This is a genomic window from Pseudarthrobacter sp. B4EP4b, assembly GCF_006680095.1.
Lineage (GTDB): Bacteria > Actinomycetota > Actinomycetes > Actinomycetales > Micrococcaceae > Arthrobacter.
Window position 1 is genome coordinate 1 of sequence record NZ_VHIJ01000008.1, and the last position, 41,296, is coordinate 41,296.

The window sequence follows — 41,296 nt, forward strand, 5'->3', positions numbered from 1 at the left end:
TCCGTGGGGTGGCCGTCATCAGGGGTGGGGGTTTGCGAGTTCATACCTCGATCCTTCCGTCCGCGGCGCTTCCGCTCTACTGGGGGACACCCTGAACGGTCCCTGAGTGGCCCCCGGTTCAGGCCGGAACGGGGTCCGGGCAACCCTGATCCGTGTTTGGATTGATCCATGACAACCGCCCCCATCCGGCCCCCGCTAGTCCGGCGCAGCGACCGCTTTATCGCGGGCGTCTGTTCCGGCCTTGCCGCGCACCTGGGCTGGCCGGTCCGCAACGTGCGGGTGGGCATGGCCCTAGCAACACTGGCGGGCGGTGCCGGCATCGTCTTCTATGCCTGGCTGTGGATCATGGTGCCCACGGCGGACGAAAGCGCCCGGCGGCAGGCGCGCCGCCCGACGTCGCCCATTGCGCCTGCTGTGAGCCAGGCCCCCGTCCAGGCAGCTGTTCGCAGCGATGTTCGGGGTTGGGCCCCTGGCCGTGTCCCGGCCGCCGGACCTGGCATGCCAACTTCAGTTATGCCAGGTGCCGGCACCTACCCGCCCGGTCCGGAAGACCCCGCGTATGCCGCGCCCGGTGACTTCGCCGGAACCACTGCGGCGGCAGCACGGCCCCCCTGGTTCCAGTTCCGTGAAATGCGGTACGGCAAGGAAATCCTGCTCGGCGCCGGGCTGCTGCTGGTGGCCGGCATCCTGATCGCCCAGATCCTCGGCGTCGACGTTCCGCTGGGCACCCTGATTCCGGCTGCAGCGGTCCTGGGCGGGGCCTCCATCGCGTGGATACAGCTGGACGAAACCCGCCGTGCGGGCCTCGTGGACAAAACCAAGGCGGACCAGGCCGGCGGGTGGGCACGGCTCGCTGCCGGCCTGGCACTGGTGGTGGCCGGCGTCCTGGTGATGGTGTCCGGCTCCGGTTCCTGGGAACAGACCTGGCTGGCTCTGCTGGCCTCCGTGGCTGTCCTTGGCGGCGTGGTGCTGGTCCTGCTCCCGTGGGCCCTGAAATTCTGGCGCGACCTTGAGGCGGAACGTGCAGGCCGGATCCGGGAAACCGAGCGGGCGGAGATCGCAGCCCACCTTCATGACTCCGTGCTGCAGACCCTGGCCCTGATCCAGCGGCGGGCGTCCAACGAGCACGACGTCGTCCGGCTGGCACGTGCCCAGGAACGGGAGCTGCGGGGCTGGCTCTTCGCCGATCCGGAGAAGGATGCCGGGCAGCTCTCGGACCGGATCAAGGCTGTTGCTGCCGAGGTGGAGGACCTGCTGGGCAATGCCGTGGAGGTGGTGAGCGTGGGGGACACTGCAGTCACCGAGGGCCACGAGGCCCTGATCCAGGCCAGCCGTGAGGCAATGCTGAACGCCTCCCGGCACGGCGGCGGGACCGTCTCGGTATACCTGGAAGTATCCGGGGACCGGGCTGAGATCTTCATCAAGGACCGTGGCCCGGGCTTCGAACTGCAGCACGTGCCGGAGGACCGTCTGGGTGTCCGGGAATCCATCATCGGCCGGATGAACCGCCATGGCGGCACCGCCACCATTACCAGCACCACGGACGGCACGGAAGTGCGGCTCGGTTACCCGGCCGCTGCGCAGGCCGAGAAGCCATCACAAAGTACGGAAGGCAAAGCATGAACACCACGCAGGGAGCCGGTACGGGCCCCGTCCGGCAGGCCACACCAGTCCGGGTGGTGATCGTCGACGACCATGCGATCTTCCGCTCCGGCCTGAAGGCGGACCTTGATCCGAGTATCCACGTGGTGGGGGAAGCAGCAACGGTGGAGCAGGCCATTGACGTGATCGCCCGGGAACGCCCGGAAGTTGTGCTGCTGGACGTCCATCTGCCCGGCGGCCTCGGCGGTGGAGGACGGGAAGTCATCGCCGGCTCGGCCGCGCTGCTGTCCAGCACCAGGTTTCTTGCGCTCAGCGTTTCGGACGCCGCGGAGGATGTTGTGGCCGTGATCCGGGCCGGCGCCCGGGGTTATGTCACCAAGACCATCTCCGGGAAGGAAATCACCGATGCCGTATACCGGGTGGCCGGGGGAGACGCCGTTTTCTCCCCGCGCCTGGCAGGTTTCGTGCTGGACGCCTTCGGCACCGCCCCGGCAGACATCGCTGATGACGAACTGGACAGGCTCTCAGCCCGCGAACTCGAAGTGATGCGGTTGATAGCCCGCGGCTACAGCTACAAGGAAGTGGCCAAGGAGCTCTTCATCAGCATCAAGACAGTGGAGACTCACGTTTCCGCGGTGCTCCGCAAACTCCAGCTCTCCAGCCGCCACGAACTCACCAAGTGGGCCGCCGAGCGCCGCCTCCTCTAGCCCAGCCAAACGCTCTCTCACTTAAAGCGCCCTTTTTCCCGACGCTCCATCACTTGATGCGCCTTAAACCGGAACGCTCTATCACTCTCCTGAAGAGAGTGATAGAGCGTTTTGGTTTTTCCAGCGTTAAGTGATAGAGCGTTCCGGTTTTTCCCGCGTTAAGTGAGAGAGCGTCCTACTGGGCTTTGCCCAGGAAGTCCTGCAGCCGCTGCACGCCGGTAGCGAGGTCTTCGTCTCCCAAGGCGTAGGAAAGGCGGAGGTAGCCCGAGGGCCCGAACGCCTCACCCGGAACTACTGCCACCTCAACCTCATCCAGTATCAAGGCAGCCAGTTCGGCGGAGGTCTGCGGCGTGGAGGTGCCGGACGCCGTCGGGAATTCCTTACCCAGCAGCGCGCGGACGTCCGCGTACACGTAGAAGGCACCCGTCGGCGTCGGGCATTCCACGCCTTCGATGGCGTTGAGCCCGGCGACGATGGCCTTGCGGCGGCGGTCGAAGGCCACCTTCATCTCGTCGACGGCGGTCAGCGGTCCGGACACGGCCGCGAGGGCGGCGATCTGCATGATGTTCGAAACATTGGACGTGGCGTGTGACTGGAGGTTGGTGGCGGCCTTGATTACGTCCGCCGGGCCGATCATCCAGCCCACGCGCCAGCCGGTCATGGCGTAGGTCTTGGCCACACCGTTCAGGATGACCACCTTGTCGCCCAGTTCCGGGGCGGCGGTGGCGATGGAGGTGAAGGGAACGCCGTCATAGGTCAGGTGCTCGTAGATCTCGTCCGTGACAACCCACAGACCCTTGGCGGCGGCCCACTTGCCGATCTCCGCCACCTGCTCCGGCGAGTAGACCGAGCCGGTGGGGTTCGACGGCGAGACGAACAACAGGATCTTCGTTTTGTCGGTGACCGCGGCCTCAAGCTGCTCGACGGTCACCAGGTAGTCCTGCTCGGGGCCGGCGAAAACCTCCACCGGCACACCGCCGGCGAGCCGGATTGCTTCCGGGTAGGTAGTCCAGAACGGGGTGGGGACGATGACCTCATCACCCGGATCCACCAGCGTGGCGAAGGTGTTGTAGACGGCCTGCTTGCCGCCGTTGGTCACCAGGACCTGGGAAGGGTCGACGGCGTAGCCGGAGTCGCGCAGAGTCTTCTCGGCAATGGCTTTCTTCAGCTCTGGCAGCCCGCCGGCAGGGGAGTAGCGGTGGTACTTCGGCTGGCCCGCCGCTTCGATGGCGGCCTGGACGATGTAGTCCGGGGTGGGGAAGTCGGGTTCGCCGGCGCCGAATCCAATAACCGGCCGGCCTGCTGCCTTCAGCGCCTTCGCCTTGGCATCAACAGCAAGGGTGGCGGATTCGGCAATTGCGGATATGCGCTTGGAAACGCGGGCGGCAGACATGGCAGGTCCGTTCTTCGCTTGCAGCCCGGAGGCTGGAATGTGGGATTCGACGAGTTCTACTCTATGCTGTTCAGCGGACCCTCCGGGTTGCCGGTTTTGAATGTGACTGCCTTGCAGCCAGCTTCAGCAAAGGCGTCGGGAAGGGCCGGAAACGGGCCGGTTCGACGAACGCGAAGTTGTTGCGTAGACTGGTTCACCGGTGTTGAAAACACGGATGATGACGTGCGCCCCAGTACAAGCTGGCGGTTCGTTGTGGTCAGGGTGGGATTCACTCCATAGGGTAGTGGCGCAATTGGTAGCGCAGCGGTCTCCAAAACCGCAGGTTGCAGGTTCGAGTCCTGTCTGCCCTGCGCAAGCTGTCCCGGGCGAAAAGCCCGGGGCAAGCGCAGCAACCATGGTTCTGATCAGGGCCGGGTAATCCAACATTGCAAAGATGAGCGAGGACCAGGTGACCGAAACAGCTGCCAGCAGCTCCAAGGGCCGCCCAGCTAAGAAGGACGCCAAGGCAAGCTTCTTCGCCCGCATTGCACTCTTTGTCCGCCAGATCATCGGCGAACTGAAGAAGGTTGTTGCACCAACCCGCAAGGAACTGGTCAATTACACGCTCGTGGTGCTGGTGTTCGTGGCCATCATGATGGTCATCGTCAGCCTGCTGGATATCGGTTTTGGAACTGTTGTTCAGTGGGTCTTCGCCGGAACCGGCCCCGGGGACAGCTAAGGCTGAACCATCCGCAGCTGCGTGTTCCGTCCGGGAAAACCGGAGGGAACACCGGTGTGCGGAATTGAGCCATTTAAATAGGCATGTTAGGCAATGAGGAAGCAGGAGACCAAGTGTCTGAGCAGGAGCTCGAGGTAACCGAGACTGAGCTGGAAGAGTCCGCGGACATCACGGCAGAAGCCGGTGACGAGTCTGAGGTTGATTCCTCCGCGCCCGAAGCCAACGACGCCGATTCCGACGATGACGCCGACTCTGATGACTTTGACGCAGAGTCCGAGGACGAGGCCGGCTCCGGGGAAGAGTCCGCCGACGCCCTCGCCGCCGCCGCAGCCAAGGCCGATGTTGACCCCGCCGAGGAGTTCAAGGCCAAGCTTCGCCGCCAGGAGGGTGACTGGTATGTCATCCACTCCTACGCCGGGTACGAAAACCGCGTGAAGGCCAACCTGGAGACCCGCATCCAGACCCTGGACATGGAAGATTACATCTTCGAAATCCAGGTGCCCATGGAAGAAGTCGTTGAGATCAAGAACGCCCAGCGCAAGGTCATCAACCGCGTCCGTATCCCCGGCTACGTCCTGGTCCGCATGGACCTGACGGACGCCTCCTGGGGCGCCGTCCGGCACACCCCCGGTGTCACCGGCTTCGTGGGCAACGCCCACAACCCGGTTCCGCTGCGCCTGGACGAGGTCTTCTCCATGCTCGCCCCGGTCTTCGAAGAAGAGCAGGCCGAGAAGGGCAAGCCGGTCAACAAGCAGAACCAGGCTCCCGTGGACGTGGACTTCGAAGTTGGCGAGTCCGTCATCGTCAAGGAAGGTCCCTTCGAGACCCTTCCCGCCACCATCTCCGAGATCAAGGTCGAATCCCAGACCCTCGTGGTGCTGGTTTCCATCTTCGAGCGCGAAACGCCTGTCACGCTGGCGTTCAACCAGGTCACCAAGATCTGATTTCCCGAGAATTCGTCCCGGCGCTGCCCGCTTAGCAGCACCGGAACGGCCGGCCGCCTCGCCATGGCGGCCAAAAACCTGAGGCACGCTCCTGTGTCCCAGGACGTTATTGAGAGAAGGACCCTACATTGGCTCCCAAGAAGAAGGTCACCGGCCTCATCAAGCTGCAGATCCAGGCAGGTGCCGCTAACCCGGCTCCGCCGATCGGTCCTGCGCTTGGCCAGCACGGTGTCAACATCATGGAATTCTGCAAGGCGTACAACGCCGCGACGGAAGCCCAGCGCGGAAACGTCATCCCCGTGGAAATCACGGTCTATGAGGACCGTTCCTTCACGTTCATCACCAAGACCCCGCCGGCTGCAGAGCTCATCAAGAAGGCTGCAGGCGTCGCCAAGGGTTCAGCTACCCCGCACACCGTCAAGGTTGCCAAGCTGACCCAGGCCCAGGTCAACGAGATCGCCTCCACCAAGATGGAAGACCTCAACGCCACCAGCCTCGAAGGCGCAGCGAAGATCATCGCCGGCACCGCCCGCTCCATGGGCATCACTGTCGAGGGTTAGTCGCACCCGCCGCCTCTGAACCGGGCTCGGGAAACCGATCACGACGACGGGCGGCACCGCCGGGACACCGGCACCATCAAAACTGAAATGTTGGACATCCGGCACGGATAACGGGTCGGAGCACCAACTGTGGCAGGGCCCAGCGCGGTCCGCAGACCACAACTGCACAAGGAGAAACAAGCAGCATGGCAAAGCGCAGCAAAGCATATGAGGCAGCAGCCGCCAAGATCGACGGCGAGAAGTTCTACGCACCGTTCGAGGCAGTGACGCTGGCCAAGGACACCAACCCGTCCAAGTTCGACGCCACCGTTGAGGTTGCATTCCGCCTCGGCGTGGACCCCCGCAAGGCTGACCAGATGGTCCGCGGCACGGTCAACCTGCCCCACGGCACCGGTAAGACTGCCCGCGTCCTGGTTTTCGCCACGGGTGACAAGGCTGAGGCAGCAATCGCTGCCGGCGCCGACTTCGTTGGTTCCGATGACCTGATCGAAAAGATCGCCGGCGGCTGGACCGACTTCGACGCCGCCGTCGCCACCCCTGACCTCATGGGCAAGGTTGGCCGCCTCGGTAAGGTCCTGGGTCCGCGTAACCTGATGCCGAACCCGAAGACGGGCACCGTGACCCCCGATGTCACCAAGGCCGTCAACGACATCAAGGGTGGAAAGATCGACTTCCGCGTCGACAAGCACTCCAACCTGCACTTCATCATCGGCAAGGTGTCCTTCGACGCCATCAAGCTGGCTGAGAACTATGCAGCAGCTCTGGAAGAGGTGCTTCGCCTGAAGCCGTCCGCTTCCAAGGGCCGCTACATCCAGAAGGCCACGGTTGCCACCACGTTCGGTCCCGGCATCTCCGTTGACCCCAACGTCACCAAGGTTCTGACCGAGGCCTAAATCCTCGTCTGAACCATCTGCTGCGTACTTTCCGCAGCAAACAGAACCGCCCGGCGCTTGCCGGGCGGTTCTTGTTTTAACTGGCGGTTCCATGATGCCCGCGGGAACCTATCCGCACGGGCACGTTCGACGCCTAAGCTATGGAAATGGCCGCACCGGATCCGGAACCATCCGCAGCAGAAAACGCAGTACTGACCATAGCCGCCGTCGAGGTGCCGCCCGCTGCCGGGCCTGAACACGGGGGAGCACAACTCAGTGCCGCATTCCGGGAGTGCCACAGCCTGCGGGTGGCCCATGAACTGGCCCTCTGGGGCAACCTTGACCGCTGCCCCACCTTGCCCGAGGCAATGGAGTACTGGCGTGGCAGCGACTACGAGGAACGCCACCTCTACCTGGCCCGGCGTGGAACTGAACCCGTGGGCCTATGCTCGGTGACGCTTCCGTTGCGCGAGAACACCCACACCGCCGGAATTGACGTCCTCATCGCCCCCGCCCATCGCCGCCAAGGCCTGGGGCGTGCTCTCCTTGCCCACGCCGAAGCCGTTGCCAGGTCACGCGGCAGGACCTCACTGGACGCCTACCACGAAGTGCCCTTGGACAGGACAGGCGGCGGCTCCCTGCTGCCGGCCAAATCAGGGGCGGGCGGCCTGCCGGTGAATGATCCGGCCGTGGGCTTCGCTGTTGCCGCCGGTTATGAACTGGAGCAGGTGGAACGCTCCAGCCGCCTGGAGCTGCCCGTGCCGGAGGACGTGCTGGACCTGTTGGAAGCCGGGGCCGCACCGAAGGCCGGGGAATACACCTTGACCGGTTGGGATGACACCTGCCCGGAGGACCTTGTGCAGGCCTATGCCCGGCTCAAGGCAACCATGAGCACCGATGTTCCCATCGCCGGACTGGACTGGGAACGCGAGGACTGGGATACGGCGAGGGTCCATGAGGAGGAACAGACGCTCCTGCGCGGTGGTGTCCAGTCCGCCGTCACAGCTGCGGTGCACCGGACCACGGGGGAACTGGTGGCCTACACGGTCCTGAACTGGCGCCCCGGGGTCCCGGAATCCGTTGCCCAGCAGGACACCCTGGTGACGGAGGAACACCGTGGCCGGCGCCTGGGCATGCTCGTCAAAATAGCAAACCTGCGGCGGGCACAAGCGAGATGGCCAGCGGCGAGTTCGGTCGTGACATGGAATGCCAACGAAAACCAACATATGCTGGCCATAAATATCGCACTTGGATTCAAACCTGCAGGTTATGAAGGCGAGTGGCAGAAACGGCTGGGATGATGCGCCTATGGCAAGAGACGTAAAGATCGAGCAGCTTTGGATTCCCGACTCACTGGACGCGCCGGACGCAGCTGACTTCCTGGCCGCCGTCGAGGTAGGCCGGAAAGTCCGCATGCAGACCTGGGGGAGCGATGACCTCGCCTACGGCCCCCTGGAGAAGCTGCTTGAGTTCCAGGACCCTTACGAGCGGCAGCTCATTCTCGTGGCCAAGGTGGACGGGGAGATAGTGGGCACTGTCGATATTGCCCTGCCCCTCACTGACAACCTGGACCTGGCGGAGTTCACCCTCGACATCCTCCCCGAGTTCCAGCGCCAGGGAGTGGGGCGGAGGCTGCTGCAGGCAGCGGAACAGCTGGCCCGCGAGGAGGGCCGCACCATGATCCTGGTGGACACCAACCACCCGGGCGCTTCCCTGCATGAATTTGAACGCGCCCAGCTGGTCCCCGGTACGGGGCAGGGCTTTGTGCCGCTCGAAAGCCGGGAAGTGGAGTTCGCCCAGCGCACCGGTTACACGCTGCAGCACATCGAACAGTTCAGCTCCTGCGCGTTGCCGCTGGACACCAAGCTTGTGGCCGACCTGCAGGCGGAAGCGGATGAGGCCAACAACGGGCGGTACCGGCTGCACCACTGGACGGACCGCTGCCCGGAGCAGTGGCTGGAGGCGGTCGCGGCCTTGGAGAACCTGGCCGGGGCCGACGTCGATCCGGCCTTGGATGCGCCCGTTGAGCAGGAGATGGTGTTCGACGGCGCCATCCTCCGGGAGGCCGAAGAAGTCGCCATTGCCCAGGGCAGGCGGACCGTGGTCACCGCCGTCGAACACCTCGCCACCGGAACCCTGGTGGGTCTGACCACCATCACTGTCCTGGCGCACCGCGCCGACGTCGTCTTCCAGGACGACACCCTGGTCCTGCAGGAACACCGCGGCAACAAGCTTGGCCTGCTGATCAAGGTGGCCAACATGGAGCGGCTTACCGAGCAGTTCCCGGACGCGCGCGTCATCTACACCTGGAACGCCCCGGAAAACCGGTACCTCCTGACCGTGAACAAGCAACTGGGCTTCCAGACAGCAGGAGTCACAGGGATCTGGCAGAAGGAGCTCCCGCACCTGCACACCAGCACCAGCTAGGGCTTCGATTTGGCGGTCTCCGTGGCTCTCCCGTAGACTGGGATGACCAAAGACCGTCGGTTGTTGGAAATCCACTCTCTCGAGCATGACTCAACTCTGTGTTGTGCGCGGGAGATGCAGTGGGTTTCTGGACGAAGGACCCTCAACGCAGGGCGGCCGGCGCAGGTGAACGAAGCAAAGCTCCATGGACTGATCTGTGTTGAGCCAAGCCCCGTGCATCTGCGCGGGGCGTTTTTAGTTTTAGCTCTCTTGAGCGGGGACCGTCGCATACCGGCACTATCCCCGGAAGGAGGGTTATGGCAACGCCTACCAAGGTTTCAGCAGTAGCTGAGATCACTAACGATTTCAAGGAATCGAACGCCGCTGTCCTGACCGAATACCGCGGGCTCACCGTTGCACAGCTCAAGCAGCTGCGTGTTTCTCTCGGCCAGGACACCAAGTTCGCGGTCGTCAAGAACACCCTGACCGCCATTGCAGCCAAGGAAGCCGGCGTCGAAGCATTCGACGGCCAGCTTGCCGGCCCCACTGCAATCGCGTTCATCAAGGGTGACGCAGTTGCCGCTGCCAAGAGCCTGACGGATTTTGCCAAGACCAACAAGCAGCTGGTCATCAAGACCGGTTACTTCGAGGGCAAGGCACTGAACGCCAGCGAGGTTGCCGAACTGGCAGCGCTCGAGTCCCGTGAGCTGCAGCTCGCCAAGGTTGCCGGTGTCCTCAAGGCACCTGCCGCCGCCGCTGCACGCATCATTGACGCACTGCGCCTCAAGCTTGAAGAAGAGAACGGTGCACCGGCAGCTGCCGAAGCGCCTGCCGCTGAAGAAGCCCCCGCCGCTGAAGCAGAGGCTCCGGCCGAAGCTCCGGCTGCCGAAGAGAACTAACTCTCTTTACTCCACCAGACTCCGGTGTAACGCAAGGCTTCGTGCCGCGCCGACACCACAACAGGAAGGACGCCTACCATGGCGAAGCTCACCAACGAAGAGCTCATTGAAGCTTTCAAGGAACTGACCATCATCGAGCTCTCCGAGTTCGTCAAGCTCTTCGAAGAGACCTTCGAAGTTACCGCTGCTGCTGTAGCTGTTGCCGGCCCCGCCGGTGCTGCTGCTGAAGAGGTCGAAGAGAAGACTGACTTCGACGTCGTCCTCGAAGCTGCCGGCGACAAGAAGATCGCAGTGATCAAGGAAGTTCGCGCCATCACTTCCCTGGGCCTGAAGGAAGCCAAGGACCTGGTTGACAGTGCTCCCAAGGCTGTCCTCGAAGGTGCAACGAAGGAAGCTGCCGAGAAGGCCAAGGAGCAGCTTGAGGCTGCAGGCGCCACCGTTACCCTCAAGTAACAACGCCTTTTCCTGCAAAAGCCCCGTCCACGTCTGTGGGCGGGGCTTTTGCGTTCCCAGCTGAGTCGCAGTTAACGTCGTGAAAACGCGGTTTCACGACGTTAACTGTCACTCAGCTGGGCAGGTCAGGCGGGGTCGCTGATATCCGCCACCACAGCCCCCAGCGCACCGGTGAGGGCATCCGCGTCCACAAAAGCGCTGTAGCCGTGGGCTCCGGCACCCATCGAGATCCTCCGGCCGGTGATGGTGGCGTCCGCATAGACCGGCCAGCTGTTGGTGCTCCCCAGCGGGGTGATGGTGCCGCGTTCGTAGCCGGTGGCGTCCAAGGCCACATCAGCCGGAGGCAGGGAGAGCTTGTTGACGCCCACGAGGGTGCGGAGCTTGGGCCAGGAAATCTGGCGGTCGCCCGGAATAAGGGCGAACAGGAACGAGCCGTCCTTGTGCTTGACCACCAGGGATTTTACGATGTCCGACGGCGTGATCCCCAGGATGCCTGCTGCCTCCTCCAGGCTTTTGGCGGCGGGCCTTTCGACAACCTCCACCTGCAGGCCGCGGGCCTCGGCGTCGGCAAGGAACCTGTCCCTGCCGGCGCCGGGTGCTGTGTTGCCCATCAGTCGCGGTACAGCAGGAGCGCTTCGCCCTGTCCGCCGCCGCCACACAGCGACACCGCAGCCTTGCCCTTTCCGCGGCGCTTGAGTTCGTGTGCGGCGTGGCCTGCCAGGCGGGCGCCCGATGCTCCGATGGGGTGGCCCAGGGCAATGGCCCCGCCATGGATGTTGCACTGCTCCAGGGGATAGTCCAGGTCCTTCAGTGACTGGACCGCCACGGAGCCGAATGCTTCGTTGATTTCGATGAAGTCCAGCTCCGACGTGCTCCAACCCGCACGCCCCAAAGCGTTCTGGATGGCGTTGGACGGCTGGGAGTGCAGTGAATTGTCCGGTCCCGCAACCTGCCCGGGCTTGCCCACAACCGCCAGGTATTCCAGGCCGTGTTCTTCCGCATAGGCACGGGAGGACAGGACCAGGGCCGCAGCACCGTCTGACAGGGGAGAGGAGTTGCCGGCGGTAATGGTGCCGTCGGTGACGAAGGCTGCGCGGAGCCCGGCCAGCGATTCCACCGAGGTGTTGGGGCGGACGCCCTCGTCGGTGGAGACCACCAGTGCATCCCCCTTGCGTTGCTTGACGCTGATGGGCGCGATTTCGTCGTCGAACGTTCCGTTCTTGGCTGCCAGTGCGGCCCGCTGGTGGGACTGTGCGGCCACGTTGTCCTGGGAGGTCCTGTCGATGCCGAGCGTGAGGTTGCGGGTTTCGGTGGACAAGCCCATGGACTGGCCGTCGAACGCATCGGTCAATCCGTCGTGGGCCGCCGCGTCCAGTGCCTGGATGGAACCGTACGTCCAGCCCTGCCGGGACCCCGGCAGCAGATGGGGTGCCCGGGTCATGGATTCCTGGCCGCCGGCCACCACCACGGAGGCCTCCCCGCCACGGATCATCCGGGCGGCGTCGATCACGGCCGTCAGCCCTGAAAGGCAGACCTTGTTCACGGTCACGGCCGGAACGTTCCAGCCGATTCCGGCGCCAATGGAGCTTTGCCGCGCCGGATTCTGACCGGCACCGGCCTGCAGCACCTGGCCCATGATGACTGCCTCCACCTGGCCGGCATCCACGCCGCTGGCCTTGAGCGCTGCCTTGATGGCATGCGCCCCGAGGTCGACGGCGGTAAAGCTCGCCAGTTGCCCATTGATCCGGCCCTGCGGTGTGCGTACTGCTGCGAGGATGACAACGTCAGTGTTGTCCGTGGAGTTGCCCATGTGTATCTCTCCCGATCTGATTCCGGTGGTAGGCCACCAAGGCTACCGTGACGCTGCTCACCCATCTATTCAAACGCCCGGGCCGGCACAAGCATTCCGGGGAAGGCTGGCGTTCTGCGCAGGGCATCGAGCGGCAGCTGGCGGCAGGGGAGAGGTCCCCATCCGGGCGACGTGCACGACGACGGCGTCCTGCATAGGCTGGACGACGGACAGTTTTGCAAAGGGGACAGCAGGTCCGTGCCCCGGGATGGTTGGAGCAGCAGTGAGAAAATACCTGGCCCTGGCCGCCGCCGCTATCGCCGGACTCACCGCCTGTTCTGTCTCCACGCCCGATTCCGCCGCCGGCAGCGGAACTCCAGGCCCGCCGTCGTCCGCTTCAATGGCCACCACGGCGGTGGCTCCGTCTGGACGGGCTTCGACGCCGACGGCTGCGCCGGCCGGAGGAACCAGGGCAGCCTGCGAGCTCTTCAACTCCCTCTTCGCCCACTACCAGGCCGTCCCTGCCGGGGACGCCGACGGCTTCGAGGACATCTACCTCGAGGCCGAAGATGCCAAGGCCACCGTCAGCGGGGACCTCACGGGGCTCTTCGCATCGCTGAGCCTGCTCGCCATAGACCATTCGGCAGCCGCTGAGTCCGGCGGCGGCCCGGCCCAGGAGTCCAGGGACGCGGTCCGGGACGCCGTGTTCGCCAACGCCGGGACCTGCACCGCCGAAGGCGTCACCCTGCGTCTCTAGCAAGCCACCCCGGAGGCAGCCGCGAAAACCGGTGCTTGCAATCGGACCGGATGTGGGGTAGACATGTAGGTTGTTTTGCCGTATCGTAGATATTTGCGTCTTCCCTGTTTACCTTCAGCCTTCATATAGCGGTGGGCTTTCGCCTGGCAGCTGGCAATCAACGTGCCGTCAACAACGTCACAGGATTATCGGCACCGGCCCCGGGTCATATAGCGGAACCGGATGGTAGCACTGCGGAGTCATTCCGCAGGGTGCAGCGGGGGAGATCTGAAAACGCCTGAAGGTCTGTGGAAGGATCCCTCTTGGTCGCCTCGAGCACCTCTAATAACGAAACCGCTAACACCGCCGACAGCACTGATGGTGCCACTCGCCGGCTCTCATTCGCAAAGATTCACGAACCTCTTGACGTTCCGAATCTGCTTGCCCTCCAGACGGACAGCTTCGACTGGCTGGTCGGGAACGAACGCTGGCAGGCACGCGTAGCCAAAGCTGTCGAAGAAAACGATCTCAGCGTCGCCACCACGTCCGGCCTCTCGGACATCTTCGAAGAGATCTCCCCGATCGAGGACTTCCAGGGCACCATGTCCCTGAGCTTCTCCGATCCGGAGTTCGCTGACCCCAAGTACACCATGGCCGAATGCAAGGACCGGGACGCTACATACTCGGCTCCGCTGTACGTCAAGGCCGAGTTTATGAACAACAACACGGGCGAAATCAAGCAGCAGACCGTGTTTATGGGCGACTTCCCGCTGATGACCGAGAAGGGTACCTTCGTGGTCAACGGCACCGAGCGTGTCGTCGTCTCCCAGCTGGTTCGTTCCCCGGGCGCCTACTTCGAGCGCGCCGCTGACAAGACCAGCGACAAGGACATCTTCACCGCGAAGATCATCCCGTCCCGCGGCGCCTGGTTCGAGCTCGAGATCGACAAGCGCGACCAGGTCGGCGTTCGCCTCGACCGCAAGCGCAAGCAGTCCGTCACCGTGCTGCTGAAGGCCCTCGGCTGGACCGAAGGCCAGATCCTCGAAGAGTTCGGCCAGTACGACTCCATGCGGGCAACCCTGGAGAAGGACGCCACCGAGACCCGCGAAGACGCGTTGCTGGACATCTACCGGAAGCTGCGCCCGGGCGAGCCGCCCACCGTCGAGGCTGCCCAGTCCCTGCTGGACAACCTGTACTTCAACTCCAAGCGCTACGATCTGGCCAAGGTTGGCCGTTACAAGATCAACCGCAAGCTCGGCATCGACCGCTCCCTTGGCGACAAGGAAGCTTCGGTCCTGCACGTTGAAGACATCGTTGCCATGATCAAGTTCCTCGTTGCGCTGCACGCTGGCGAGAAGACCATCAAGGGCACCCGCGATGGCCAGGAAGTGGACCTGCGCGTCGAAATCGACGACATCGACCACTTCGGCAACCGCCGCATCCGCGCTGTCGGCGAGCTCATCGAGAACCAGGTCCGCACCGGCCTGTCCCGTATGGAGCGCGTTGTCCGCGAGCGTATGACCACCCAGGACGTCGAGGCCATCACGCCGCAGACCCTGATCAACATCCGCCCCGTGGTGGCAGCCATCAAGGAGTTCTTCGGAACCTCCCAGCTGTCGCAGTTCATGGACCAGAACAACCCGCTCTCGGGCCTGACCCACAAGCGCCGCCTGTCCGCGCTTGGCCCCGGTGGTCTGTCCCGTGACCGCGCCGGCATGGAAGTCCGTGACGTGCACCCGTCCCACTACGGACGTATGTGCCCCATCGAAACCCCTGAAGGCCCGAACATTGGCCTGATCGGTTCGCTGGCATCCTACGGACGCATCAACCCGTTCGGCTTCATCGAGACCCCGTACCGCCTGGTCAAGAACGGCGTCGTTTCCGACGACGTCCAGTACCTGACGGCCGACGACGAGGCTGAGGTGCTGATCGCCCAGGCCAACGCGCCGCTGGACGAGAACAAGAAGTTCGCCGAGGACACCGTCCTGGTCCGTGCCCGTGGTGGTGGAGGCGAGCCCGTCCTCGTTCCCGCCGAGGACGTCGAGTTCATGGACGTTTCCCCGCGCCAGATGGTGTCCGTGGCTACCGCCCTGATCCCGTTCCTTGAGCACGACGACGCCAACCGCGCACTCATGGGTGCCAACATGCAGCGCCAGGCCGTGCCGCTGGTCCGTTCCGAGGCTCCCTTCGTGGGCACCGGTATGGAGCGCGCAGCCGCCGTCGACGCCGGTGACGTTGTCATCGCGAAGAAGGCCGGTGTGGTCACCGAGGTTTCCGCCGAGCTCGTCATCATGCTCAACGACGACGGCACCGAGACCAACTACCGCATCAACAAGTTCGCCCGCTCCAACCAGGGCAACTGCTACAACCACCGTGTCCTGGTGAACGAAGGCCAGCGCCTGGAAGTTGGCGGCATCATCGCCGACGGCCCGGCAACGGACCAGGGCGAGCTCGCCCTCGGCAAGAACCTGCTCGTGGCATTCATGTCATGGGAAGGCCACAACTTCGAGGACGCCATCATCCTCTCGCAGCGCATTGTTGCCGAGGACGTTCTTTCCTCCATCCACATCGAGGAGCACGAGATCGATGCCCGCGACACCAAGCTTGGTGCCGAGGAAATCACCCGTGACATCCCCAACGTGTCCGAGGAAGTCCTGGCAGGCCTGGACGAGCGCGGCATCATCCACATCGGTGCCGAGGTTGAAGCAGGGGACATCCTGGTCGGAAAGGTCACCCCGAAGGGTGAAACCGAACTGACCCCGGAAGAGCGCCTGCTGCGCGCCATCTTCGGCGAGAAGTCCCGCGAAGTCCGCGACACCTCCCTGAAGGTGCCCCACGGCGAGTCCGGCACCGTCATCGGCGTGCGCGTCTTCGACCGCGACAACGACGACGAACTGCCCCCCGGCGTGAACCAGCTGGTCCGCGTCTACGTCGCTGCCAAGCGCAAGATCACCGACGGCGACAAGCTCGCCGGCCGCCACGGCAACAAGGGTGTTATCTCCAAGATCCTCCCGATCGAGGACATGCCCTTCCTTGCCGACGGCACCCCCGTTGATATCGTCCTGAACCCGCTGGGTGTCCCGGGCCGTATGAACGTGGGCCAGGTGCTCGAAACGCACCTCGGCTGGGTTGCCAAGACCGGCTGGAAGATCGAAGGCGAGCCCGAGTGGGTCAAGCAGCTGCCGAACCTGCCGCGCGAGAGTGGCCAGACCACTGTTGCAACGCCGGTCTTCGACGGCGCCCGTGAAGAGGAAATCACTGGCCTGCTGGATTCCACCAACGTGACCCGCGACGGCGAACGCCTGATCAACTCCTCCGGCAAGACCCGTCTGTTCGACGGCCGCTCCGGCGAGCCGTTCCCGGATCCGATCTCGGTCGGCTACATGTACATCCTGAAGCTCCACCACCTGGTGGACGACAAGATCCACGCGCGCTCCACCGGCCCGTACTCCATGATCACGCAGCAGCCGCTGGGTGGTAAGGCACAGTTCGGTGGCCAGCGCTTCGGTGAAATGGAAGTGTGGGCGCTCGAAGCTTACGGCGCCGCGTACACGCTCCAGGAACTCCTCACCATCAAGTCCGATGACATCCATGGCCGCGTGAAGGTCTACGAAGCCATCGTCAAGGGCGAGAACATCCCCGAGCCGGGCGTTCCCGAGTCCTTCAAGGTCTTGATCAAGGAAATGCAGTCGCTGTGCCTGAACGTGGAAGTCCTCTCCACGGACGGAACCACAATTGAAATGCGTGACTCTGATGACGCAGTCTTCACGGCTGCGGAGGAACTGGGTATCGATCTGTCCCGTGCAGAGCCCAGTTCCGTAGAAGAGGTCTAGCAGGTGAGGTACGACGCCGGGTGACCGCCCGCCGTCGTACCTTGCCTCCCTCCTCCCCGCACCAAGACTTCAGAATTTAGAGAACAAGAGAGAACAGGGACCATATGTCCAGCGAATCCTCCTTCGGCCTCATGCAGATCGGCCTCGCCACCGCGGAAGACATCCGCGGCTGGTCTTACGGCGAGGTTAAGAAGCCGGAAACCATCAACTACCGCACGCTCAAGCCCGAGAAGGACGGACTCTTCTGCGAGAAGATCTTCGGCCCGTCCCGGGACTGGGAATGCTACTGCGGCAAGTACAAGCGCGTGCGCTTTAAGGGCATCATCTGTGAGCGTTGTGGCGTTGAGGTCACCCGCGCAAAGGTCCGCCGTGAGCGCATGGGCCACATCGAGCTGGCCGCTCCCGTCACGCACATCTGGTACTTCAAGGGTGTTCCGTCCCGTCTGGGCTACCTCCTTGACCTGGCACCGAAGGACCTCGAAAAGGTCATCTACTTCGCCGCCTACATGATCACCAGCGTTGACGAGGCTGCCCGCCACGAGGAACTGCCCAACCTGCAGGTTGAGCACGACATCGAGAAGAAGCAGCTGATCGACAACCGCGACTCCGATATCGCGGCGATCGCCCGCGACCTCGAAGGCGAGATTGCCCGCCTTGAGGGTGAAGGTGCCAAGGCTGCCGACAAGAAGAAGGCCCGCGACTCCGCGGACCGCCAGATGGCGAACGTGCGCAAGCGTGCCGACGCCGACATCGAGCGCCTCGAGCAGGTCTGGGACCGTTTCAAGAACCTGAAGGTCGCCGACCTCGAAGGTGACGAAGGCCTGTACCGCGAGCTGCGCGACCGCTACGGCATGTACTTCGAAGGCTCCATGGGTGCCGAAGCCATCAAGAAGCGCCTTGAAAGCTTCGACATGCAGGCCGAGTCTGACCTGCTGCGTGACATCATTGCCAACGGCAAGGGCCAGCGCAAGACCCGTGCCCTCAAGCGCCTCAAGGTGGTCAACGCGTTCCTGACCACCAACAACAGCCCGCTTGGCATGGTCCTTGACGCCGTCCCGGTGATCCCGCCGGAACTGCGCCCCATGGTCCAGCTGGACGGTGGCCGCTTCGCGACCTCCGACCTCAACGACCTCTACCGCCGCGTGATCAACCGCAACAACCGCCTCAAGCGCCTGCTTGACCTGGGTGCTCCGGAGATCATCGTCAACAACGAGAAGCGCATGCTTCAGGAAGCTGTTGACAGCCTCTTCGACAACGGCCGCCGCGGCCGCCCGGTCACCGGACCGGGCAACCGTCCGCTGAAGTCCCTGAGCGACATGCTCAAGGGCAAGCAGGGCCGTTTCCGCCAGAACCTCCTCGGTAAGCGCGTTGACTACTCCGGCCGTTCGGTCATCGTCGTCGGCCCGCAGCTGAAGCTGCACCAGTGCGGCCTGCCCAAGCAGATGGCGCTGGAGCTCTTCAAGCCGTTCGTGATGAAGCGCCTGGTTGACCTCAACCACGCCCAGAACATCAAGTCGGCCAAGCGCATGGTGGAGCGTTACCGTCCGCAGGTCTGGGACGTGCTCGAAGAGATCATCACCGAACACCCGGTGCTGCTCAACCGTGCACCTACCCTGCACCGCCTCGGTATCCAGGCGTTCGAACCGCAGCTTGTGGAAGGCAAGGCCATCCAGCTTCACCCGCTGGTGTGTGGCGCCTTCAACGCTGACTTCGACGGCGACCAGATGGCAGTGCACCTGCCGCTGAGCCCGGAGGCCCAGGCCGAGGCCCGCATCCTGATGCTGTCCTCGAACAACATCCTGAAGCCCTCCGACGGACGCCCGGTCACCCTGCCTTCGCAGGATATGATCATCGGCCTGTACCACCTGACCACCAAGCGTGTCGGTTCGGCCGGCGAAGGCCGCATCTTCGGTTCGGTTGCCGAGGCAATCATGGCGTTCGACGCCCGCGAGCTGCACTTGAACTCGCAGGTCAAGATCCGCCTCGAAGGCTTCGTGCCGTACGCCGGCTGGGAAGCTCCGGAAGGCTGGGAGCAGGGTCAGCCCGCACTCGTCCAGACCTCGCTGGGCCAGGTGCTCTTCAACGAGACCCTGCCCGAGGACTACCCCTGGGTTGAGGCTGTTGCCGACAAGGGCGAACTGTCCCGCATCGTCAACGACCTCGCCGAGCGCTACCCGAAGGTTGTCACCGCGGCAACGCTGGACAACCTGAAGGATGCCGGTTTCTACTGGGCCACCCGCTCAGGCGTCACCGTCGCCATCTCGGACATCGAGGTTCCGGCCGCAAAGCCGCAGATCCTCGCCGGTTACGAGGAGCGCGCCGCCAAGATCCAGGGCCAGTACGACAAGGGCCTGATCGACGACGACGAGCGCCGCCAGGAACTGATCGAGATCTGGAACAAGGCAACGAACGAGATCGCCCAGGCGATGCGTGACAGCCTGTCGCCGATGAACACCATCAACCGCATGGTGTCCTCCGGTGCACGTGGTAACTGGATGCAGGTCCGCCAGATCGCGGGTATCCGTGGCCTGGTGGCCAACCCTAAGGGTGAGATCATCCCGCGTCCCATCAAGTCCTCCTACCGCGAGGGCCTGTCGGTGCTGGAATACTTCATCGCCACCCACGGTGCACGTAAGGGTCTTGCTGACACCGCTCTGCGTACCGCCAACTCGGGTTACCTGACCCGTCGTCTGGTGGACGTCTCGCAGGACGTCATCGTCCGCGAAGAGGACTGCGGCACCGAGCGTGGCCTGGTCACGCCCATCGCCGTCGCCGATTCCAACGGCGAGCTGGTCCTGGACGAGAACGTCGAGAACAGTGCCTACGCACGTACGCTTGCCGTCGACGTCGTGGACTCCGAGGGCAAGGTCCTCGCAGCCGCCGGCACCGACTGCGGTGACGTGGTGATTGACGAGCTGTTCAAGGCCGGCATCACCGAGGTCAAGGTCCGCTCCGTACTCACCTGTGAGTCCAGCGTCGGCACCTGCGCCCTGTGCTACGGCCGTTCGCTGGCCACCGGCAAGACCGTGGACATCGGCGAGGCCGTGGGCATCATCGCTGCACAGTCCATCGGTGAGCCCGGTACCCAGCTGACCATGCGTACGTTCCACACCGGTGGTGCTGTTTCCGCCAGCGGTGGCGACGACATCACCCAGGGTCTGCCCCGTATCCAGGAGCTCTTCGAAGCCCGTACTCCGAAGGGTGTTGCACCGATTGCAGAAGCAGCCGGCCGCATCACCATCGAAGAGTCCGAGCGCCAGATGCGCCTGGTCATCACCCCCGATGACGGAACCGAAGAGATCGCCTACCCGGTACTGCGCCGTTCACGCCTGCTGATCGAGGATGGCGACCACGTCACCGTCGGCCAGAAGCTGATCAACGGACCGGTCGATCCCAAGCAGGTCCTGCGCATCATGGGTCCGCGTGCGGCACAGAAGTTCCTGGTGGACGAAGTCCAGGGCGTGTACCGCAGCCAGGGCATCGGTATCCACGACAAGCACGTCGAGGTTATCGTCCGCCAGATGCTGCGCCGCGTCACGGTCATCGAGTCCGGCGAATCGGACCTGCTGCCCGGCGAGCTCGCCGAGCGCAGCCGCTTCGAGGAGGCCAACCGCCGCGTTGTGTCCGAGGGCAAGACTCCGGCTTCCGGACGTCCCGAGCTCATGGGTATCACCAAGGCGTCCCTGGCCACCGAGTCCTGGCTGTCCGCGGCTTCCTTCCAGGAGACCACCCGCGTCCTGACGCAGGCGGCCATGGAAGGCAAGAGCGACCCCCTGCTCGGCCTCAAGGAGAACGTCATCATCGGTAAGCTGATCCCGGCCGGCACGGGCCTCCCGCGCTACACCGAGGTCACCGTGGAGCCCACTGAAGAAGCAAAGGCCAACCTGTTCACCGGCCCCAGCGCGTTCAGTGACTTCTCGTACGACACCCTGGGCGGCGACGGAGCTCCTGAGTTCCACGCCATCCCGCTGGATGACTACGACCTGGGCAACGACTTCCGCTAGCCCATAAAGCGACGCGGGGTCACTTACGGCCCAATCCGCACCCCGGATTGGGCCCGTAGTGACCCCGCGTTGCTGTTTAACGGCGGGCTGTCGGGGGAGGGGCCCCCGATTAAGGCATGGAGGCCGTCCATGCTAGACTTGTTACCAATTGTTATTGTGGCAGTGGATGAGTGCGCCGGTTCCAGCTGAGAGGCTGAACCAGAGCGACGTTTCCGGTTTGCAGGGTTCTTGTGCAACGTATGCCACATTTTTGCATGCCTAGGGACTCTTGGCCGCGCGCCAAGCCTTCGGAATGCGATCCGACTATTAAGGCTTCGCCTTCGCCGCCCTGGAGATCTTCTTCGAGGCCCGGGCGGCGAGGCAACGCAACAAGAGAGTGGCCGGAAGCGGCCGCTCCGGATAAAACGGAGAACACGAGAGTGCCTACGATTAACCAGCTGGTCCGCAAGGGCCGCACGCCTAAGGTCTCAAAGACCAAGGCTCCCGCGCTTAAGGGCAGCCCCATGCGCCGCGGTGTTTGCACCCGCGTCTACACCACCACCCCGAAGAAGCCGAACTCGGCTCTGCGTAAGGTGGCACGTGTGCGCCTCAACGGCGGCGTGGAAGTAACCGCCTACATCCCCGGTGTGGGACACAACCTGCAGGAGCACTCCATTGTGCTCGTCCGCGGTGGCCGTGTGAAGGACCTCCCGGGTGTCCGCTACAAGATCGTCCGTGGCGCCCTCGATACCCAGGGTGTCAAGAACCGTAAGCAGGCCCGCAGCCGCTACGGCGCAAAGATGGAGAAGAAGTAATATGCCTCGCAAGGGTCCGGCCCCCAAGCGGCCGCTCGTACTAGATCCCGTTTACGGCTCCCCGCTGGTTACCCAGCTCATCAACAAGGTGCTCGTTGACGGCAAGAAGTCCACGGCAGAGCGCATCGTCTACGGTGCACTCGAAGGCGCACGCGCCAAGTCCGGCGGCGACCCCGTAGCAGCCCTCAAGAAGGCCATGGACAACGTCAAGCCTTCCCTCGAGGTCCGCTCACGCCGCGTTGGCGGCGCCACCTACCAGGTTCCGGTTGAGGTCAAGCCGGGCCGCTCCACCGCCCTCGCCCTGCGCTGGCTGGTTGGCTACTCCAAGGCCCGCCGCGAGAAGACGATGACCGAGCGCCTCCAGAACGAAATCCTGGATGCCTCCAACGGTCTCGGTGCCGCTGTGAAGCGTCGCGAAGACACCCACAAGATGGCCGAGTCCAACAAGGCCTTCGCACACTACCGCTGGTAATACTCCCCGCGCGCCGCCGGCTCAACCGAGCCGGCGGCGAACGTGTAGTCCATCCCAAAAGGAGACCCCGTGGCACAGGACGTGCTTACCGACCTTAGTAAGGTCCGCAACATCGGCATCATGGCCCACATTGATGCCGGCAAGACCACCACCACCGAGCGCATCCTGTTCTACACGGGTGTGAACCACAAGATCGGCGAGACGCACGACGGCGCTTCGACGACCGACTGGATGGAACAGGAAAAGGAACGCGGCATCACCATCACGTCTGCCGCCGTGACCTGCTTCTGGGAAAACAACCAGATCAACATCATCGACACCCCCGGCCACGTTGACTTCACCGTCGAGGTTGAGCGCTCCCTGCGCGTCCTCGACGGCGCTGTCGCCGTGTTCGATGGCAAGGAAGGCGTTGAGCCGCAGTCTGAGACCGTTTGGCGCCAGGCTGACAAGTACAACGTTCCGCGCATCTGCTTCGTCAACAAGATGGACAAGCTCGGTGCCGACTTCTACTTCACCGTAGACACCATCATCAGCCGCCTCGGTGCCAAGCCGCTGGTCATGCAGCTCCCGATTGGTGCCGAGAACGACTTCATCGGCGTCGTGGACCTGCTCTACATGCGCGCACTGGTGTGGCCCGGCGATGCCAAGGGCGACGTGACCATGGGTGCCAAGTACGAGATCCGCGAGATCCCGGCTGACCTCCAGGAAAAGGCCGAAGAATACCGCGCGAACCTCGTTGAGACCGTCGCAGAGTCCTCTGAGGAACTCATGGAGAAGTACCTCGAGGGCGAAGAGATCTCGATTGACGAGCTCAAGGCCGGCATCCGCAAGATGACGATCAACTCCGAGCTCTACCCGATCTTCTGCGGTTCCGCGTTCAAGAACCGCGGCGTGCAGCCCATGCTCGACGCAGTTGTGGACTACCTGCCGAACCCGCTCGACGTCCCCCCGATGGTCGGCCACGACCCCCGCGACGAAGAGAAGGAACTGACCCGCAAGCCTTCTTCCGAAGAGCCGTTCTCCGCACTGGCCTTCAAGATTGCTGCGCACCCGTTCTTCGGCCAGCTCACCTTCATCCGCGTGTACTCCGGTCACGTGGAAGCAGGCGCCCAGGTGGTCAACTCCACCAAGGGCAAGAAGGAGCGCATCGGCAAGCTGTTCCAGATGCACGCCAACAAGGAAATGCCCGTCGAGGGCGCTACCGCCGGCCACATCTACGCAGCCATCGGTCTGAAGGACACCACCACGGGTGACACCCTGTGTGACTCCGCCAACCAGATCGTGCTCGAGTCCATGAGCTTCCCGGAGCCCGTGATCTCGGTTGCCATCGAGCCGAACACCAAGGGTGACCAGGAGAAGCTCTCCACGGCCATCCAGAAGCTCTCCGCTGAGGACCCCACCTTCCAGGTGTCCCTCAACGAAGACACCGGCCAGACCATCATCGCCGGCATGGGCGAGCTCCACCTGGACATCCTGGTGGACCGCATGCGCCGCGAGTTCAAGGTCGAAGCCAACGTGGGCAAGCCCCAGGTTGCTTACCGCGAAACCATCAAGCGCGCCGTCGAACGCCACGACTACACGCACAAGAAGCAGACCGGTGGTTCGGGCCAGTTCGCAAAGATCCAGATCGCGATCGAGCCGCTGGACACCGCTGAAGGCGAGCTGTACGAGTTCGAGAACAAGGTCACCGGTGGCCGCGTTCCCCGCGAGTACATCCCGTCCGTTGACGCCGGTATCCAGGATGCGCTGAACGACGGCGTCCTTGCTGGCTACCCGGTTGTCGGCATCAAGGCCACGCTGATCGACGGCGCGTACCACGATGTTGACTCTTCGGAAATGGCGTTCAAGATCGCCGGCCGTATGGCTTTCAAGGAAGCTGCACGCAAGGCGAACCCGGTTCTGCTCGAACCGCTGATGGATGTCGAGGTCCGCACCCCTGAGGAATACATGGGTGAAGTTATCGGCGACCTCAACTCCCGCCGTGGCCAGATGCAGTCCATGGAAGATGCACAGGGTGTCAAGGTCATCCGTGCGCACGTCCCGCTGTCCGGCATGTTCGGCTACATCGGCGACCTGCGCTCGAAGACCCAGGGCCGCGCTGTGTACTCCATGACGTTCAACAGCTACGCCGAGGTCCCGAAGGCTGTTGCCGACGAGATCATCCAGAAGACCCGCGGCGAATAGTCTTTCGCAGCGAACACATTCGGGTGCGCTTGCCGGTTTCGGAAAGCACAGCCGGTGCAGGTGGCCGGGTTCGGTCGGATTCATCCGGTCAAGCCGGATCCCGGCCATCTGCACGAACAGGCTTCGGGGACTAGTATTAGTTCCTGAATCTGCAATTTCACCAATCCAAAGCCCCCCAAGTAGACTTACCTGAGTTTCTGCCGCGACAAGCGCGGTCGAAGGGTATGTCATTTGAAAACGTTCTAGGAGGAACCTGTGGCAAAGGCAAAGTTCGAGCGGACTAAGCCGCACGTTAACATCGGCACCATTGGTCACGTTGACCACGGTAAGACGACGTTGACGGCCGCCATTTCCAAGGTGCTGTACGACAAGTACCCGACTCTCAACGAGAAGCGTGACTTCGCGTCGATTGACTCTGCTCCCGAAGAGCGTCAGCGCGGCATTACCATCAACATCTCCCACGTTGAGTACCAGACCGAGAAGCGCCACTACGCACACGTAGACGCTCCGGGTCACGCTGACTACATCAAGAACATGATCACCGGTGCTGCCCAGATGGACGGTGCAATCCTCGTGGTTGCCGCCACTGACGGCCCGATGGCACAGACCCGCGAGCACGTCCTGCTCGCCCGCCAGGTTGGTGTTCCCTACCTGCTGGTCGCACTGAACAAGTCCGACATGGTTGACGATGAGGAACTGCTGGACCTCGTTGAAATGGAAGTTCGTGAGCTCCTGAGCTCGCAGGGCTTCGATGGCGACGAAGCACCGGTTGTCCGCGTTTCCGGCCTGAAGGCCCTGGAAGGCGACCCCGAGTGGGTCAAGTCCGTTGAGGACCTGATGGCTGCTGTTGACGAGTCTGTTCCGGACCCCGTACGTGACCGTGACAAGCCGTTCCTGATGCCGATCGAGGACGTCTTCACCATCACCGGCCGTGGCACCGTTGTTACGGGCCGCGCCGAGCGTGGAACCCTCGCCATCAACTCCGAGGTCGAGATCGTCGGCATCCGCCCGGTCCAGAAGACCACGGTTACCGGTATCGAGATGTTCCACAAGCAGCTCGACGAAGCATGGGCCGGCGAGAACTGTGGCCTCCTGCTCCGCGGTCTGAAGCGCGATGACGTAGAGCGTGGCCAGGTTGTCGTCAAGCCGGGTTCCATCACCCCGCACACCGACTTCGAGGCTAACGTCTACATCCTCTCCAAGGACGAAGGCGGACGTCACAACCCGTTCTACTCGAACTACCGCCCGCAGTTCTACTTCCGTACCACGGACGTAACCGGCGTTATCACCCTGCCGGAGGGCACGGAAATGGTTATGCCTGGCGACAACACTGAGATGACCGTTGCGCTCATCCAGCCCATCGCTATGGAAGAGGGCCTCGGCTTCGCAATCCGCGAAGGCGGCCGCACCGTTGGTTCAGGACGCGTTACCAAGATCATCAAGTAATTCTTGTTGAACTAAAGAACGGCCCTGCTGCATCCGCAGCGGGGCCGTTTTTTGCGTAAAGCGGCCCCTGATATGGTTGCGGGACCGAAAGGAGTTCACCATGGGATGGCTTATCTTCCTGATCATCGCGGTTGCGGTGGTGGCCGGCGTGTTCTGGGCCAAGAAGCATTTCCGCCACGAGATTGACCGCGCCAAGCGGATCAACCGGGCGAACAAGAACCAGTAGGAGGGCGGCGCGGTCAGCCGTGCAGCGCCCGCCGCGCCTTGCTCAACTCCTGGTACCAGTAAAAGGACTGCTTGGGCGTCCGCTCGAGTGTCTCAAAGTCCACGTGGACCAGGCCGAACCGCTGCGAGTACCCGGCGGCCCATTCAAAATTGTCCATCAGGGTCCACACGTAGTAGCCGCGCAGGTCTACACCTGAGGCAGGGCCGCCGGGAGCCGTTGCGTCCAGCGCAGCCCGCAGGTGCGAGGCGAGGTACTGCACCCGATCCTCATCCTGGAGCGGGCCGGACACCCTGTCAGGTTCCGGGAAGCTGGCTCCGCCTTCGGTGATGTATACCGGCGGCAGCGCGTCCCCGTAGCGGTCTTGGAGTTCCTTCAGCAGGACGCCCAGGTGGTCGGGTGCCACCGGCCAGCCGAACCCTGTGCTGTCGTATTCCGGATATCCCACTTCGTGGAAGGGCAGCCGCGCTACCGCCTTGTGCGTGTTGGCCGGAATCGGGGTCACCCCGCGGCCCAGCGCCACCTTCACCGGGAAATAGTAGTTGAGGCCGTAGAAATCCAGTGGCTGGTGGATGGTCCGCAGGTCGGCATCGGAGATCCGCCCGATGGAGCGCAGCCACGGCCTGGCATACACCGGCAGACTGGGGTACCGGCCCAAGAGCACAGGGTCCGCATAAATCCTGTTCATCAGCAGGTCGTACATCCTGGCCACCAGCCTGTCGCCGGGTTTCCAGGTGGCCGGACGGACAGGGGAGTGCAGATTGGTGACTCCCACACCCCCCTTGACGCCGGCCGCGCGGAGGGCCTGCGCGCCTAGCCCATGGGCAAGGAGCTGGTGGTGGATGGACGGAAGGGCGTCAAACATCAGGGCATGGCCGGGGGCATGGACCCCCAGGGCATAACCGTTCAACGTCACTGAAACAGGTTCGTTGAGGGTGACCCACTGCGCTACACGGTCCCCGTAGCGTGCTCCGGCGGCAGCGGCATAGTCACCAAAGCGTAGCGCCGTCTCACGGTTCATCCAGCCGCCGCGGTGTTCCAGGGGCAGGGGAGTGTCCCAGTGGTAGAGGGTGGCCATAGGGGAGATCCCGGCCTCCAGGAGCTGGTCTATCAGCCGGTCGTAGAAATCCAGCCCTTCTGCGTTGAAGCTTCCGCGGCCGTCCGGCTGGATCCTCGGCCAGGACAAGGAGAAGCGGTAGGAGTCCACGCACAGGTCCTGCAGCAGGGCAATGTCCTCCGGCAGGCGGTTGTAGTGGTCGCAGGCCACGGCGGGGGAGTGCCCGTCCATGATGGCGCCGGGCTTCTCTGCGAAGGCGTCCCAGCCGGACGGTCCCCGGCCTCCCGCAGTAAGGGCTCCTTCGATCTGGAAGGCGGCGGCTGCGACGCCTAAAGTGAACGACGGCGGCATGCGGCTGGCCAGTTCGGTCACGGATTCGGTGCTTTCCAGCGTCATGCCCCTATCATCCGTTCCGGGATAGCCGTTGGCAATGACCCCTCCAGCGGCCCCCGGAATAGGCCCAATTCGCATCTGGGCCCAAATTCCGGCATACTAGATGAGTTGTTCAAGCGCTTCTTCGTGTCCCGATCCGGATAATGCCGGATGCCAGGGTCCAAGTGGAAGACCAAACATAACCCACCCCCATGGAATTGCGGACTTGTATGCGTGCCAAGCGCGACACGCCCGACCGCGGGGGTCGGTTGCGCCGGCAAGGTGAGGAACCCGGATTCATCCGGATTCAGTTTGTGCGGCGGGTGGTAGTTACGACTTCAAATGCTTCGGCAGCCATACAACACGTAAGTAAACAGAGCAGCATTTACTGAAAGAGAGTCAGGCGACATGGCGGGACAAAAAATCCGCATCCGGCTGAAGTCATACGACCACGAGGTCATTGACACTTCAGCACGGAAGATCGTTGAGACGGTCACGCGCGCAGGCGCAACGGTAGTGGGCCCCGTGCCGCTGCCGACGGAGAAGAACGTGTACTGCGTCATCCGCTCTCCGCACAAGTACAAAGACAGCCGCGAGCACTTCGAAATGCGCACGCACAAGCGTCTTATCGACATCATCGATCCCACGCCGAAGGCTGTTGACTCGCTCATGCGTCTCGACCTGCCGGCTGACGTGAACATCGAAATCAAGCTGTAGGGAGGTGCTGAGAGACTATGACCGCAACCCGTAACGTAAAGGGCCTGCTGGGCACGAAGCTCGGCATGACCCAGGTCTGGGACGAGAACAACAAGCTCATCCCCGTCACTGTGGTCCAGGCAGATTCGAACGTCATCACCCAGCTGCGCAACGCAGAAGCTGATGGCTACGTCGCCGTTCAGATCGGCTACGGCCAGATCGATCCCCGCAAGGTCACCAAGCCGCTGGCTGGTCACTTTGAAAAGGCAGGCGTCACGCCTCGCCGCCACGTCGTCGAACTCCGTACCGCAGATGCTGCTGAGTACGAGCTGGGCCAGGAGCTCTCCGTAGAGGTCTTCGAAGCCGGCCAGAAGATCGACGTCATCGGCACCACCAAGGGTAAGGGCTTCGCCGGTGTTATGAAGCGTCACGGCTTCCACGGCGTTGGAGCTTCCCACGGTGCCCACAAGAACCACCGTAAGCCCGGTTCAATCGGTGGCGCATCCACCCCGAGCCGCGTCTTCAAGGGCATGAAAATGGCCGGCCGCATGGGCGCCGTTCGTCACACCACGCTGAACCTCACGGTCCACGCGGTTGACATCGAGAAGTCGCTGCTCCTTATCAAGGGTGCCGTTCCCGGCGCCCGCGGCCAGGTCGTCCTCGTACGCACCGCCGTGAAGGGAGCCTAGTTCAATGGCTAACACTGTCCAGGTTGACCTGCCTGCAGAAATCTTCGACGTTCAGACCAACGTGCCGCTGCTGCACCAGGTTGTCGTTGCTCAGCTTGCTGCTGCTCGCCAGGGTACCCACAAGACCAAGACCCGCGCTGAAGTTTCCGGTGCAGGACGCAAGCCGTTCAAGCAGAAGGGCACCGGCCGCGCCCGTCAGGGTTCCATCCGTGCTCCGCACATGACCGGCGGTGGCGTTGTCCACGGTCCCACCCCGCGTGACTACAGCCAGCGCACCCCCAAGAAGATGATTGCTGCTGCACTGCGCGGCGCACTCTCTGACCGGGCACGCAACGGCCGCATCCACGTTGTCGCCGAACTGGTTGAAGGCGACAAGCCGTCGGCCAAGACTGCACTGGCAACGCTGCGCGGCGTGTCCGACCGCAAGAACCTGCTGGTCGTCATCGAGCGCGCCAACGATGTTGCAGCACTGTCCGTGCGCAACCTCGCCGGTGTTCACGTTCTGTACGCAGACCAGCTGAACACCTACGACGTTCTCGTGTCTGATGACGTTGTCTTCACCAAGGCTGCCTACGAAGCATTCGTTGCCGGCAAGGCAGTGGCAAAGAACGAGGAGGATGCCAAGTGAGTGCAGCCACCATCAAGGATCCCCGCGACGTCGTGCTTGCACCCGTCGTATCGGAAAAGAGCTACGGCCTGATCGACGAGGGCAAGTACACCTTCCTGGTGGACCCCCGTTCGAACAAGACCGAGATCAAGCTGGCCGTGGAGAAGATTTTCTCCGTCAAGGTCGAATCGATCAACACCATCAACCGTGCCGGTAAGCGCAAGCGCACCAAATTCGGATGGGGTACCCGCAAGAACACCAAGCGTGCGATTGTCACCCTCAAAGAAGGCACTATCGACATCTTCGGCGGTCCGCTCTCGTAGCGGAGACCACTTTAACGAGGAAATAAATTATGGGAATCCGTAAATACAAGCCGACTACCCCGGGCCGTCGTGGCTCGAGCGTAGCGGACTTCATTGAAATCACGCGGTCGACGCCGGAAAAGTCGTTGGTACGTCCGCTGCCCAAAAAGGGCGGCCGTAACAACACCGGTAAGATCACCACCCGTCACAAGGGTGGCGGACACAAGCGCCAGTACCGTCTGATCGACTTCCGTCGCCACGACAAGGACGGCGTTGACGCCCGCGTTGCTGAAATCGAGTACGATCCGAACCGCACGGCTCGCATCGCCCTCCTGCACTACGTTGATGGCACCAAGCGTTACATCATCGCCCCGAACAAGCTGTCCCAGGGTGACTTCGTAGAGGCCGGCGCCAACGCTGACATCAAGCCTGGCAACAACCTGCCCCTGCGCAACATCCCCGTGGGTACCGTTATCCACGCGGTGGAACTGCGTCCGGGTGGCGGCGCCAAGATGGGCCGTTCCGCTGGTGCGTCCATCCAGCTCGTTGCCAAGGAAGGCCGCTTCGCCCAGCTGCGTCTGCCCTCCGGCGAAATCCGCAACGTTGACGTGCGCTGCCGCGCAACCGTCGGCGAGGTTGGCAACGCCGAGCAGTCGAACATCAACTGGGGCAAGGCCGGCCGCATGCGCTGGAAGGGCGTCCGCCCGACCGTCCGTGGTGTCGCCATGAACCCGGTTGACCACCCGCACGGTGGTGGCGAGGGTAAGACGTCCGGTGGACGTAACCCCGTCAACCCCAACGGTCAGCGCGAAGGCCGCACGCGCCGCCCCAACAAAGAGAGCGACAAGCTTATTGTTCGTCGCCGTCGTACTGGCAAGAACAAGCGATAGGAGCCTGGACACATGCCACGCAGCCTGAAAAAAGGTCCTTTCGTTGACCAGCACCTCTTTGTGAAGGTAGCCAGGGAAAACGAAAAGGGCACCAAGAACGTCATCAAGACCTGGTCCCGCCGTTCGATGATCATCCCCGACATGCTCGGGCACACGATCGCCGTACACGACGGACGCAAGCACATCCCGGTGTTTGTCACTGAGTCGATGGTCGGGCACAAGCTCGGCGAATTCGCTCCCACGCGGACATTCCGCGGCCATGTCAAGGACGACCGTAAGGGCAAGCGCCGCTAGGCGCCTGCACTTACGTCAAAGACGAGAGAAGGAAAGCAATGGAAGCCAAGGCAATTGCGCGTCACATCCGCGTAACGCCTATGAAGGCCCGGCGCGTCGTCAACCTTGTTCGTGGATTGCAAGCGAATGAGGCTCTGGCAATTCTGAAGTTTGCCCCCCAGGCAGCTTCGGAGCCGGTATTCAAGGTAGTTCAGTCGGCAATCTCCAACGCCCGGGTCCTCGCGGACCGCGACGGCGTGGCGTTTGACGAAGGCGACCTCATCATCAGCGAAGCGTTTGTTGATGAAGGCCCGACCATGAAGCGGTTCCAGCCGCGTGCCCAGGGTCGTGCATTTCAGATCAAGAAGCGCACCAGCCACATCACCGTGGTAGTCGCTACCCCGGAGAAAGAGGAGGCTCGCTAAGTGGGACAGAAAGTAAACCCGCACGGGTTCCGACTCGGCATCACCACCGATCACGTATCGCACTGGTTCGCTGACAGCACCAAGGCAGGCCAGCGGTATAAGGACTTCGTTCGCGAAGACATCCGCATCCGCCAGCTCATGTCCACGGGCATGGAACGCGCCGGTATCGCCAAGGTTGAGATCGAGCGCACCCGTGACCGTGTCCGCGTGGACATCCACACGGCCCGCCCGGGCATCGTCATCGGCCGCCGTGGAGCAGAAGCAGACCGCATCCGCGGCGAGCTCGAAAAGCTCACCGGCAAGCAGGTTCAGCTGAACATCCTCGAGGTCAAGAACCCCGAGATGGAAGCACAGCTTGTTGCCCAGGGCGTTGCTGAGCAGCTGACTTCACGTGTGGCTTTCCGCCGCGCCATGAAGAAGGCCATGCAGTCCGCACAGCGTGCAGGTGCCAAGGGCATCCGTATCGCCTGCTCCGGTCGACTGGGTGGCGCTGAAATGTCCCGCTCGGAGTTCTACCGCGAAGGCCGTGTGCCCCTGCACACCCTCCGCGCGAACATCGACTACGGCTTCTACGAAGCCAAGACCACCTTCGGCCGTATTGGTGTGAAGGTCTGGATCTACAAGGGTGACGTCACCGCCAAGGAACTGGCCCAGCAGGCCGCTTCCGCCCCGTCCCGTGGCCGCGGTCCTAGCGACCGTCCGGGCCGCCCGGGTGGCGCTGACCGTGGTGACCGCCGCCGTCGCAACGACCGTCCGGCCGCCGAAGCAGCTCCCGCTGCAGAGGCTCCGGCAGCTGAAGCTGCTGCTCCCGCAGCAGAAGGAGGACAGGCTTAAATGCTTATCCCACGTCGAGTCAAGCACCGTAAGCAGCACCACCCGGGTCGTTCCGGCGCTGCTACGGGCGGCACCAAGGTCACTTTCGGTGAGTACGGCATCCAGGCCCTGAGCCCGGCATACGTCACCAACCGTCAGATCGAATCCGCCCGTATCGCGATGACCCGCCACATTAAGCGTGGCGGTAAGGTCTGGATCAACATCTACCCGGACCGTCCCCTCACCAAGAAGCCTGCCGAAACCCGCATGGGTTCCGGTAAGGGTTCACCGGAATGGTGGGTCGCAAACGTCAAGCCGGGCCGGGTTCTCTTTGAGATCTCCGGCGTCGAAGAATCGGTAGCACGCGAGGCCCTGCGCCTGGCAATCCACAAGCTCCCGTTGAAGGCACGCATTCTGCGTCGCGAAGGTGGTGAATAGAAATGGCAGTAGGATCCAAGGATCTGGCTCCCGCACAGCTGGACGGTTTCGACAACGAGCGTCTCGTTGAAGAACTCCGCAAGGCCAAGGAAGAGCTGTTCAACCTGCGTTTCCAGTCCGCCACCGGACAGCTGGAGAACCACGGCAGGCTGCGCGCGGTAAAGAAGGACATCGCCCGCATCTACACCGTTCTCCGTGAGCGCGAGCTGGGCATTCGTGCTGAGGTTGCCGCACCTGTTGTGGAAGCCAAAGAAGAGAAGAAGTCCAAGAAGGCTGCAACCAAGAAGGCCGAGAAGGCTGAAACGGTTGAGACCGAGGAGGATGCCAAGTGAGTGAAAAGGACCAGAACGTGACGGAAACTGCTACCGCAGCCACGGCTGAGCAGCGCGGTTACCGCAAGACGCGTCGCGGCTACGTGGTCTCGGACAAGATGGAAAAGACCATCGTTGTCCAGGTTGAAGACCGCGTGAAGCACGCGCTGTACGGCAAGGTCATCCGCCGTACCTCCAAGGTCAAGGCACACGACGAAGAGAACACCGCCGGCATCGGCGACCTCGTTGTCATCGCCGAGACCCGTCCGCTGTCCGCCACCAAGAACTGGCGGCTCGTGGAAATCCTCGAGAAGGCCAAGTAGCACCTGCTGCTTCGCCGGAAGCCCCTGCTCCTCTGGAGCGGGGGCTTCCTCGTTTAACGGCGCCTCCCGTCACGCCGTCGTCCGTCCCCGACGCTCGCTCGCTTAATGCGTGCTTTTGGCCAACGCTCTATCACTTCTCTCAGGAAAGTGAGAGAGCGCCGGTAGAAAAGGCACATTAAGTGAGAGAGGGTCCCATCGTGCGGGAGGGTTTATGGCGGGACGGTGGGCGGACGACGGCGACGGTGCGGCTTTTTCGGGGGAGCGGCACCTGGCGCGGGCCGCCAAGCTGCCGTGCGTGACGCCGTCGTCCGTCCCCGACGCTCGCTCACTTAATGCGTGCTTTTGGCCAACGCTCTATCACTTCTCTCAGGAAAGTGAGAGAGCGCCGGCCGAAAAGGCACATTAAGTGAGAGAGCGTCCCATCGTGCGGGAGGGTTAATGGCGGCACGCGGGCGGACGACGGCGGCGGTGCGGCTTTCCGGGGGAGCGGCACCTGGGGCGGCCCGACAGGCTGTCTTGCGTGACGCCGTCGTCCGTCTTGCGGAGGAGCCCACACGGTGATATTGGGATGGGCGGAAAACGTGCTAAGATTTTGAGTTTGTATGGCGCCTTTCGCGCGCCGTCATCAAACCTCGTAAACAAGCGTGCCAAGGCATAGTGCCTCCTTGCGCCCGGGATCAACCCGGACCGGATGGAAGCAACTGCTGTTGGCACGGGCGTTTAGGCCTGGTCTGGCAAAATCCAGGCAGGTCAAGAGACACCCCGATCAACCGTTCCGCAAGGCTCATTCCGTAGGAAGATTTTCGGTCTGAGAACCGGCGCGACGCAAGGAGTAAATAGTGATTCAGCAGGAGTCGCGACTCAAGGTCGCCGACAACACGGGTGCTAAGGAAATCCTTACCATTCGCGTTCTCGGTGGATCCGGACGTCGCTACGCAGGCATCGGTGACGTCATTGTCGCCACCGTCAAGGACGCAATCCCGGGCGGCAACGTAAAGAAGGGCGATGTTGTCAAGGCAGTCATCGTCCGTACCAAGAAGGAACGCCGCCGTGCGGATGGTTCCTACATCAAGTTTGACGAGAACGCAGCTGTGATCCTGAAGGGCGACGGTGACCCCCGCGGTACCCGTATCTTCGGACCGGTTGGTCGTGAACTGCGTGACAAGAAGTTCATGAAGATCGTTTCTCTGGCTCCGGAGGTGCTCTAGTCCATGGCTGCAAAGATCAAGAAGGGTGACCTCGTTCAGGTCATCACTGGCGCCAAGGCTGAGCGCGGCGGCGACCGCGGCAAGCAGGGCAAGGTCCTGCGCGTGTTCACCGACACCAACCGTGTGCTGGTCGAGGGCATCAACCGCGTAACCAAGCACACCAAGGTCGGTCAGTCGCAGCGCGGCACCAAGACCGGTGGCATCGAGGTTGTTGAAGCCCCGATCCACATCTCCAACGTGGCACTGGTTGACCCGTCCACCAAGAAGCCCACCCGCGTTGGCTTCCGCACTGAAACCGTTGAGCGCAACGGCAAGCAGCGCGAAGTTCGCATCCGCGTGGCCAAGAGCTCAGGGAAGGACATCTAATGACTGAGACTCTCGAGACTCCGGCAACGAAGATCGTTCCTCGTCTGAAGACCAAGTACGCCGAATCCATCAAGAGCACGCTCATTGAGGAATTCAAGTACGAAAACGTCAACCAGGTTCCCCGCCTGGTGAAGGTCGTTGTGAACATGGGTGTTGGAGATGCCGCCAAGGACTCCAAGCTGATCGACGGCGCTGTCCGCGACCTCACCCAGATCACCGGCCAGAAGCCGCAGGTAACCAAGGCCCGCAAGTCGATCGCACAGTTCAAGCTGCGCGAAGGCATGCCCATCGGTGCACACGCTACCCTGCGTGGCGACCGCATGTGGGAATTCCTGGACCGCCTGGTCACGCTCGCACTGCCCCGTATCAGGGACTTCCGCGGCCTGTCCGGCAAGCAGTTCGACGGCAACGGCAACTACACCTTCGGTCTGACCGAGCAGGTTATGTTCCACGAAATCGACCAGGACAAGATCGACCGCACCCGCGGTATGGATATCACGGTTGTTACCACTGCAAAGACCGATGACGAAGGCCGCGCGCTGCTCAAGGCGCTTGGTTTCCCGTTCAAGGCCGAAGACTAATCTAACTACGTAAAAGGTCCGGCGGTACGGCTCCCATTTGTGGAAGCGGCACCGCGGAAACCGTTATGAGGAAGGGCAAGAGCCCACAATGACAATGACAGATCCTGTCGCAGACATGCTTACGCGTCTGCGCAATGCAAACTCGGCATACCACGACACCGTGTCCATGCCGTACAGCAAGCTCAAGGCACGCGTTGCTGACATCCTTAAGGCAGAAGGCTTCATCGCCAGCTGGAAGGAAGAGGACGCTGAGGTTGGCAAGAAGCTGACCATCGAGCTCAAGTTCGGACCGAACCGCGAGCGTTCCATCGCTGGCGTTCGCCGTATCTCCAAGCCGGGCCTGCGTGTTTACGCAAAGTCCACCAACCTGCCGCACGTGCTCGGTGGCCTGGGTGTCGCAATCCTGTCCACCTCTTCCGGCCTCCTGACTGACAAGCAGGCCGGCAAGAAGGGCGTGGGCGGCGAAGTCCTCGCGTACGTCTGGTAACGGGAAAGGAAGAGAATAATGTCACGTATTGGACGTCTCCCCATCACCGTTCCTGCCGGCGTTGAGGTCAAGGTTGACGGCTCTGTCGTCAGCGTCAAGGGATCCAAGGGCGAGCTGAACCACACTGTGGCCAGCCCGATCGAGGTCACCCTGGATGCAGACACCCTGACTGTCGCCCGCCCGAACGACGAGCGCGCCTCCCGCTCTCTCCACGGCCTGACCCGCACCCTGATCTCCAACATGATCGAGGGCGTAACCAAGGGCTACGAGAAGAAGCTTGAAATCGTCGGTACCGGTTACCGCGTTCAGGCCAAGGGATCTGACCTTGAGTTCGCTCTCGGCTTCAGCCACCCGGTCAATGTCTCCGCACCGGAGGGCATCACCTTTGCAGTTGAGACCCCGACCAAGCTCTCTGTTTCAGGTATCAACAAGCAGCAGGTCGGCGAAGTTGCTGCCAACATTCGCAAGCTGCGGAAGCCGGACCCCTACAAGGGCAAGGGCATCCGTTACGCCGGCGAAGTCATCCGCCGCAAGGTCGGAAAGGCTGGTAAGTAACCATGGCCATCTCAATTAACAAGAAGCGTACGAACAAGAGCAAGTCTGCTTCGCGCAGCCGCCGCCAGCTTCGTATCCGTAAGCGCATCTCCGGTACGGCTGTACGTCCTCGCCTGGTCGTCAACCGTTCCGCACGCCACGTATTTGTCCAGGTTGTCGATGACAGCATTGGCCAGACCGTAGCGAGCGCCTCCACTCTGGAAGCCGACCTTCGTGCATTCGACGGCGACAAGACTGCCAAGGCCAAGCGCGTTGGCGAACTCGTCGCAGAGCGTGCCAAGGCTGCCGGTATCGAAGCTGTTGTCTTCGACCGCGGTGGTAACAAGTACCACGGCCGGATCGCCGCCGTCGCTGACGGTGCACGTGAAGGTGGGCTGTCACTGTGACGGAAGCAAACAAGGAAAAGGACACTGTGTCTGCAGATCAGAAGGCTACCGAAACCGTAGCTGCCGCTGAGACCACTGCTCCCGCAGCTGCCGACGACCGCCGTGGCGGCGCTCGTCGCGGCGAGCGTGGCGACCGTGGCCAGGGCCGCGGCGACCGTGGTGGCCGTGGTGGCCGCGACGGCGGCCGTGAAGCCGAGAAGAGCCAGTTCGTAGAGCGCGTTGTCACCATCAACCGCGTCTCCAAGGTGGTCAAGGGTGGTCGTCGCTTCAGCTTCACCGCCCTGGTCGTCGTCGGTGACGGCAACGGTATGGTCGGCGTTGGCTACGGCAAGGCTAAGGAAGTTCCTGCCGCAATCGCGAAGGGCGTAGAAGAGGCCAAGAAGTCCTTCTTCCGCGTTCCCCGCGTTGGCAACACCATCCCGCACCGCGTTCAGGGTGAGGCCGCTGCAGGCGTTGTTATGCTGCGTCCGGCTTCCGCCGGTACCGGTGTTATCGCTGGTGGCCCGGTCCGTGCAGTACTGGAGTGTGTGGGCATCCACGACATCCTCTCCAAGTCGCTCGGTTCCTCCAACGCCATCAACATCGTTCACGCGACCGTTGATGCCCTCAAGCGCCTCGAAGAGCCGGCAGCAGTGGCAGCACGCCGCGGCCTGCCCCTCGACGAGATCGCTCCGGCGGCACTGGTGAAGGCCCTCCTGGCTCCGAAGGCAGGTGCGTAGTCATGGCTAAGAACCTGGTCCCCTCCGACGCACAGTTGGAGATCACTCAGATCAAGTCCGCCATTGGCGGCAAGCAGAACCAGCGCGACACCCTGCGGTCCCTCGGCCTGAAGCGGATCGGACACACCGTTGTCCGCACCGCCGACGCCGTGACCGTTGGAATGCTCAACACGGTTCCGCACCTGGTTCAGGTAGAGGAGGCGAAGTAACAATGGCAGAGAACACTCCTGCAAAGGCTCAGGACGCCGCTGCTGAGAAGCAGAACGCACTGAAGGTTCACCACCTGCGTCCCGCCCCGGGTGCAAAGACCGCCAAGACCCGTGTTGGTCGTGGTGAAGCATCCAAGGGTAAGACCGCTGGTCGCGGTACCAAGGGTACTGCAGCCCGCTACCAGGTAAAGGCTGGCTTTGCCGGCGGCCAGCTGCCGCTGCACATGCGCCTGCCTAAGCTGCGCGGCTTCAAGAACCCGTTCCGCGTTGAGTTCCAGGTTGTGAACCTGGACAAGCTCAACGAGCTGTTCCCGGAAGGTGGCTCTGTCACCGTCGAGAACCTGGTCGAAAAGGGTGCCGTTCGCAAGAACCAGCCCGTCAAGGTGCTGGGCACCGGCGACATCACCGTTAAGGTTGACGTCACCGCCCACGCATTCTCGGCCAGCGCTGCTGAAAAGATCGCTGCAGCAGGCGGAAGCACCACCGCTCTCTAGAGCCGGTGGGTGAAAGCCCGTTGTTGAACTCCCGGTACCGGGGCCCAGGGCCCCGGTACCGGGAGTTTTTTACATCCGTCGGGCGTGTTTTTCCCGCCACCTGGCGCACGTGGACTTCCACGGATTGTTCGCATGGCGCATCCAACCGTTAGACTCGGTTGTTGGGATTCTTAGATCCCCATCACACACTCTTATCCACATCACCAGGAGGACGCTTGCTTAGCGCATTTGGCCGGGCCTTTCGCACGCCTGATCTGCGACGCAAGTTGTTGTTCACGCTGGGAATCATCACCATCTTCCGCTTGGGTGCTTTCATTCCCTCGCCCGGTGTGAACTACCAGAATGTCCAGCAATGCTTGCAGAACGGTCAGACCGCAGGCGGCCTGTACCAGCTCGTTAACCTGTTCAGCGGCGGCGCGTTGCTCCAGGTGTCCATTTTCGCGCTGGGCATCATGCCGTACATTACGGCGAGCATCATCGTCCAGCTGCTCCGGGTGGTTATTCCCCGGTTCCAGGAACTGTACGAAGAGGGCGCGTCCGGTCAGTCCAAACTGACCCAGTACACCCGGTACCTCACCATCGCCCTGGGCCTGCTCAACGCCACCACACTGGTGTCCCTGGCGCGGTCCGGCCAGCTGCTTCCCGGCTGTAACCTGCCGATCATCCCTGACGACAGCGTGATCACCACCATCCTGATCATCATCACCCTGACAGCCGGCACCGGCCTGATCATGTGGATGGGCGAGCTCGTCACCGAGAAGGGTGTGGGCAACGGTATGTCCCTGCTCATCTTCACCTCGATCGCAGCCCAGTTCCCCACCTCGCTGGGCGCCATCTGGACCTCGCAGGGCCCGGGAACCTTCTTCATCGTCCTGGCCGTAGGCCTGCTGACGGTGGCACTGGTGGTCTTCGTTGAGCAGTCGCAGCGCCGGATCCCGGTGCAGTATGCCAAACGGATGATCGGCCGCCGCACCGTGGGAGGTACCAGCACGTACATCCCCATCAAGGTCAACATGGCCGGCGTTATCCCCGTTATTTTTGCTTCCTCGATGCTTTACCTGCCTGGACTGATTTCCCAGTTCAACCAGCCGAAGCCGGGCGAGCAGCTCCAGCCGTGGGTCGAATGGATCAACAACAACCTGACCCGCGGCGACCACCCGATCTACATGGCGATCTATTTCGTCCTGATCGTGTTCTTTACCTACTTCTACGTCGCGATCACCTTCAACCCTGAAGAGGTCTCGGACAACATGAAGAAGTACGGCGGCTTCATTCCAGGTATCCGCGCCGGTAAACCGACCGCTGACTACCTGCAGTACGTGCTCTCCCGGATTACGCTGCCCGGTGCCCTCTACCTGGGCTTCGTGGCACTGATTCCGCTGGTGGCACTGGTACTGATCAACGCAAACCAGAACTTCCCGTTCGGTGGCACCTCGATCCTGATCATGGTGGGCGTTGGCCTGGAGACCGTCAAGCAGATTGATGCGCAGCTACAACAACGTCACTACGAAGGGCTTTTGCGATGACGAGAATGCTGATTATTGGACCTCCCGGTTCCGGAAAAGGAACGCAGGCGGAGCGGATTTCAGAGCGCCTTGGCGTTGTGGCCATCTCCACCGGCGATATCTTCCGTGCAAACGTGAAGGGCGAGACACCCCTTGGCATCGAAGCCAAGAAGTACATGGACAACGGGGACTTCGTTCCGGACAGCGTCACCAACAAGATGGTGCGTGACCGCCTGAGCGAGTCCGACGTCGAAAGCGGCTTCCTGCTGGACGGTTACCCGCGCACCACGGCACAGGTTGACTACCTCGACGAGATCCTCGCCAAGGGCGACGAGAAGCTCGACGTCGTCCTGCAGCTGACTGCCGACGACGAGGAACTGGTCCACCGGCTCCTCGGCCGGGCCAAGGAAACGGGCCGGAGCGACGACAACGAAGCCGTCATCCGCCACCGCCTTGACCTGTACCACGAGCAGACCGAAGCAGTGGTGGCCAAGTATGCCGAGCGCGGCATCCTCACCCAGGTAGACGGCATTGGGCCGATCGACGAAGTGACCGACCGCGTGATGCAGGCCATTAAGACCGCACAGGCGGCCTGATCCAGGCAAGTTTTTCCGAGGCTCCTCCCGGTACACGGGAGGGGCCTCAGCCATTTGAAAGGAAGCACCATGGCCTTTGGCCAGCCCCGCATCGAATACAAAACCAACGCCCAGATGCGCACCATGCACGAGGCGGGCCTGGTCCTGAGCCGTGCCCTGGATGCCGCTGTTGCAGCCGCCGTCCCTGGCGTCACCACCAAGCACCTGGATGACGTGTTCGCCGCCGTCCTGAACGAGGCCGGCGCCAAGTCCAACTTCCTTGGCTACCACGGGTTCCCGGCCACCATCTGCACCTCCGTCAACGAGGAGGTAGTCCACGGCATCCCCGGCAGCCGTGTCCTGAACGACGGCGACATCATCTCGATCGACGGCGGCGCCATCGTGAACGGCTGGCACTCCGACTCGGCGCGGACAGTCATCGTGGGCACGGCAGACCCCGAGGACCAGCGGCTTTCCGACGTGACCCACGCGGCCCTGTGGCGGGGGATCGCCGCACTGGCCACCGGTAAGCATGTGGGCGATATTGGTGCGGCCATCGACGACTACGTATCCTCCGTGCCCGGCAAGCCGCTGGGCATCCTCGAGGACTACGTAGGCCACGGCATCGGCTCCGAAATGCACATGGCGCCGGACGTCCTGAACTACCGCACCAGCCACCGCGGCCCCAAGATACGGCCGGGCCTCTGCCTGGCGATCGAGCCCATGCTGGTCCGCGGAGGCATCGACACCGCCGTGCTGGAGGACGACTGGACCGTCATCACCACCGACGGCGCCCGCTCCTGCCAGTGGGAGCACTCCGTGGCAGTCCACGAAAAGGGCATCTGGGTGCTGTCCGCGCCCGACGGCGGTGCGGAGCACCTGGTGCCCCTCGGCGTCACCCCGGTGCCTATCCCGTAGGTTCCGCTCTCCCAGCCCAACCAGGTAGCGCCAAGTGTCGTTTTGACCCTTCAAAACGACAC

The 41,296-nt window shown here is 62.8% G+C and carries 45 protein-coding genes and 1 tRNA gene; 42 read left to right on the forward strand and 4 right to left on the reverse strand.

Annotated elements, in window-relative coordinates:
- The first annotated feature begins 168 nt into the window (after positions 1–168).
- Complete coding sequence (locus tag FNL14_RS02765; protein ID WP_142057484.1) at positions 169–1,623, forward strand: ATP-binding protein; 1,455 nt, start codon at positions 169–171, stop codon at positions 1,621–1,623.
- Complete coding sequence (locus tag FNL14_RS02770; protein ID WP_142057486.1) at positions 1,620–2,309, forward strand: response regulator transcription factor; 690 nt, start codon at positions 1,620–1,622, stop codon at positions 2,307–2,309. Before FNL14_RS02765 ends, FNL14_RS02770 begins: the two co-directional genes overlap by 4 nt.
- Before the next feature lie 175 nt (positions 2,310–2,484).
- On the opposite strand, the gene FNL14_RS02775 is transcribed toward FNL14_RS02770, so the two are convergent.
- On the reverse strand, positions 2,485–3,702 hold the full coding sequence (locus FNL14_RS02775; RefSeq protein WP_142057488.1) for a pyridoxal phosphate-dependent aminotransferase: 1,218 nt from the start codon (positions 3,700–3,702) through the stop codon (positions 2,485–2,487).
- A gap of 277 nt (positions 3,703–3,979) precedes the next feature.
- Between FNL14_RS02775 and FNL14_RS02780 the strand changes: the two genes are divergently transcribed.
- The 9 genes from FNL14_RS02780 to rplL all read left to right on the forward strand — a co-directional run bounded on the left by FNL14_RS02780 (position 3,980) and on the right by rplL (position 10,554).
- A tRNA-Trp gene (locus tag FNL14_RS02780) sits at positions 3,980–4,052 on the forward strand.
- Positions 4,053–4,135: 83 nt separating this feature from the next.
- Positions 4,136–4,420 (forward strand): preprotein translocase subunit SecE, encoded by a 285-nt coding sequence (secE, locus tag FNL14_RS02785; RefSeq protein WP_091415032.1) that lies wholly within the window; start codon positions 4,136–4,138, stop codon positions 4,418–4,420.
- Positions 4,421–4,533: 113 nt separating this feature from the next.
- On the forward strand, positions 4,534–5,364 hold the full coding sequence (nusG, locus tag FNL14_RS02790) for a transcription termination/antitermination protein NusG (RefSeq protein WP_091415034.1): 831 nt from the start codon (positions 4,534–4,536) through the stop codon (positions 5,362–5,364).
- Between the two features lie 128 nt (positions 5,365–5,492).
- Positions 5,493–5,924, forward strand: coding sequence for a 50S ribosomal protein L11 (rplK, locus tag FNL14_RS02795; RefSeq protein ID WP_003803853.1), 432 nt, complete (start codon positions 5,493–5,495; stop codon positions 5,922–5,924).
- A gap of 185 nt (positions 5,925–6,109) precedes the next feature.
- Positions 6,110–6,817, forward strand: coding sequence for a 50S ribosomal protein L1 (gene rplA, locus FNL14_RS02800; RefSeq protein ID WP_091415037.1), 708 nt, complete (start codon positions 6,110–6,112; stop codon positions 6,815–6,817).
- Between the two features lie 146 nt (positions 6,818–6,963).
- Positions 6,964–8,097, forward strand: coding sequence for a GNAT family N-acetyltransferase (locus FNL14_RS02805; RefSeq protein ID WP_255470684.1), 1,134 nt, complete (start codon positions 6,964–6,966; stop codon positions 8,095–8,097).
- Positions 8,098–8,104: 7 nt separating this feature from the next.
- The gene (locus FNL14_RS02810; protein ID WP_142057492.1) at positions 8,105–9,223 is read left to right on the forward strand and encodes a GNAT family N-acetyltransferase; all 1,119 of its coding nucleotides are present in this window, start codon (positions 8,105–8,107) and stop codon (positions 9,221–9,223) included.
- A 296-nt stretch (positions 9,224–9,519) separates the two neighbouring features.
- Complete coding sequence (gene rplJ / locus FNL14_RS02815; RefSeq protein WP_079596662.1) at positions 9,520–10,101, forward strand: 50S ribosomal protein L10; 582 nt, start codon at positions 9,520–9,522, stop codon at positions 10,099–10,101.
- Between the two features lie 78 nt (positions 10,102–10,179).
- Positions 10,180–10,554, forward strand: a complete 375-nt coding sequence (gene rplL, locus FNL14_RS02820) for a 50S ribosomal protein L7/L12 (RefSeq protein WP_066277893.1) — start codon at positions 10,180–10,182, stop codon at positions 10,552–10,554.
- A gap of 125 nt (positions 10,555–10,679) precedes the next feature.
- Here the strand turns inward: rplL and FNL14_RS02825 are convergent, their stop codons facing one another.
- The gene (locus FNL14_RS02825) at positions 10,680–11,165 is read right to left on the reverse strand and encodes an aminoacyl-tRNA deacylase (protein ID WP_142057493.1); all 486 of its coding nucleotides are present in this window, start codon (positions 11,163–11,165) and stop codon (positions 10,680–10,682) included.
- Complete coding sequence (locus FNL14_RS02830) at positions 11,165–12,364, reverse strand: acetyl-CoA C-acetyltransferase (RefSeq protein ID WP_091415046.1); 1,200 nt, start codon at positions 12,362–12,364, stop codon at positions 11,165–11,167. Before FNL14_RS02830 ends, FNL14_RS02825 begins: the two co-directional genes overlap by 1 nt.
- A 262-nt stretch (positions 12,365–12,626) precedes the next feature.
- On the opposite strand from FNL14_RS02830, the gene FNL14_RS02835 reads away from it, so the two are divergent.
- From FNL14_RS02835 to FNL14_RS23575, 8 genes are all read left to right on the forward strand, one after another.
- Entirely contained in the window at positions 12,627–13,100 is a 474-nt protein-coding gene (locus tag FNL14_RS02835) for a hypothetical protein (RefSeq protein ID WP_255470685.1), read from the forward strand.
- A 302-nt stretch (positions 13,101–13,402) separates the two neighbouring features.
- Positions 13,403–16,912: a DNA-directed RNA polymerase subunit beta gene (rpoB, locus tag FNL14_RS02840; protein WP_091415051.1), complete on the forward strand. Its 3,510-nt coding sequence runs from the start codon at positions 13,403–13,405 to the stop codon at positions 16,910–16,912.
- A gap of 104 nt (positions 16,913–17,016) precedes the next feature.
- Positions 17,017–20,916, forward strand: a complete 3,900-nt coding sequence (locus tag FNL14_RS02845; RefSeq protein WP_091415054.1) for a DNA-directed RNA polymerase subunit beta' — start codon at positions 17,017–17,019, stop codon at positions 20,914–20,916.
- A 419-nt stretch (positions 20,917–21,335) separates the two neighbouring features.
- A complete protein-coding gene (rpsL, locus tag FNL14_RS02850; protein ID WP_009358312.1) occupies positions 21,336–21,710 on the forward strand; it encodes a 30S ribosomal protein S12 in 375 nt (124 codons plus the stop codon).
- 1 nt (position 21,711) lies between these two features.
- A complete protein-coding gene (gene rpsG, locus FNL14_RS02855) occupies positions 21,712–22,182 on the forward strand; it encodes a 30S ribosomal protein S7 (RefSeq protein ID WP_026531948.1) in 471 nt (156 codons plus the stop codon).
- A gap of 69 nt (positions 22,183–22,251) precedes the next feature.
- Positions 22,252–24,366 (forward strand): elongation factor G, encoded by a 2,115-nt coding sequence (fusA, locus tag FNL14_RS02860; protein ID WP_091415057.1) that lies wholly within the window; start codon positions 22,252–22,254, stop codon positions 24,364–24,366.
- Between the two features lie 255 nt (positions 24,367–24,621).
- Positions 24,622–25,812, forward strand: a complete 1,191-nt coding sequence (gene tuf / locus FNL14_RS02865; RefSeq protein WP_050054308.1) for an elongation factor Tu — start codon at positions 24,622–24,624, stop codon at positions 25,810–25,812.
- A 100-nt stretch (positions 25,813–25,912) separates the two neighbouring features.
- Positions 25,913–26,038 carry a hypothetical protein gene (locus tag FNL14_RS23575; protein ID WP_255470686.1) on the forward strand — a complete coding sequence of 42 codons (126 nt, stop codon included), beginning with the start codon at positions 25,913–25,915 and terminating at the stop codon, positions 26,036–26,038.
- A gap of 13 nt (positions 26,039–26,051) precedes the next feature.
- On the opposite strand, the gene FNL14_RS02870 is transcribed toward FNL14_RS23575, so the two are convergent.
- Complete coding sequence (locus FNL14_RS02870) at positions 26,052–27,488, reverse strand: GH1 family beta-glucosidase (protein ID WP_142057497.1); 1,437 nt, start codon at positions 27,486–27,488, stop codon at positions 26,052–26,054.
- A 384-nt stretch (positions 27,489–27,872) separates the two neighbouring features.
- On the opposite strand from FNL14_RS02870, the gene rpsJ reads away from it, so the two are divergent.
- The 23 genes from rpsJ to map all read left to right on the forward strand — a co-directional run bounded on the left by rpsJ (position 27,873) and on the right by map (position 41,234).
- Positions 27,873–28,181: a 30S ribosomal protein S10 gene (gene rpsJ / locus FNL14_RS02875; protein ID WP_043119398.1), complete on the forward strand. Its 309-nt coding sequence runs from the start codon at positions 27,873–27,875 to the stop codon at positions 28,179–28,181.
- A 17-nt stretch (positions 28,182–28,198) separates the two neighbouring features.
- The gene (gene rplC, locus FNL14_RS02880; protein WP_142057499.1) at positions 28,199–28,849 is read left to right on the forward strand and encodes a 50S ribosomal protein L3; all 651 of its coding nucleotides are present in this window, start codon (positions 28,199–28,201) and stop codon (positions 28,847–28,849) included.
- Between the two features lie 4 nt (positions 28,850–28,853).
- Positions 28,854–29,477: a 50S ribosomal protein L4 gene (rplD, locus tag FNL14_RS02885; protein ID WP_142057501.1), complete on the forward strand. Its 624-nt coding sequence runs from the start codon at positions 28,854–28,856 to the stop codon at positions 29,475–29,477.
- A complete protein-coding gene (rplW, locus tag FNL14_RS02890) occupies positions 29,474–29,779 on the forward strand; it encodes a 50S ribosomal protein L23 (RefSeq protein ID WP_009358306.1) in 306 nt (101 codons plus the stop codon). Before rplD ends, rplW begins: the two co-directional genes overlap by 4 nt.
- A gap of 29 nt (positions 29,780–29,808) precedes the next feature.
- Positions 29,809–30,648, forward strand: a complete 840-nt coding sequence (rplB, locus tag FNL14_RS02895; RefSeq protein ID WP_009358305.1) for a 50S ribosomal protein L2 — start codon at positions 29,809–29,811, stop codon at positions 30,646–30,648.
- A gap of 12 nt (positions 30,649–30,660) precedes the next feature.
- A complete protein-coding gene (gene rpsS / locus FNL14_RS02900) occupies positions 30,661–30,942 on the forward strand; it encodes a 30S ribosomal protein S19 (protein ID WP_003803803.1) in 282 nt (93 codons plus the stop codon).
- A gap of 38 nt (positions 30,943–30,980) precedes the next feature.
- On the forward strand, positions 30,981–31,346 hold the full coding sequence (gene rplV, locus FNL14_RS02905; protein WP_009358304.1) for a 50S ribosomal protein L22: 366 nt from the start codon (positions 30,981–30,983) through the stop codon (positions 31,344–31,346).
- Positions 31,347–32,180, forward strand: a complete 834-nt coding sequence (gene rpsC / locus FNL14_RS02910) for a 30S ribosomal protein S3 (protein ID WP_091415061.1) — start codon at positions 31,347–31,349, stop codon at positions 32,178–32,180. It abuts the gene before it with no gap.
- A complete protein-coding gene (gene rplP, locus FNL14_RS02915; RefSeq protein ID WP_050054315.1) occupies positions 32,181–32,597 on the forward strand; it encodes a 50S ribosomal protein L16 in 417 nt (138 codons plus the stop codon).
- Positions 32,598–32,599: 2 nt separating this feature from the next.
- A complete protein-coding gene (gene rpmC / locus FNL14_RS23755; RefSeq protein WP_018760452.1) occupies positions 32,600–32,929 on the forward strand; it encodes a 50S ribosomal protein L29 in 330 nt (109 codons plus the stop codon).
- Positions 32,926–33,231 carry a 30S ribosomal protein S17 gene (gene rpsQ / locus FNL14_RS02925; protein ID WP_091415064.1) on the forward strand — a complete coding sequence of 102 codons (306 nt, stop codon included), beginning with the start codon at positions 32,926–32,928 and terminating at the stop codon, positions 33,229–33,231. The genes rpmC and rpsQ overlap by 4 nt, the downstream gene beginning before the upstream one ends.
- A gap of 839 nt (positions 33,232–34,070) precedes the next feature.
- Entirely contained in the window at positions 34,071–34,439 is a 369-nt protein-coding gene (gene rplN, locus FNL14_RS02930; protein ID WP_009358299.1) for a 50S ribosomal protein L14, read from the forward strand.
- Positions 34,440–34,442: 3 nt separating this feature from the next.
- On the forward strand, positions 34,443–34,805 hold the full coding sequence (gene rplX, locus FNL14_RS02935; protein ID WP_013601824.1) for a 50S ribosomal protein L24: 363 nt from the start codon (positions 34,443–34,445) through the stop codon (positions 34,803–34,805).
- Positions 34,805–35,386 carry a 50S ribosomal protein L5 gene (rplE, locus tag FNL14_RS02940; protein ID WP_050054317.1) on the forward strand — a complete coding sequence of 194 codons (582 nt, stop codon included), beginning with the start codon at positions 34,805–34,807 and terminating at the stop codon, positions 35,384–35,386. The genes rplX and rplE overlap by 1 nt, the downstream gene beginning before the upstream one ends.
- A gap of 88 nt (positions 35,387–35,474) precedes the next feature.
- Positions 35,475–35,873: a 30S ribosomal protein S8 gene (gene rpsH, locus FNL14_RS02945; RefSeq protein WP_090950922.1), complete on the forward strand. Its 399-nt coding sequence runs from the start codon at positions 35,475–35,477 to the stop codon at positions 35,871–35,873.
- Positions 35,874–35,891: 18 nt separating this feature from the next.
- Entirely contained in the window at positions 35,892–36,428 is a 537-nt protein-coding gene (gene rplF / locus FNL14_RS02950) for a 50S ribosomal protein L6 (protein ID WP_050054319.1), read from the forward strand.
- Between the two features lie 2 nt (positions 36,429–36,430).
- Positions 36,431–36,814 (forward strand): 50S ribosomal protein L18, encoded by a 384-nt coding sequence (gene rplR, locus FNL14_RS02955; protein ID WP_091415067.1) that lies wholly within the window; start codon positions 36,431–36,433, stop codon positions 36,812–36,814.
- Positions 36,811–37,533 (forward strand): 30S ribosomal protein S5, encoded by a 723-nt coding sequence (rpsE, locus tag FNL14_RS02960; RefSeq protein WP_091415069.1) that lies wholly within the window; start codon positions 36,811–36,813, stop codon positions 37,531–37,533. Before rplR ends, rpsE begins: the two co-directional genes overlap by 4 nt.
- A gap of 2 nt (positions 37,534–37,535) precedes the next feature.
- A complete protein-coding gene (gene rpmD / locus FNL14_RS02965) occupies positions 37,536–37,742 on the forward strand; it encodes a 50S ribosomal protein L30 (protein WP_050054322.1) in 207 nt (68 codons plus the stop codon).
- Between the two features lie 2 nt (positions 37,743–37,744).
- Positions 37,745–38,236 carry a 50S ribosomal protein L15 gene (rplO, locus tag FNL14_RS02970; protein WP_142057503.1) on the forward strand — a complete coding sequence of 164 codons (492 nt, stop codon included), beginning with the start codon at positions 37,745–37,747 and terminating at the stop codon, positions 38,234–38,236.
- A gap of 215 nt (positions 38,237–38,451) precedes the next feature.
- A complete protein-coding gene (gene secY, locus FNL14_RS02975) occupies positions 38,452–39,762 on the forward strand; it encodes a preprotein translocase subunit SecY (protein WP_091415074.1) in 1,311 nt (436 codons plus the stop codon).
- 5 nt (positions 39,763–39,767) lie between these two features.
- Positions 39,768–40,337 (forward strand): adenylate kinase, encoded by a 570-nt coding sequence (locus tag FNL14_RS02980; protein ID WP_181762524.1) that lies wholly within the window; start codon positions 39,768–39,770, stop codon positions 40,335–40,337.
- Positions 40,338–40,406: 69 nt separating this feature from the next.
- Positions 40,407–41,234: a type I methionyl aminopeptidase gene (map, locus tag FNL14_RS02985; protein WP_142057507.1), complete on the forward strand. Its 828-nt coding sequence runs from the start codon at positions 40,407–40,409 to the stop codon at positions 41,232–41,234.
- Positions 41,235–41,296 lie beyond the last annotated feature (62 nt).

Excerpts from the sequence above, each read along its gene's own strand:
- rpsS (WP_003803803.1), top strand. The coding sequence starts at position 30,661 with ATGCCACGCAGCCTGAAAAAAGGTCCTTTCGTTGACCAGCACCTCTTT.
- FNL14_RS02870 (WP_142057497.1), bottom strand. The coding sequence starts at position 27,488 with ATGACGCTGGAAAGCACCGAATCCGTGACCGAACTGGCCAGCCGCATG.
- rplF (WP_050054319.1), top strand. The coding sequence starts at position 35,892 with ATGTCACGTATTGGACGTCTCCCCATCACCGTTCCTGCCGGCGTTGAG.
- FNL14_RS02765 (WP_142057484.1), top strand. The coding sequence starts at position 169 with ATGACAACCGCCCCCATCCGGCCCCCGCTAGTCCGGCGCAGCGACCGC.
- FNL14_RS02770 (WP_142057486.1), top strand. The coding sequence starts at position 1,620 with ATGAACACCACGCAGGGAGCCGGTACGGGCCCCGTCCGGCAGGCCACA.
- rplD (WP_142057501.1), top strand. The coding sequence starts at position 28,854 with ATGGCTAACACTGTCCAGGTTGACCTGCCTGCAGAAATCTTCGACGTT.
- rplE (WP_050054317.1), top strand. The coding sequence starts at position 34,805 with ATGACTGAGACTCTCGAGACTCCGGCAACGAAGATCGTTCCTCGTCTG.
- FNL14_RS02775 (WP_142057488.1), bottom strand. The coding sequence starts at position 3,702 with ATGTCTGCCGCCCGCGTTTCCAAGCGCATATCCGCAATTGCCGAATCC.
- rplR (WP_091415067.1), top strand. The coding sequence starts at position 36,431 with ATGGCCATCTCAATTAACAAGAAGCGTACGAACAAGAGCAAGTCTGCT.
- rplC (WP_142057499.1), top strand. The coding sequence starts at position 28,199 with ATGACCGCAACCCGTAACGTAAAGGGCCTGCTGGGCACGAAGCTCGGC.
- FNL14_RS02825 (WP_142057493.1), bottom strand. The coding sequence starts at position 11,165 with ATGGGCAACACAGCACCCGGCGCCGGCAGGGACAGGTTCCTTGCCGAC.
- FNL14_RS02810 (WP_142057492.1), top strand. The coding sequence starts at position 8,105 with ATGGCAAGAGACGTAAAGATCGAGCAGCTTTGGATTCCCGACTCACTG.
- rpmC (WP_018760452.1), top strand. The coding sequence starts at position 32,600 with ATGGCAGTAGGATCCAAGGATCTGGCTCCCGCACAGCTGGACGGTTTC.
- rplJ (WP_079596662.1), top strand. The coding sequence starts at position 9,520 with ATGGCAACGCCTACCAAGGTTTCAGCAGTAGCTGAGATCACTAACGAT.
- FNL14_RS02980 (WP_181762524.1), top strand. The coding sequence starts at position 39,768 with ATGCTGATTATTGGACCTCCCGGTTCCGGAAAAGGAACGCAGGCGGAG.
- secE (WP_091415032.1), top strand. The coding sequence starts at position 4,136 with ATGAGCGAGGACCAGGTGACCGAAACAGCTGCCAGCAGCTCCAAGGGC.
- rpsG (WP_026531948.1), top strand. The coding sequence starts at position 21,712 with ATGCCTCGCAAGGGTCCGGCCCCCAAGCGGCCGCTCGTACTAGATCCC.
- rplX (WP_013601824.1), top strand. The coding sequence starts at position 34,443 with ATGGCTGCAAAGATCAAGAAGGGTGACCTCGTTCAGGTCATCACTGGC.
- rplA (WP_091415037.1), top strand. The coding sequence starts at position 6,110 with ATGGCAAAGCGCAGCAAAGCATATGAGGCAGCAGCCGCCAAGATCGAC.
- rplP (WP_050054315.1), top strand. The coding sequence starts at position 32,181 with ATGCTTATCCCACGTCGAGTCAAGCACCGTAAGCAGCACCACCCGGGT.
- rplB (WP_009358305.1), top strand. The coding sequence starts at position 29,809 with ATGGGAATCCGTAAATACAAGCCGACTACCCCGGGCCGTCGTGGCTCG.
- FNL14_RS02845 (WP_091415054.1), top strand. The coding sequence starts at position 17,017 with ATGTCCAGCGAATCCTCCTTCGGCCTCATGCAGATCGGCCTCGCCACC.
- FNL14_RS02805 (WP_255470684.1), top strand. The coding sequence starts at position 6,964 with ATGGCCGCACCGGATCCGGAACCATCCGCAGCAGAAAACGCAGTACTG.
- rplO (WP_142057503.1), top strand. The coding sequence starts at position 37,745 with ATGGCAGAGAACACTCCTGCAAAGGCTCAGGACGCCGCTGCTGAGAAG.
- FNL14_RS23575 (WP_255470686.1), top strand. The coding sequence starts at position 25,913 with ATGGGATGGCTTATCTTCCTGATCATCGCGGTTGCGGTGGTGGCCGGC.
- rpmD (WP_050054322.1), top strand. The coding sequence starts at position 37,536 with ATGGCTAAGAACCTGGTCCCCTCCGACGCACAGTTGGAGATCACTCAG.
- FNL14_RS02830 (WP_091415046.1), bottom strand. The coding sequence starts at position 12,364 with ATGGGCAACTCCACGGACAACACTGACGTTGTCATCCTCGCAGCAGTA.
- rplL (WP_066277893.1), top strand. The coding sequence starts at position 10,180 with ATGGCGAAGCTCACCAACGAAGAGCTCATTGAAGCTTTCAAGGAACTG.
- map (WP_142057507.1), top strand. The coding sequence starts at position 40,407 with ATGGCCTTTGGCCAGCCCCGCATCGAATACAAAACCAACGCCCAGATG.
- rpsJ (WP_043119398.1), top strand. The coding sequence starts at position 27,873 with ATGGCGGGACAAAAAATCCGCATCCGGCTGAAGTCATACGACCACGAG.
- rplV (WP_009358304.1), top strand. The coding sequence starts at position 30,981 with ATGGAAGCCAAGGCAATTGCGCGTCACATCCGCGTAACGCCTATGAAG.
- rpsH (WP_090950922.1), top strand. The coding sequence starts at position 35,475 with ATGACAATGACAGATCCTGTCGCAGACATGCTTACGCGTCTGCGCAAT.